A 57671-nucleotide genomic window follows, 5' to 3' on the forward strand; every position below is an offset into this window, starting at 1 on the left:
TTGATGAAAATCAAGTGACATACGGTCAAATTAAAGCAGCCGTAGAAAAAGCAGGGTACGAGATAATTAAAGAAGAACAAAAAGAAACAGAAGTGAAAACAAAAGATGAATCATCAAAATTATTAACTCGTTTCATTGTTTCTTTAATTTTTGCAGTCCCATTATTAATTATTTCAATGGGACACATGGTAGGAATGCCTCTTCCAAAAATGATTGATCCGATGATGAATCCTTTAAACTTTGCACTCATCCAACTTGTTTTAACGTTACCTGTTGTGATTGCAGGGTATAAGTTCTATAAAATTGGATTAAAAAATTTAATTAAACTAAGCCCTAACATGGATTCTTTAATTGCTATAGGAACATTAACAGCATTTTTCTACAGTGTATTCGGAATTTATATGATTACAAAAGGTGATACATCGTACGCTATGCACTTATATTTTGAGTCAGCAGCCGTTATCTTAACGTTAATTACGCTAGGTAAATATTTAGAAGCTGTTTCGAAAGGAAAAACATCTCAAGCTATTCAAGCTTTAATGGGATTGGCTCCAAAGACTGCAACCATTGAACGTCGTGGCCAAGAGTTAGTGTTACCGATTGAAGAAGTATTAGTTGGAGATATCGTAATTGTAAAACCAGGTGAAAAATTACCGGTAGATGGCGTGGTAATAGAAGGAAGCAGTGCCGTGGATGAATCGATGTTAACAGGTGAAAGTATTCCGGTCGAGAAGTCTGAAGGTAGCTTAGTCATTGGTGCTAGTCTCAACAAGACAGGATACATCAAATATCAAGCGACAAAGGTTGGGAAAGATACAGCTCTCTCTCAAATCGTAAAACTTGTGGAAGATGCTCAGGGACAAAAAGCACCAATTGCTAAAATGGCAGATATTATTTCGTCATACTTCGTGCCGATTGTTATTGGACTTGCCATTATCTCCTCGTTAGCTTGGTTATTTGCCGGAGAAACAGGAGTCTTTGCATTATCAATCTTCATTGCTGTTTTAGTTATTGCCTGTCCTTGTGCTTTAGGACTGGCAACCCCAACTGCCATTATGGTTGGAACCGGAAAAGGTGCTGAATATGGGGTCTTAATCAAAGGTGGAGAAGCATTAGAGACAACGTATAAATTAAATACCGTTGTCTTTGATAAAACAGGAACAATTACAGAAGGTAAACCAAAAGTAACAGATATTATTACTATTGATACATTAGAAGATGAGATTTTAGCGTTAGCAGCAAGCGCGGAAAAGGGATCAGAACATCCACTTGGAGAAGCTATTGTACGCGCAGCAGAAGAACGTAACTTATCATTTAGAAGTATTAGTCAATTTAATGCGATTCCAGGACACGGGATTGAAGTTTTAATTGATAAAAGAGATATTTTATTAGGTAATAAAAAATTAATGAATGAGAAAAATATTGATATTAGTTCTGTTAATCTCCAAGCAGATCAATTAGCAACAGATGGAAAAACACCCATGTATATTGCAGTTGATAATAAGTTAGCCGGAATTATTGCTGTAGCTGATACGGTGAAACCAAGTAGCCAAAAGGCAATTGAAACGCTACATGCGATGGGAATCAAAGTAGCGATGATTACAGGTGATAATAAAAAAACGGCAGAAGCTATTGCCAAGCAAGTGAAAATAGACATTGTTTTAGCAGATGTTTTACCTGCTGATAAAGCAAATGAAGTAAAAAAACTTCAAGCTAATGGTGATTTAGTTGCCATGGTTGGTGATGGAATTAATGATGCACCGGCTTTAGCACAAGCTAATGTTGGAATTGCGATTGGAAGTGGAACTGACGTTGCAATTGAATCAGCAGATATCGTCTTAATGAGAAGCGACTTAATGGACGTTTCGACAGCGATTAAATTAAGTAAAGCAACGATTCGTAATATTAAACAGAACTTATTCTGGGCATTTGGATATAATATTTTAGGAATTCCAGTTGCGATGGGAATATTACATATCTTTGGAGGGCCGTTATTAAATCCAATGATTGCAGCGGCTGCCATGAGTTTAAGTTCTGTTTCAGTTTTATTAAATGCATTAAGATTACGTAATTTTAATGCTTAAAAGTTAAGGAGGAATTAAAGATGAAAAAGAAAATTCAATTAGATGGTATGAGCTGTGGACACTGTGTGGCACATGTTAAAGAAGCATTAGAAACATTAGAAAATACAACAGATATCCAAGTTGAATTAGGAACACAGTCAGTACTTGTTGAAACAGGAGCAACTGATGAATTAATCCGTCAAGCAATTGATGAGGCAGGATATACAGTCGTATCGATTGACTAATAAAGTTTTGAATTAATCTAGCTCATAACAAAAAGCTGTTCACAATACTGTGGACAGCTTTTTGTTGTGTTAAAAATAAGGTAATAAAATAAACCATAATAGATGAAGGCAGTTAATAAAGAAATAAAATCCAAGTAAGATGAAGATACAAAAGTTTGTTAACTTAATCATCTTTGGAGTTGCAGATTGTAATCGATAATAAAGATAAATGAATAGCAGAGCCGGGATTATTCCCTTAACAAAAAAGGTTGCAAAACTATTTTCTATGATTGAAGCCATTACAGGATTAGCCTCGATAATAAGCCCAGTACGAACTAAGATGAGCGTTAATAAAATATCACTAATATTTAAAATATATAGGATAATGAGCTTGATTTTTATCGTACTTAAACTGGATTGTTTGATAAACTGAAACATTTGTAACCCCTCCACCTTCACAAAGATCTTCTTATATTTAATATAGGGTGGTCGAGTTATTTATATTCACTTATCTTACAAATTTGTAAGAGAGTTCAATAGGTAATGTAAGACGTACTTTGTATAATGAAGACTATAACATGAACAATAAGGAGGTAGGGTTTTGCTTAAATTAAGTTCATTTCAATTAAAACTTTTTGCTATGATCTTCATGGTAATGGATCATTTGTATACGTATTTGAATATGAGAGGTGGCTTAGAAATTCCAATCTGGTTTGGTTATATCGGAAAAATTTCAGCGCCTATATTCTTTTACTTAATTGTTGAAGGATTTTTCCACACTCGAAATCGAAATAAATATATGTTAAGGTTATTTAGTTTCGGTGCTATCATGATTGGAGTTGACCTATTGCTAGGCATCCATAATAATATTTTCTTATCGCTTGGATTATCGGTTGCATTAATGAATATGATTGAATTTGGAAAAAAATCAGAGCGATATAGGCTAAGTATTATATTTTCTATCTTGATAGGTCTATTGGCAGTGGTGACAGAAGCTTCAATCTATGGTGTGATCGTGACACTCATCTTTTATTTCCTGCGTAATAAAAAGGGATGGATGGCCTTTGTTTATACTGTGTTCAGTATCTTACCGCTATTGAGCGCAATAAGCATGGGACCTGATTTTTTAGAAGCTATTTTTCTTTGGGATTATCAATGGATGATGTTCTTAGCTATTCCATTTATCTTGTTATATAATGGAGAACTTGGCTTTAATAATAAATTTACAAAATGGATGTTTTACTTATTCTATCCACTTCATTTAATCATCATTGTATTATTAGCGAAATATATCACAGCATAAAGGAGAATTTTATAGATGAATACTATTTTAAGTGTTGAAAAAGTAGAGAAGTATTATGGAAATAAAGACAATGTCACAAAAGCTATTGATCAAATTAGCTTTAAAGTTGATAAAGGTGAATTTGTTGGTATTATGGGACCATCAGGAAGTGGAAAAACAACTTTATTAAATTGTATTTCTACGATTGATAAAGTAACAACAGGTCATATTTTAATTAATAATCAAGATATCACGACGATGAAATCTAAAGTATTAGAAAATTTTCGTCGTGATGAACTAGGATTCATTTTCCAAGATTTCAATCTTCTTGATACGCTAACAGCTTATGAAAATATTGCACTCGCATTAACAATCCAAGGACGTAAAGTAAAAGAAATTGATCCGCTTATTCAAGCAGTTGCTAGCAAGCTTGAAATTACCCAAGTCCTATCAAAATATACATATCAAATGTCAGGGGGACAAAAGCAACGTGTAGCTTCAGCAAGGGCAATTGTCACAGACCCATCGATTATTTTAGCGGATGAACCGACAGGTGCACTTGATTCAAAATCTTCTCGTCTATTGCTTGAATCATTTGAAAAATTAAATCAAGAATTAGAAGCAACCATTTTAATGGTGACGCATGATGCGTTTACAGCAAGTTATGCACATCGTATTTTATTTATTAAAGATGGTAAAATCTTTAATGAGTTAATTCGAGGCAATGATTCACGTAAAGAATTCTTTAATCGAATTATTGAAGTCATGACCATTCTCGGAGGTGACATCAATAATGTATTCTAAAATTGCGCTTGGAAATGTCCGTAAAAGTTTTAAAGATTACGCTATTTATTTCCTAACCTTAACTTTTGCAGTCTGTATTTTTTATTGTTTTAATTCGATTGAGTCACAAAAAGCAGTTCTTGATATGAGTGCCTCACAAGCCGGTTATATGGAAAGTATTAATCAACTTCTATCAATGGTCTCTGTTTTCGTTGTGTTTATATTAGGTGGACTCATTCTATATGCGAATAACTTCCTCATCAAAAAGCGTAAAAAAGAACTAGGTGTTTACATGACGCTGGGAATGGGGAAAAGTAAAATTTCGAAAATATTAGTCTTAGAAACTTTTATTGTTGGAATTTTATCATTAGTCGTTGGACTAGGAGTAGGAATTCTTTTATCACAAGGACTTTCTGTGTTTACTGCAAAATTATTCGAAGTAGGTATGACACAATTTCGATTTGTTATTTCATTTAGTGCGATTATAAAAACAATCATTTATTTTGGGTTGATTTTCTTATTTGTGATGTTTTTTAATACAATCATTATTTCAAAATATAAATTGATTGACTTATTAAATGCTTCTAAAAAATCAGAAACAATTAAAGTTAAAAATCCAATCCTTTCACTTCTCATCTTTTTAGTAGCAGTTATTATGCTAATAACTGCGTATGGCATTGTGCTAAAAGTCGGACTAAATGAGATGAGCAGTCTCTTTAATCTTTCAATTGTACTTGGAATTATTGGGACCTTAGGATTTTTCTATGGTGGAGCAGGATTTTTATTAGCGATGATCCAACGTAATCAAAATATCTACTTAAAGAAATTAAATATCTTTGTAGTTCGTCAAATCCATAGTAATATCAATACAAATTTCCTATCTGTTTCGCTCATCTGTTTAATGTTATTTATTACAATCGGTGGGTTATCAACAGGTTTAAGTATGAAGACATCTATTGAAAATGGAATTGTGGCTCCTTTTGATGCTTCGGCCTATATGTATGTGGATGATGAAGATGAAATCAAAACCATGCAACAAGTTGTTGAAAAACTAAATTTTGATTTTAAGGGAAATGAGCATATGTTTTTTGAAGCATATAGATTAGAGGGGATATCTACAGGAGACCTTATTTTACCTTACGTAACGGGAACATTAAAAGATCAATTAGAGAATGGTTATTGGAATTCTATTAATGCTATTAAAATTTCAGACTATAATAAAATTCAACAGTTATTAGGAAAAGATTCAATTACCTTAAATGATCATCAAATTTTAGTGACTTCAAATTTCTCAAAATTCCTAGAACCGCTAAAGGTGTATTTGAAAAATAATTCAGAGATTAAAATAAATGGTGAAACATTCGAAATCAAAAATAAAGACGTAATGACTGACGCAACTTATAATTCTGCTTTAGCTGATAATATATTAACTTTGATTGTTCCAGATAAGGTAGTTTCTAGCCTAGAACCAACTATGACTTATATGAACATTCAGTATACAGCACAAGATAAAGTAGAAGCTGAGTCTTATTTTGGTGATTACTTAAATAGTTTTTTTGAAGAAGGTAGTAAAGATGGGATTTTTCTCATCGGTTATACAAAACAACAAATCTATGAAAATAGTCGTGCAACGTCGACAGTAGTTTTATATGTAGGACTTTATTTAGGAATTGTCTTTTTATTATCTAGTGCAGCAGTCTTAGCACTGCAACAATTATCGGAAGCTAGTGATAGTATCGAACGTTACAAATCATTACGAAAAATCGGCGCCACTCAAAAAATGATTAATAAAACAATCTTTATTCAAACATTAATCTACTTCGCCTTACCACTTGTACTGGGAATGATTCATGCAGTATTTGGTATCTATGTAGTTAATAAAGATTTAACATCACTATATGGGCAGTCCGATATATTAGTTTCATCGATTATGACGATGATGGGGATTATCGTTATTTATGGAGGGTATTTCCTCACAACGTATGTGGGTTACAAATCAATCATCAAAAATGCTAAATAATTAAAGTTGTTTACAATGATTCATCACTAAGAAAAGGATGCAAAAAGGCATCCTTTTTGAAATTAACATATGATTTTGATAAAGATATCTTATATAATTTAAGTTATATTGAGAGGGATGGTAGGGGAATGATTATTTTTTATAAATGTTTAATTTTAATGATTGTGTGTGTTGATTTTATTTATCTTATGATAAATAAAAATAATAAGTTATTTTATATTAGTAATCATTCATATCAAGTGAAAGATACTAGTTTGTATCCGATAATTCGAATTTATCAAGTGAGTATTTTATTATTCGTTATAGCAATCATAGGAATTCTTGATATTAATTTCATGTGGTTACTTGTAACAGCAATGATGGTTCTTGAATTCGTCATCGTCAAGGTGGCTTTGAAAAAGAATTATTTAGAATTAATGAGTAAGAAGTAATAGTTTATAAAAAAGCGACTTTTATTCTCGATTAGGTAGAGAGGAAGGTCGCTTTTTTGATAAGTATTAAAATCTTTATAAAATCTTTAAAATTTTATCATAAGATACATTCAGTTAAGAAATTAAAGGAGTGCGATAAATGATGGAAACCGTATTGTTTGTGGATAACTTAAATAAAAAAATCAGACGACGTGAGATTATAAAGGATGTGAGTTTTACGGTAGGTAAAGGTGATATTTGTGGATTTATCGGTCCTAATGGAGCGGGAAAAACAACGATTATTAGAATGTTAACCTCACTTGTTAAACCGACATCGGGACAGATTCAATTAAATGGTTATGATGTCGTCACACAGCGTAAAGAGGCTTTGCAAAATCTTGGAGCAATTGTTGAGTCGCCAATATTCTTTTCCCATATGAGTGGGGAGGAAGTCTTGATGAACCTAGCGTTATTAATCCCAAATAAAACAAAGTCAGAGCGCCTTGCAAAGGTTTTAGAAGTGCTAGAGGTTGTAGGACTAAGTGATCGGAAAAAAGATAAAGTTTCAACGTATTCTCTTGGAATGAAGCAACGACTAGGGATTGCACAGGCTTTACTTAATGACCCTCAAATCATTATTTTAGATGAGCCTGCGAATGGACTCGATCCACTTGGAATGGTAGAACTCCGTGAATTAATCTTGAAACTAAATACGGAGCAGGGGATTACGTTCTTTATCTCAAGTCATCTACTAGATGAACTTCAAAAAATTTGTAACAAGCTTGTCATTATTAAAAGCGGGACTATCGCTTGGCAGGGGGCTAAAGACGATTTCTTAGTCCTAGGTAATCAAGACGCAACGCTTGAAGAAGTCTTCATTAAGTTAATTCAGTAGGAGGATGACATGAAACAATTAATTCACAGTGAATTCAAACGATACTTTTCTAAAAAATCATGGTTGGGTGTTTTAGGTTCAATTCCATTTATGATTGCTTTGATGGCTTCACAAAGCCTTAAAGCAAACCAAATCGTGACACTGGATAGAGTGGCAAGTTTTAATACGTTTGCTTTATACACGCCACTGCATAAAATTTTTACGTTTTATTTATTTGCAGTGGTCATCTTACTTGTTGTAACGACAATCGCAAGTGAGTATGAAAAAAGTGAAATTCGAATGGTACTCATTAGAGGATATAGTACACGACAAGTCTTTTTCGTGAAACTCATGATGATCGTATTGGCGCTATTTATTTTTATCGTCGGATATGTTGCCTGTTCCTATTTAGTAGCATCCGTGATATTTGAACATCAGACTGTTATTTCAAGCTTTTTAAGTTTTGACGATTTAACGTCAGTTCAAGTGTTTCTGATGACCCTTAAGTACTATGGGCTCCTATTTTTAATTTTAGCAGTCTTTGCTATGGTCATTGCTTTTTTTGCGATGTTTACAAAGTCAGTTATTAGTACAACAGTCATTGGATTATTAATAGTCGTGGCATCATTTGGATTTTATATGGTCACACAATTAGTGGGACGGTACATCAGTGGAATAGATATCAATCAATTAAATTTACTTGCGTTACCACTGATGCAATTAAAGGGGGCTTATCAAATTGTAGCGGGACATACGACTAGCCTGCATCAGAGCCTTACGATTTTAGGAAGCTATTTTATATTGTTTATGGGATCAAGTTATTATCTGACAGGTCGTCAGGACCAATTTATTTAATGAGGTGAAGAGAATGAAACAATTAATTCAAAGCGAGCTATCGCGTCTTGTGATGAGACGTCGAACAGCTATTATTTTAATCATCAGTCTATTAGCATTTATATTTATAGCATTTTTTAATTCAACGTTTGGAGTTGGATTTTATGATCCATTCGTGACCGCTAATTTAGATTCTTTAAATTTTACACCTTTTATTTTACGTGACTATCATTTTTATTTAGTTCTGATTTTGTGCCCGCTATTAGTGGTAGAAACGTTTAATCGTGAACGTTATAGTGGAGAGTACCGAATGGTGATGATTCGTCCTTATTCAAGAGTGCAACTTTATGTTGCTAAAATATTGACGCTTGCGATTGTTATGGGGGTATTTTCAATCATATTGTGGATGATGGCAAATATATTTGCTCAGCTGATGTTACCTAAGGTAACGAACACGTCATTCTTTGAATCACAGACCTTATATACGAGCACTGAAGCAATCCTATTTAGTCTAAAATTTTACATTGTAGAATATGTTATCTTAATCAGTGTGATGGGAGTCATCAGTCTGATCTCACTTCTATTACCAAATACGATTTTAGCATTCTTAGGATCAGTGTTTGTGTTATGTCTTGTTGGATTCGGAATGCCAGTATTTGAGTTTTTAGTAAGTTCAACACGCTCTATTTTTGATTTATTACTTGGAATGGGAAGTAGCGGAAATGTTATACTATATGTATTGGTTATTTTAGGAATTGGAATTGGAGGTTCCTATGCATTGTTTAGACGTAACGACTATTTATCTTAGAGGTGAACGATGAGTCAAAAAATATTAGTGGTAGACGATGATTTAGAAATTTTGGAAATGTTATATGATGCGTTAAATGATGAAGGTTATCTTGTGTATAAAGCATCAAATAGTTTTGAGGCTAGAAGTCAGCTCAAAGTAAATCCTGATTTGATGATTTTGGACGTCATGATGCCAGGTCAGGATGGATTTGAGTTTTGTAAGGAAATTCGCTCAGTCGTGAGTTGCCCCATTATTTTTCTAACGGCGAAAGTTTCAGAATCAGATTTAATTCAGGGATTCGCCATTGGGGGAGATGATTATCTAACAAAGCCATTTAGTTTACGAGAATTAAGGGCGCGAGTTGCGGCGCATCTTCGCCGAAATGAACGTCAAAGTTCAAGGGAGCAAAGTTTTTTAATTTTTCAACATTTAAAAATTAATTTACAGAGCAGAACTGTTTTATATTTCGATGAATGCGTACCGCTGACGAAGCGAGAATATGAGATTGTGGAATTGCTAGCCTTAAATAAAAATCAGGTTTTTTCAAAGGAACAAATCTATGAATTGGTATGGGGGTTAGATGCTGAAGGTGATTGTGCGACGGTAGCAGAACATGTTAAGAAAGTTCGTTCTAAATTTCAAACAATTCAAACTGATTTCAATTATTTAAAAACTGTTTGGGGTGTCGGATATAAGTGGGATGTGTAATAAGAAGGAGCAAAATTAGATGCTAAAAGAACGTTCATTATTAACTCAAATTAATTTAAGTTTTCTTGGGATTTTGAGTTGCACCTTTGTGAGTACCGTTGTGATAATTTTTTTATTTTTAGTAGTAGCTCAGTATGTAGCGTATCCTGCTAATCATTATGAACAACAACTTCCAATGATTGTGGATTATGTGAATCAACATTCAAGTTCATTGTTAATAGGGGAAGGAAAAGAAGAATTTGAAAGGACCTTTGATTTGAGTAAAGTCACGTATCAAATCGTTAACTTTGATACGGAAGGTGAATCAGATTTAATCTCAAAATTAAATACAACACAATCTGATGGAAATGGAAATTATACAAAGTATATTCCGCTTACGGATAGTAAAGGAACGTTAAAAGGATGCCTTAGCTATACATATCCCCTTCGATTAATGCCATTAGAAAATCGGCAGTTTGTCTATTTAATCATGTTTATCGGAGTCTTTAGTTTACCATTTCTATTTTTGATTTTTTATATGTGGTTCTTCGGGAAAAAGTTAAAAATTAATGTGATGATTCCTCTTCAAAAGTTGAAATGGGCATCGCAAAAAATTGAGAATCAAGATTTAGATTTTGAGTTGCATGAAGACTATAATAATGAGTTTAATGAAGTAATCTTCTCATTTGAAAAAATGAGAAAAACATTAAAAGAAACGTTAACAAAACAATGGCAAATTGAACAGCAACAAAAAGAATTAATTTCAGCACTTGCCCATGATTTAAGAAGTCCTTTGACTGTTATAAAAGGTCATGTTGAATTATTGCAAGATGGTGCTTATCAAAATGAAGCGAGATGTTTAAAGTATTTAAATATCTTAGAAGGGGCAACGAATCGATCAATCGTGTTAGTAGAGGATTTAAATTTATTATCTCAACTTGATCAACTAGATTTTATTTTCCAACAAGAAAATGTTAATGTGCTTCAATATTTTTCAACTGAACTTGAATCATATGAGGATATTTGTCTGAAATATCAATTAAACTTGAGGACTGATTTAGATTTGTTAAATCCAACACTCATAATGAAGTGTGATCCGCTTAGATTATCAAGAGTGCTCGATAATATTCTGATGAATGCCTGTCGATATGCGCCTACGTCCTCTGATATTGGTGTCTTAGTGTATCAAAAAAATAAGGCAGTGATTTGTGAGATTACAGATCAAGGAAATGGATTTTCGGAGGAGGATTTAAAGTATGGACTTGAAAAGTTTTATCGAGGAAATAAAGCCCGTTCTAAAGATGGAGGCTCGGGTCTAGGGCTTTATATTTGTCAACGAATTATGAAGTTGCATGGAGGAGAAATCGTGCTTTCTAATCAAGAAAGTGGGGGCGCCAAAGTTGTAGTTTATTTACCATTACAGGATTGATTTTATTTAAATCCCTTGGTTGACAATAAAAAATGCGAGTGGTATTATAGGTTTTATAAAACGTATACATTAAGGGGACAGCTATGAAGATAAAACGAGTATTAAACAATAATGTTGTCGTTTCTCTTGATGAAAAAGGACAAGAAATTATTGTAATGGGCTGTGGTATTGCCTTTCAAAAGAAACCTAATGATATCGTTAATAAGTCTAAAGTTGAGAAAATTTTTGTACTAGAAGATCAGATGATGATTGGAAAGTTTCAACAACTTTTAGACGAAGTTCCAATGGAGTATATGACCATCACGGATCGAATTATTAAGTATACAGAAGCGAAGTTTCAAAAGGCAATTAATGATATTGTCTATCTTTCTATCACGGATCATATTTATAATTCTGCTTTAAGGTTTAAAGCTGGAGTTGTCCTGAAAAATGGATTACTTTGGGATATTAAACGTCTTTATAAAGAAGAATTTGAAGTAGGGTTATATGCATTAAAAGTGATTCAAGAAGAAGTTGGTATTGAATTCCCTGAAGATGAAGCAGCTTATATTGCGACTCATATTGTCAATGCAAGACTTAATGAGGAAATCCCAATCGTCATGAATATGACGAAAATGACACAAGAGATTTTAAATATCGTAAAATATCATTATAAAATGGAATTAAACGAAGAATCTCTAGCTTATAGTCGATTTGTAACACATCTAAAATTTTTTGCACAACGTATTTTTAATAATAAAAAATATGTCAGTCAAGAAGATGATGAACTGTACAATATTGTGAAGTTAAAATACAAGGATGCTTATGCATGCGTAAAAAAAATTGACAAGTTTTTAGAGCTTGAGTATAATTACAAATTGACACATGAAGAAGAACTTTATCTAATCATCCACATTGAACGGGTGGTAGAAAAACATAAATAATCAGGATTGTGACTGGTAAGGCAGGCAAGACCTAAGTTTGGGACAAATATGCTATAAATATAGCTATTAGTATATCCTTCTTAGGTCTTTTTGTTATTTATGTTAAATAATAATCAGGATTGTGACTGGTGAGGCAGGCAAGACCTAAATTGAGCAATAGGGAACGAGACTATCCATTGGACTCCTTATGCTTATTTTAGGTCTTTTTTGTTATCAAAAGGGGAGGAATCTAAATGAAAAATTATTTAGTACTTGATATAGGTGGAAGTTCAATTAAATATGCTTTGATGAACGAAGTAGCAGAATTTCTAGATAAAGGTAGTGTTAAAACGCCGCTTGATTGCATTGAAAGCTTAGTTGAAACAATTGGACAGATTTATGATGCATTTCAATCGGATATTGAAGGTATCGCAATTAGTATGCCGGGAGTTTTAGATTCAGCAACCGGTTATGCTTATAGTGGTGGATGGTTAGAATACAACAGTGGCCAAAATATTATTGATGTATTGAAAAAACGTTGTAATACAGTGATTACTATTGAGAATGATGCCAAATGTGCGGCATCAGCAGAACTTGGTTTTGGAAGTTTAAAAGGATGCAAAGATGCGGTAGTAATTGTGTTAGGGACTGGTGTTGGTGGTGGTGTCATCATTGATGGTAAAGTTCATAAAGGACGTCATTCATTTGCTGGAGAATTTAGCTTTATGCGTATGAATTGTAATCAAATTGATGTGAAGAATCATGTATGGGGATTTAAAAATGGGGCTCCTGCCTTAGCAGAAAAAGTCGCTAATATTAAAGGCTTACCAGTTGAAGAAGTAAATGGATTGTTCATTTTCGAATTAGCGAATTCAGGTGACGAACAAGTATTAACAATCTTAGATGAATTTACAAAATGGGTTGCCATGCAAATCATTGATATTCAGTGTGTGATTGATCCTGAATTAGTTGCAATTGGTGGAGGAATTAGTGCTCAACCGTTATTGATTGAATTGATTCAAAAACATCTTGATGCAATGCAAGAAAATTTCGGATTCTATAAGCCATCTGTTAAAGTAGTACCTTGTGAATTTAGAAATGATGCGAATTTAATTGGAGCGTTATATGCATTTTTATCAAAAGAATTATAGTTATGATATCTAGGCAAAAGCCTTTAGATATATATTGGATTGTTACTGGTAAAGCAGGCAAGACCTTCATGTTAAATTTCAAAACAATGGAGGAAAAAAATTATGGATTATGCAAAACTTGCAAAAGAATTATTAGATTTAATGGGTGGAAAGCAAAATGTGAAGGACGTCACTCATTGTGCAACACGTTTACGATTTAATTTAAAAGACGATTCAGTTGTAGACGAAGCAAAAGTAAAAAAAGTAAAAGGTGTAATGGGAGTGTCTAACAAAGGTGGACAATTCCAAGTGATTATCGGTCAAGATGTTGCAAGAGCACACCGTGAATTATTGAAACTAGGAAACTTTGCTGGAATGGGAGCTGGATCTTCAAAGAAAGAAAAAGGAAAAGTTTTAGATACAATTTCGGGTATTTTTAATCCGATTTTACCAGCTATTACAGGAGCAGGGATGATGAAAGCTTTGTTAGTTTTACTAACAGCTCTAAATGTTGTATCTCCCACAAGTCAAACTTATATTGCCTTAGAATTTATTGCAGACGCTGCTTTTTATTTTTTACCGATGATGTTAGCAGTCACATCAGCTAAGAAATTTAATACAAATGCCTTCTTAGCAATTACGATTGCGGGAGTCTTATTACATCCAACTTTTACAGCAATTGTCGGAGCGGGAGAATCATTCTCATTCATTGGACTACCAGTTCAGTTAGTAGGGTATGGAACATCTGTTATTCCAATTATTTTAGCTGTATGGTTAATGTCTTATGTTGAGAAGTTTGCTGAAAAAGTAACACCTAAAGTGGTTAGTTTCTTCGTAAAACCATTATTAACAATCTTAATTGTTGCACCAATTACGTTAATGGTTATCGGACCTCTAGGAATGATGATTGGAAATGGATTAGCCTATGTGTTCTTATGGATGTCAGAAAATTTAGGCTGGTTAGCTTTACCGGTTATGGCTGCCTTATGTCCTTGGATTATTATGACAGGTATGCACCACGGATTTACACCATTAACAATGTCTGCTTTTTCTAAATATGGATATGATCCAATCACATTCCCGGCAAGTTTATGTTCAAATATCGCACAAGGTGGAGCTGCTTTGGCTGTAGGAGTTAAATCGAAAAATCCAGAAATTAAACAGTTAGCAACATCAGCAGGGATTACAGCGGTATTTGGTGTAACAGAGCCAGCATTATTTGGTGTTAACTTGCGATTCAAAAAACCAATGATGGGAGCAACAATTGGAGCGACAGTTGCTGCTATTTATGCTGGAGTTGTTGTTTTGAAAGCATTCGCGATGGCGACACCCGGATTAGCATCACTTGCGATGTTTATTGGAGAGGGAGAATTCTCTAAAAATATTTTACATGCTGTGATTACATTAGTTATCGCATTGGTTGTTTCATTTATTGCGACATGGATCATTGGATTTGAAGATGAGCCTGTAGAAGTAGAAGAAACAAAAAACGAGGAAAAAGAAGTGGTACCTTTAAATAAAAAAGTTAAAGTGATGAGTCCAATGGAAGGAACAATTGTTCCCTTATCAGAAGTTAAGGATGCAACATTCTCACAAGAAATTATGGGAAAAGGAATCGCAATTGAACCAACTGTTGGTCAAGTTGTTGCACCATTTAACGGAACTGTAACTGCTCTATTTCACACGAAACATGCGATTGGATTAACATCTGATGAGGGTGTAGAAGTATTAATTCATGTTGGAATCGACACAGTTCAATTAAATGGAGAACATTATAAAGCGTATATCCAAAATGGCGATAAAATCAAAGCAGGTGATTTATTAGTGGAATTTGATATCGAAGCGATTAAGGTTGCTGGATACGAAGTGGTAACACCGGTAATCATCACTAATACACCTACTTATAGTGATATTATTCCAATGAAAGAAGGCTTAATTTTAAAAGGTGAGGAGTTATTAACTATATTATAGGTAGAAAGGATGAGTTTTTATGTTATCAGGTGTATTTCAAAAAGAGTTCTTATGGGGAGGTGCAGTTGCGGCGAATCAATTAGAGGGAGCTTGGAATGAAGATGGAAAAGGAGTTAGCATCGCAGATGTTTATACGGCAGGAGCTATAGATAAATTTCGTGAAGTTACAGATGGAGTTTTAGATGGAGTATACTATCCAAACCATGTCGGGATTGATTTCTATCACCGTTATAAAGAGGATATTAAGTTATTTGCTGAAATGGGATTCAAATGTTTCCGTACGTCTATTGCGTGGACACGAATTTTTCCACAGGGTGATGAGTTAGAGCCAAATGAAGCGGGATTACAATTTTATGATGATTTATTTGATGAATTATTAAAATATGGAATTGAGCCTGTTATTACATTATCTCATTATGAAATGCCATATCATTTAGTAAAAGAATATGGTTCATGGCGTAACCGTCAATTAGTTGATTTCTATACACGTTATGCAGAGGCTGTTTTGAAACGTTATAAAGATAAAGTAAAGTATTGGATGACTTTCAATGAAATGAACGGAATTCCTCATATGCCTTGGGTCACAGCAGGAATTCAAATCCAAGATGGAGAGGATAAAAAGCAAGTCTTTGCTCAAGCAGCGCATCATCAATTTGTCGCGAGTGCTAAAACGGTAAAAATGGCACGTGAAATCAATCCAGAAATGAAAATGGGATGTATGGTTATCATGGGATATACATATCCGAATACATGTAATCCATTAGATTCGATTGAACGTGAAGCATTCATGGATGAGACATTAATGTTTACAGATGTTGTCGTTCGAGGTTATTATCCAAAATCAGCCTTACTTGGCTATGAACGCGAGGGAATTAATGTTGTCATGGAAGATGGCGATTTAGAGGTTATTAAAGAAGGAACAATGGATTATATTGGATTTAGCTATTACATGTCATTTGTTGCCTCATCAGAAGCAGGAGAAACGGTAAGTGGAAATGGAATCGCATCAGTTAAGAATCCATATTTAAAAGCCAGTGACTGGGGATGGCAAATTGATCCAGTAGGGCTACGCTTAACCCTAAAGTTATTACATGATCGTTACCAAATTCCATTATTCATTGTTGAAAATGGATTTGGAGCACATGATGTGATTGAAGAAGATGGTTCAATTAACGACGATTATCGTATTGAATACTTAAAACAACATATCATTGAAATGAAAAAAGCAGTTGAAATTGATGGTGTTGAATTAATTGGATATACACCTTGGGGATGTATTGATCTTATTAGTAACGGAACAGGTGAGATGAAAAAACGTTATGGATTTATTTATGTTGACCGTGATAATGAAGGTAACGGAACACTAGAACGTTCTAAGAAAAAAAGCTTTGAGTGGTACAAAAAAGTCATCGCAACGAATGGAGAGGAACTATAAAATATCTTCATTAAACGTATATAAATTAAACTTCTAATATCTTTCAAACAAAAAAGAGATAGTTCGCCTGTAGAACTATCTCTTTTGATATAGTTTTTTTATACTAGTGTGAACGACATATCTGAACTTATATATAGTGTTTATCATTTTTTACTTCTGTGATTTTATCTTCAAGAATTTGAGCCAGTATAGCTTCTTTATGCATAGTATATCTGTCTCTAGCAATAGGTGAAACTTTAATTAACATAATAAATAGGTCAAGAAGGAAGAATACAATTATATTAAAAGTTAAAAAGTGTTTTTCATTATTACTTCTCTAGGATAAACCTTAATTATAGTTGCATTATATTAATTAGAATATAAGAATGTCATTTTTATATCTTACAAAAAGGCCGCGGTTCTGTAAGAGAGGACCAATTTATGTTATACTTTTTAAAAGTATTGAGAAGGAGGATATTTTTTATGACGTCAAATCGCTTTAAGAAGCAGTTAGATTTTTTAATTGAAATTGATAAAGTTAAAAATATTTTACGTATGACATCCATTGCAGATGGAAGCCGTCGTGAAAATGATGCTGAGCATTCATGGTCACTTGCAATGATGGCCTTATTATTTCACGAATATATGCCTCACACAGATATTTTGAAGGTAATTAAGATGGTTCTAATTCACGATTTAGTTGAAATCTATGCAGGAGATACATTTGCATTTGATGAAACTGGGTATGAGGATAAGGAAGAAAGAGAACAGTTATCTGCAGATAAAATTTTTGGAATTTTAGAATCAGACCAAGGTCAAGAGTTACGTCGTTTATGGGATGAATTTGAGGCTTGTGAAACAGAGGAAGCACAGTATGCTGCCATGCTTGATCGTTTACATCCTTTTATTATGAATTATCTTCATGAAGGTGGGACCTGGAAGGTGCACCAAATTACAGATGAGCAAGTTTATAAACGTAATCAGATTACATTAGATAAAGGCCCACAAGAGTTTATTGATTTTATTCATGAAGTTGTCACTGACTTTGTTGAAAAAGGTTATATTAAGTCAACCAAATAAAAAATGATGCCATGCGGCATCATTTTTTATTTAATTTTAATTTATGATTATTTTCGATTTTTTTCCACAGATAAACGAGTGATGAAACCAGGAGGATTCCGAATGCTAAAGATCCTGCAATAGCAAAGGTATGAATAAAGGTTGATAAAAATTCTTGTGTATTTCCTTGTATGAAATGTTCCATGGTGTAGTAAATTCCACTTCCGGGGACAAGTGGGATTAAGGCTGCAATTAAAAAGATGGTAACAGGTACTTTGTGAACACGTGCCATAATTTCTGAATAAAGAGAAAGGACAACAGTTGCCGCGAAGTATTGAATTAAGTCATTTTGATAGACGGCTGCTAATTCGAAGGTAAGCCAGGCAAGGGCTCCGCCGATAGAGGCATAAAAAATCATTTTTCCGCGAATGTTGAAAATAATACAAAATCCAATGCAGGCTAAAAAGGAATAAAGACAAGGGAGAATAATAGACATAGGATACCTCCTAAAAAATATTAGACATTGATAAGGCAATTCCGGTTCCGATAGCGATTGAAGTTGCGGTTAGAATAGCTTCCGTCATTTTTGTTTGACCGGCAATAAAGTCTCCAGCAATAACATCGCGTACTGAGTTGGTTAAGGCAACCCCAGGTACGAGGTTCATGACTAAACCAATAATCATTTTATCAATATTTTGTGCAAAGTTAAGTTCGTAAGATACGACGGCTAAAAAGGCTGCAACCATACTACAAATAATTGTAATAAAAAAAGGATTCGTTCGGAATCGATCCATTAATTCTGAAATAATTTTAATAATAGGGCCAATCAAAAGCGCGCATAATGCATCGTAAACTGTTCCACCAAAGAATAAAGTAAAAGTTGAAGACGTTAGAGCATAAGCAAAAAGTTGCATCTTGAATCCAAACTTTGGTCTTGCTTGAATTTGTTCTAATTCCTCTTTAACTTCTTTTAAATCAGGTGTCGTTTGACAGGTATATCTTGCAAGATTATTTAAGCGTTCAACTTTATCTAAGTTCGTTGAACGTTGATGAATTCGTCTTGTTTTTGTTATGTTGCAGTTTCCTACTGTATTAATGGTTACGATTATAGTGGTTGGAACTGCGTAGACATCTACTTCTTTCACACCATAAGCCAAGGCCATTCGTTGAATTGATTCTTCAACCCTGTATATTTCAGCTCCATTTTCAAGAAGCATCTGTCCCAGTCGAGTTGTTATATTTAATAACTCATTATAATCCATTATTACCACCTCGTGGATAGTATAACATATATTTATCGCTCTTAAAATCCAACAAAATCTCCTAAATGAAGATAGTCTATTTAATTATAGAAATTTCAAAATAAAGTTATATAATATATATATGTTACATACATATATATATTCGAAAGTGAGGGACAGAATTGGAAGAGAAACAAGAGAAGTTAATTAGTGATGTTATTGATATGTTATTTGAAGCTAAAAAGACAATTGATTACTTACCAATTTTACCTGCTAAAATTCGTAAAAGTCATCTTCAAGTTTTGCAAATGGTCTCAAAGGTACATCAAGTGAAAGGAGAAGTTAAAGTAACGGATATTAGTAAAGGATTAAAAATTACATCACCGAATATTACAAAACTTTTAAATGAACTAGAACAACTAAACATGGTACAAAAAAAACACTCATCAATTGATCGACGAGTTGTTTTGATTGAGTTAACAAAACATGGAGAAGAGACCTTAAATCGTTGTGTTAAAAATTATCATACTAGATTGTTAGCTGTAATTGAAGGAATTGGATATGAAAATTGTGAACTTGCGGTTGAAACCATCCAAAAATTATCAATTGAGATGAAGAAAATTTCAGAAGGCTATGAAAAGGGAGAGTAGAAATGAGTAAAAAAGTTTTAGTAATGAACAATCCGATGGAAGAGAGTAGGGCATTTCCATTGATTATGAAATATTCAACTCCTGCTATTATTGCTTTATTAATTAGTGCAATCTACAACATTGTAGATCGAATGTTTGTTGGAAATTATGTAGGGGATATTGGGTTAGCGGCATTATCTATTTGTTTCCCTATTACTTTTATTGTAATGGGATTTGCTCTTTTAGTCAGTGCTGGAGGTGGAACTTTATTTGCTTTAAACCTAGGTGAAAAAGATATAGAGAATTCAAATCGAGCATTTGCAAACTCGTTTTTATACATTATTGGATTAGAGTTAGTAGTAACACTTGTTTTATGGATAGTAGGCGATTCCTTTTTAAAGGTTTTAGGAGCAAGTGAGGTTGTTTTACCGGTTGCTAAACAATACTATTTTATAATGCTAGTAGGAAGTGTATTTCAAGGATTAACCTTTGTTTTTAATGATTTTACACGTGTGTCAGGAAAAGTAAATCTTGCATTGATTATTTCAGCTAGTGGAGCCATTGTAAATATTGTGCTTGATGCTTGGTTTATTATAGGACTCGGATGGGGTGTAGAAGGGGCGGCACTTGCGACTGTTTTAGGACAAGTTGTTTCTGCGTTAATCGGATTTTACATTGTGTTTGGTGGTCATACTGTTATAAAAATAAAGAAAGATTATTTCAAAATTCAACTATCTATTATTCAAAAAATTTCAAAATTAGGTGTCTCATTGTTTATTGCTCAAATTGCGTTTGGATTTATTAGTTTAATCTATAATGTTTACTTAGGAAAATACGGTGGAGATCTTGCGATTTCTGTGTATGCTATTATTTCAAGTATTATGACCTTTGTTATTATGCCGGCTAGTGGATTAAGTCAAGGATTACAACCTATTTTAGGTTATTGTTATGGTTCTAAAAACTATGAGCGAGTGATGGAGATGATGAAAGTTGGATGTTTCATTTCTACTGCCATAACAACAGTGATTTGGGCTTTAGTTCAACTTTTCCCTAGTCAATTAGTGTATTTATTTGGTGGTGCAAATAATCAAGACTTGATGGAGTTAGGAGTCACTGCTTTACGAATTAATTTTAGTTTCATCCCTATTGTAGGATTTGTTATGTTGTGTATTACTTTTTTCCAAGCGATTGGGCATGCCAGACCTTCAATTTTATTGACCTTAATTCGTCAAGTGCTAGCTTTAGTACCTTTTATTATAGGATTACCGATGTTAATAGGTGTTAAGGGCATTTTCTTTGCGCAACCAGCAAGTGATTTAATTACATTATTAGTTTCCATTTGGTTATTAAAGAAATTCTTTAACCAGTTACGTCAAATGTCTCAAGAATCTTTAGGCTAATAAAAAAAGAGGAATCACTTAATTTTAAGTGATTCCTCTTTTGGGAAAAATCAGAATAAAAGGGGAAAAAATCACATTTTATCATAAAATGTCGTTTTTTTGAATATATGTCGAACAAAAAAATAAAAAAATATACATAAAAAATAGATTTCGTTTGCCTAATTTATTTGAGCGTGATATAATGAAGACAACTTAATAGTCCTTTTTTATAAATTTGAACAAGTTTTTGTGGTGTTACGCTGCTTTAATTGAATGAAAATTTTTAAATATGGCTTTAAGCGAATTGTTATTATTAGGAGGTAGTTCTCATGACTACAGGTACAGTTAAATGGTTTAACGCAGAAAAAGGATTCGGATTCATCACTGTTGATGGAGGGAACGATGTATTCGCTCACTTCTCAGCAATCACTGGAGAAGGATTCAAAACTTTAGAAGAAGGTCAAAAAGTTTCATTCGAAATCGTTGAAGGAAACCGTGGACCTCAAGCAGCTAACATCGTTAAATTATAATTTTAACAATAAGCTAAAAAACTGTGGATAGTTTCTATTCACAGTTTTTTTTATGTTTTTTTTGAAACAATTAGTCTATTTTTATAATAAAGTGGATATATATTATAGTGGAGTCTTAATTTCATTTATAAAAAGGTGATGAAGATGGAAAAATATATGAAAATGGCAATTGAAGAAGCAGAAAATGGCGTGAAGTGTAAACATGGGGGACCATTTGGTGCAGTGATTGTGAAAGATAATCAAGTGATTGCGAAAGCTCATAATACTGTCGTAAAAGAAAATGATCCAACTTGTCATGCTGAAATAAATGCAATTCGATTAGCTTCACGAACACTAAATACATTTAAATTAAACGATTGTTTATTGTTTACCTCTTCTGAGCCTTGTCCAATGTGTTTATCTGCTATATTATGGGCTGGAATTGAAACGGTCTATTATGGCTGTACGGTTGAAGATGCAAATAAAATAGGATTTGCAGATGAGTTCATTTATGATTATTTAAAAGGAAAACAAAACACCAATATTTTAAAATTAAAGCCGCTATTAAGAGAAAATGCATTAGATATTTTTAAGATGTGGGATAAGCAAGAGGATAAAATTCCTTATTGATTAATCGAAAGGGGGGGAGTTTAATGAGAGGAATCAAATATGGAATGCCACAGTTATTAGAATTAAAAGACATTGAAGAAAATATTCAATTTTGTGAGAAAATAGGATTAAATTTTATAGAATTAAATGCAAATTTACCAATCTGTCAACCTGATCGGATTAATGTTCGATATCTTAATCGATTAAAAATGCAATATGGGGTTGAATTTACCATTCATTTACCAGAAGAGTTGGATTTAGGCCATTTCAATCGAAGAGAGAGAGAGGCCTATTTGAAGATTATTGAAGAATCGATTGGAATTGCGGATCGGTTGGGAATTAAAATTTTAAATTTACATATGAATCCAGGAATTCATTTCACAATGCCTGAACAAACGGTAGAATTATATGAAACTTATAAACAAGATTATTTAGAGAATATTAAATCATGTAAAGAAGCAATTAATTTATTTTTAGGTGGAACAGGTGTAATGATTGCAATTGAAAATACGGGGATTTTTGATCGTCCTCATATTCGAGAAGCCGTTGAAATATTACTTCAAAGCGATCGATTTTGTTTAACGTGGGATGTTGGGCATGATTATTGTCATAAGGATTGTGATCATGAATTTATTTTAAAACATATCGATCGGGTGAAACACATTCATATGCATGATGCTAAAGGAACTCATGATCATTTACCATTGTTTAGTGGAGAGATTGATTTAGATGAAGTATTCAATTTAGTAAAAGGTAATAACCCAATGATTTTACTTGAAGTTAAAACAAAAGAAGCATTAATCCATTCAGTTGCAAAACTTAAAGAAAAAATTTGGATAAATAGCAATTAATAAAAAACTATCTCAAGAATTCTTGAGATAGTTTTTTATTGAGAATATTCGGAATCAAAAAATTCAATTTTAGCTTCAAGAATTGTTTCAAGTTTAGAAATAGCTTGATGCATGGATGTTAAACAGGCTTCAACATCTTGCAAATCATTTGCTGTTATCCCCTGATTATTAATAATTGTATCTAATTTGGTGGCCTGTGATTGAATGATTTGAGATAAAGATGTTTCTTCTAAAGCGATGGATGCAATTAAATTATTAATGGCTTGATCATAGCTAGAGGATGTCATCTGTACTCACACCTCCATAGGAATAAATATAATAAAAATTCTTTATAATACATTGTATGATAAAGTTTATCTTTTGCGATTAAATACGATAGATTCTCTGATTATTAAAAAAAATTTTCCTGTTTTATCTCAATTTTGACATTATATTTAGCAAAATAGGAAATTTAATGTATTGTTTTGAGTAGATATGGTATCTTTATAGGTAGAAAAAATAAAAAATAATGAAAAAACTAGTTTAGGAGTGAAGTAGTTGTTTTATACAGTTGGAGAAAAAATACGTCAAGTTCGACAACAATTTCATTTAAAACAGGGGACTTTTCAACATTTTGGGATTACTCAACATTATTTAAGTATGATTGAAACAAATAAGCGGCAACCTCCAGAAAAAACGTTAATTGATATATATGATGCCTTAGTTACATTAACAGAAGGTGAAATGCGGTCATTATATACATTGGATGAATTTTTAAAAACCCCAGAGGAGCAAGCACGTGAATTTTTTGAACAACGTTTAACAATAGATACGATTGTTGACCAATATGATGAATTGATGAGTGTGGCTAAGCAGTATAATTTAACAAGCTATATGATTCAGTTGGATAAATTATTAGGGCAGTATTATTTCATGAGGAATGATGGTCAAGAAGCCGTTAAACATTTTCAAATAGCCATTGATCGAGCCATTAAAGAAGATATTAATCCCTATCATTTATATCAACAATTTGGAATTATGTTGAGAAAGTTAGGACGATATGTAGAGTCTATTTCAAAACTTTCAATAGCCATTGGATACGCAAAAACTGAAGAACAAATTAAAGAGATTGATGTATTGTTAATCCTTACTTATTATCAAATGGGACAGCATCAGTTAGCATTAGAAATGATTAACCAATTAACTTCTAAAGCTAATATTTATCCTTCTAAGCATTATGTCAAGGCAATCCTTATTAAAGTAGAAATTTTACGAAATAATGGTCTGATATTAGAATCCCGAGATTATTTATTAGCTTTACTTGATGAGCCAGAGTATGAACCGTATTTAAAACATATTTATCATTCTTTAGGGTGGAATTACATAGCAAACCACGAGTATTCAAAAGCATTAGAAATATTAAAAAAAGCTTTTTCGTATCGTGAAAGTGATTTAGAAAAAGCCTTAACTCTTTTATTAATTGGTGCAGTATATTTTGAGATGGAGGAATATGAGGAAGCTCAATCATACTATACACAAATTAAGTCCACTATCTTATCCTCTTGGAGTACTAATTCTAAAAAAATGTGGTTTGATAAACAATTAGATTTATATTGGCGTACTAAACAAATGGACAAAGTAGTGTTACTACAACAAGAGTTAAAAGAGCTGGTTGAAACAGAAGCTCTTCCTGAAGATACTGTTAATCAAATAAAAAAGACATTTCTTAAACAGGTATCAACTCGTACTTCATTAAGTGAAGAAGAGTACTCACCTTTATATAATTTTTTAGTTTTCTGAAAATATCACAAGTTAGATGTGATATTTTTTTTCTGTATATATATCACTCGTTTATAGTATGATAATGATGTACAAAGGGTAATGTACATTGGGGAATTAATTAACTTCTGTTTTGCAATGGGAGCAATACAGAAGTAATGAAAATTTTTATTTTTTAGAAGGAGAGAGCTAAAAAATAAAAATTATAGAATAAATAGGGTAATGTCTTCTAATTTGTCATTTGAATTTTTATGAGAGTAACAATTCATTTGTTACAATGAACTGTATTAGAGGAAAAACTGCTTTAGCTTAGGTGGGAACTAAGTTAAAGCAGTTTTTTTGTATACAAATAGATTGATTTTATCATTTTAAATATATAAGTTTAGCTACATATATATAAACATTAAAAGGAGTGAAAAGGTTATGTTAGATGTTACACTATTAGGAACTGGGGGTGGGATGCCTTTGCCAGGGCGATATTTATCGGCAACGCTCATCACTTATAGAGGGAATAAAATTTTAATTGATTGTGGAGAAGGAACCCAGGTATCTATGAGAGAAATCAATAGTGGATTTAAAAGTATTGATATGATTTGTATTACGCATATTCATGGTGATCATATTATTGGGTTACCAGGGTTACTTGGAACGATTGGAAATAGTGGACGAGTTAACCCTCTTTTAATTTTAGGACCAGAGGGGATTAGCGAAGCTGTATCAGCAGCTCGCGTCATCGCAAAGTATTTGCCGTATGAAATAAACGTGATTGAGAATCCACAACAGGAAATTGAGCTGTATAAAGGAGAGATAGTCATTAAAACGTTAGAGCTTGATCATTCCTCACCCTGTATAGGATATCAACTATATGTTAAACGACGTCCAAAATTTGATTTAGAAAAAGCTCTATCTAATAAGGTTCCAAAGGATATTTGGAATCAATTACAAAAATCAGATGAGCCCATATTTTATGAGGAGAGAGAATATTATCCGCATCTTGTTCTTGGTGAAGTTCGCAAGGGGATTAAAGTTAGTTTAGTGACAGACACTCGTCCGATTTTAGAGATTATTCCTTTTATCGAAGGTAGTGATTTATTTATTTGTGAGGGAACTTATGCATTTGATGAAGAAATCGAAAAAGCGATTAAAAATAAACATATGACCTTCAAAGAGGCGGCGACATTAGCTAAAAAGGGGAATGTTAAGTCGCTACTGTTAACACATTTTGGGGCAGCATTATTAACACCTGAGGAATATGCTTCAAATGCAAGAAATGTTTTTGAATCAACAGTCATAGGGAGAGATCACTTATCAGTTAATTTGAATTTTTCGGAATGACTAGATATACTTAGAAAAAAAGGCCATATATTTGGGCAAAGTAGTGGGGATATGATAGAATAGGTTAGACCAAAGGAGGGATACACATGATTAACTATATTAGTAAAGTAACGATTTATGTTCAAAATCAAGATGAAGCGATGGCCTTTTGGACTGAAAAAATGGGATTTGATTGTGATATTAAACCAATGGGACCTGGTTTTAAATGGGTAGAAGTAAAACCCCAAACAGATAGCCTAACATCATTTGTTATTTATGAAAAAGCACTAATGAAATCTCAAAATCCACAAACAAATGTTGAACATCCATCAATTATTTTAAGCACACAAGATATTCAGGTTACCTATGAAGAAATGAAGGAAAAAGGAATTAAGGTTGATGATTTAAAAATCATGCCTTATGGAAAAATGTTTACCTTCTATGACCAAGACGAAAATCGTTATATGATTAGAGAAGATAAATAAAAAGAAGTTGACTCAGGTTAAATAACCTGAGTTTTTTTGTTTTCTCAAAATGGCCGAAAAAAAACCGGCTCATTTTAAAAAGCCGGTTGTACCAATATCTCGATATATTCCAGGTACCCATATACAGAATATATTTCATCGATTCTTAGGCAGAATTATAACATATTCCTCATATGTTGACAAATTTTTTATGAAATTAAATTTAAAGACATAAATGTAGGATTTTAGATAAGCTTTTCATAATTAGAAAAGTTTTATTTCCTCTATATTAAAAGATAGAAACTATTTTATGTTTTATACAGTACGAGATAGTCTGTAATGATAGGCACGTGAATATATATAAGTAGTGATAAGTTTTTCATAGTTGGAAAACTTTTATCAGGACTATGGTAGGCGTTACTAAAAATAAGGTTTATTTATGAAGGTTGATTTTTAAAAATGTGAAAAATGTTTCGATAGAATGATAAAGAATATAGATGATATTTTTAAAAAAAGAGGGAGAGAGTTATGATTAAGGTTGCAGTGATTGGTGCGGGTCAAAGAGGAAAAGATACGTATGCAGATTATGTTTTAAAAGGAATGGAAGGGGTTGAAGTAGTCGGGGTAGCAGAACCGATTAGGGAGCGACGAGAGTATATGAAGAATCATCATCATCTAAGAGATGAGTTTCTCTTCGAGTCTTGGGAGCAGTTACTAGCGATTGATAAATTTTGTGACGCGGTGCTTATTTGTACGAATGATGACATGCATTATGAACCTGCTAAATTAGCGCTCGAAAAAGGATACCATATCCTACTCGAAAAACCGATGACTAATACACTCGAGGAGGTGGATAAGCTTGAGAATTTAGCTATAAATTATCCAAACCAAGTGTTTATGGTTTGTCATGTTTTACGATATACACCGTTTTTTAGCACGATTAAACGTTTAATTGATGAAGGGGCAATCGGAAAGATTGCATCGATTCAGCATAATGAGAATATTGGTTATTATCATATGGCGCATAGTTTTGTGCGTGGGAATTGGCGTAATTCAGTGGAAACGAGCCCTATTATTTTAGCGAAGAGCTGTCACGATTTCGATATTTTAAATTTCTTGGTGGGGGCAAAATGTATAAAGATTGCATCGTTTGGAAACCTTCAGCATTTTAAGAAGGAGTGTATGCCACTAAAGGCATCATCACGTTGTATTGATTGCCTAATTGAATCAGATTGTCCTTATTCAGCTTTAAAATTATATCCACAAAATATTGGAAAATGGCCAACATCTGTGATTACTGAAAATCAAACAGAAGAAGGGGTCAAAGAAGCTTTAGCACATGGACCTTACGGACGTTGCGTTTATTGTTGTGATAATGATGTGATGGATCATCAGGTGACAATTTTAGAATTTGAAAATGGAGTTAGTGCAACATTTAATTTAAGCGCCTTTACGCATGAGGTAACGAGAACAATTAAAATCATGGGTTCTAAAGGAGAAATTCGAGGGCACATGGGATTTAATCAAATTGAAGTTTATGATTTTTTAACGAAGCAAGTTGAGGTTATTGAGCCGAAAGATGATATTTCAGGACACAAGGGACATGGTGGTGGAGATTCAAGATTGTTACAAGATTTTGTTGACGCTGTTGAGGATTACTTAAATGGGAAAAAACATGAAGCTAAAACATCGGCATTAGTTTCACTAGAAAGTCATAGAATGGCTTTTGCAGCAGATGAGTCAAGATTGACTCAGCAAGTCATTTTACTTTAGTTTTTAAAATTGGAATATCTAAGAAGATAATGGTAATTATAATAATATTGTTAGGAGGTGGCCCAGTGGAAAATAAAGTTAGGACCGTGGCAGCAATCATTATTCCAGTGTTTTTATTTGTATTATTTACAGCTAGTTACCAAAGATATTTACCTCAAAAAAGTGTCGTAGAGTTACTTGATCACTATAAGTCTCTTCAATATGATAATGAAGATATCGCCATTCGTCTATCAACAACTTCTAGTGTCGAAACAGTCTTTTTAAATAAAGTACTACCAACGATGCACTATAAGGTGTTAGAAAGTAATGTTACGGATGATCAAGCAACGGTAAAAGTACAAATTAGTAATGTAAATTTAGATATGATGTTAGAAGATTATGAAGCGGGATTAGTAGAACAAACGATTAAACCTGTCATCGATGAAGAATTAACATCAGTTGGTTCTAAAATAGATGATTTTGAGATTAGTGTCTTAGTTAACTTAATCGATAATCCTGATATAAAAAAGCAGTATGTTACTCGTGAATTAGAACTAAATCTAACAAAAGTAGATGGCAATTGGGTTTTAGAGGATAATGATGAATTGTTTAAAGCCATGTTGGGATACGATTCGGATGAAATTTCACTACAACATTTAAATCGTGAGGTAAATTATTTAGCTCAGTAAAAAGGTAAGAACTATCTTAAAAAAGGTAGTTCTTTTATAGTGAAAAGATAGGTAAAAAAAACATCGAGTCGATACAGAGTGCATACAGTATAAATACAATTATTGGTTAGAGTAAATTGTTTGTCTTTATTCGATTTATATGAAATAATAAAAAAGTCTTATTCAAGACAACAAATTGAAATACTAAGATTAGTCCTTGCCAAGACTTTTTCAAATGTAATTTATCCCCCATTATCAGTACTTCAAAACTTTTTGTTTGAATACTAAAATAAAAAAAAGCGTGATCTCCCCTCTTAATGATCGCGCTTTTTTTTATTTTTAATAAATTTTACTTCATATAATACATTTAGCCATATATAACTAACATGATGACATTTAAAGTAAGCGTATTCTGTTTTATAATGAAGCCATATTTGAAACGCCAAACGTGTTAAAAGGGAGAGAGTAAAATGGCAATTTTATTTAATGAAGTAACAAAAGAATTTCATTTATATAATGATCATGTAAGTTATATTATAACAATTTTACAGAATAACCAATTAGGACAATTATATTATGGAAAAAGAATCCGTCATAATGACTCCTTTGCACATTTATTAGAAACGAGTAAACGTGCAATGGCAGCTTGTGTTTATGAAGGAAATCCATTTTTTACATTGGAACATTTTAAATTAGAGTACCCAACTTATGGAACAGGAGATTTTAAGTATCCAGCTTATGAAATTATGCAGGAAAACGGAAGTCATGTGACTAATTTTGAGTATGTATCACACAAAATCTATCGTGGTAAACCGGCGTTAATAGATTGTTTACCTGCCACTTATGTAGAAGATGAAGATGAGGCAAAAACACTAGAAATTACGTTAAAAGATGAAGTAATTAATACGGAGTTAGTTTTAACCTATACCATTTATGAAACACGCCCAGTCATTACACGTAATGCACGATTCAATCATTTAGGGGAAGAAAAAATTACGTTAACAAATGCCATGAGTGCTTGTGTGGATTTACCAGATTCAAATTATGAGATGATTGAATTAACAGGATCATGGTCACGTGAACGTCATGTTAAATCACGTCGTTTAGAGCATGGAATTCAAGCAATTTACAGCATGCGTGGAACAAGTAGCCATCAATATAACCCATTCCTTGCATTAAAACGTCCAAATGCTGATGAATTTTCTGGAGAAGTTTATGGATTTAGCTTTGTTTATAGTGGAAATTTCTTAGCGCAAGCTGAGGTTGACACATATGGTGTGACTCGTATCACAATGGGATTACATCCAAATCGTTTTAACTGGGTATTAAATCAAGGTGAAGTATTCCAAACACCAGAAGTAGTTATGGTTTATAGCCAAGATGGATTAAATGGAATGAGTCAAACTTATCATGAGTTATATCGTACTCGTTTAGCTCGTGGCTATTGGCGTGATCGTGTTCGTCCTGTTTTAATTAATAACTGGGAAGCAACTTACTTTGATTTTAATGAGGATAAAATTCTAAACATTGCCAAAACAGCAAAAGATTTAGGGGTAGAATTATTTGTTTTAGATGATGGATGGTTTGGTAATCGTGAAGATGATCACCGCGGGCTTGGTGATTGGTATGTGAAGAATCATGAAAAGCTTCCAAATGGGATTGAAGGATTAGCACAAAAAGTTGTGGACTTAGGGATCAAATTTGGATTATGGTTTGAACCAGAAATGGTGAATAAAGATTCAGATTTATATCGTGCTCATCCAGATTGGATTTTAGCAACACCGAATCGCGGATCATGTCATGGTCGTAATCAATATGTATTAGACTTCTCACGTTCTGAAGTTGTTGATTATATCTTTGATTTAATGGATAAAGTATTAGAAAAAACACCAATTTCTTATATTAAGTGGGATATGAATCGTAACATTACAGAATGTTTCTCTGCTACTGCAAAAGCAGAAGATCAAGGAAAAGTTATGCATAAATATATTTTAGGTGTTTATGATTTATATAACCGCTTAACTTCAAAGTATCCAGAAATCTTATTTGAATCTTGTGCAAGTGGTGGGGCACGTTTTGATCCAGGAATGTTATTCTATGCACCACAAACATGGACAAGTGATGATACAGATGCCATAGAGCGATTAAAAATTCAATACGGAACTTCAATGGTTTACCCAATTTGTAGTATGGGGTCTCACGTTTCTGCCATTCCGAATCATCAAACATTTAGACAGGTTCCACTTAGTACACGTGCAAATGTTGCTTATTTCGGAACATTTGGATATGAACTAGACCTAAATAAATTAACAGATGTAGAAAAAGAACAGGTCGCCGAGCAAATTGAATTCTTTAAAGAACACCGTGAAACCATGATGCATGGAACTTTCTATCGTTTACTAAGTCCATTTGAAAATGATATTACTTCCTGGATGATGGTTTCACCCGACCAAAAAACAGCATTAGTTGGATACTATCGTCCATTAACAACAGTAAATAACAGTTATTTACGTGTAAAATTACAAGGATTAAACGAAAACTTTAAGTATCATGTATCTATTAATGAAACAACTCATTACGGAGATGAGTTAATGAACTTAGGATTACTAACAAGTGATATTACACGTGGAGAAATTCTTGAAAAATATAATGGTGAAAATGGAGACTATGCATCACGTGTTTATGTATTAAAAGCTGAATAATAATAAAAAGTGTAAAGGGAAATTTCCTTTGCACTTTTTATTCGTATTGAAATGTCTTTCTTTTGAGAATACTTTTAAGGTATACTAATATGTTAATGAGTTTAGGAGATTGAAGGTGTGAAAAATGAACTTTAAAAAGTTAACAGGAAAAGTTATAACGAAAGATGATTTTGAATACGAAGAAAGTCGACAAGCTTGGAATCGAGCAATTCAAAAATATCCACAAGCTATTGTCTATTGTCAAAATGAAGAGGATGTTATGAATGCCTTAAAATTCTCAAAAGAAAATAAGATACCATTTCGTATTCGCTCAGGATCTCATCATTATGAAGGCTATTCAACAGGTAATGATCTTCTAGTCATTGATGTAAGTCATTTAAATAAAATAAAGTTGGATGAAGTCAATCAAATCGTTACCGTTGAAGGTGGAGTTCGAAATCGTGAATTATATGAAGCTGTTTGCGGTGCAGGATATCCATTTCCAGGTGGAGGGTGTCCAACGGTAGGTGTCGCTGGATTTACGCTTGGTGGAGGCTGGGGATATTCAAGCCGTTTATACGGTTTAGGATGTGATAGCTTAATTGAAGCTGAAGTCATTGATTATAAGGGAGACAAGCTAGTAGCCAATCATCAAATGAATCCTGATTTATATTGGGCTTTAAAAGGTGGTGGTAGTGGAAACTTTGGTGTTGTAACAAAGTTGACATATAAGTTACCAGAAAAAATGGCGATGTGTACATTGGTTAACATTGATTATCAACGCGTTAGTGTAGAAAAAGTGATTGAGGTGGCTAGCCGTTATCAACAATTTTTTAAAGACTTAGATCGTCGTTTAAACTTAAAAATGGCGATGTATAATTCTGAAACAAAGGGACAAGGTGTTAGATTAACGGGGATCTTTTATGGAACGAAAGAAGAAGCCGATGCATTGCTAAATCAATTTAATGATGGGACAGATTATGACTTAGATTATATGTCAGTGCTTGAAGCGAATCGTGCAGTCCAAGATTCTCATCCTGATTTTGAAAAGTATCGTTCAGGTGGACGATTTATTTATCGTCATTACACAGAGGTAGAATTAAAAGAGATGCTTCATTTAATTGAGGTACGTGCCGAAGGTTCATTATACACAGCGATTACGTTTTATGGAGTAGGTGGAGCCGTGTCTGATGTTAGTCCACAAGAAAGTGCATATTATTATCGCGATGCTATCTTTATTTTAGGATTCCAATCGGTCTGGGAAGAGTCGAAATATGCGCCAACTAACCGTCAGTGGGTAGAAGAACGATTTAAAATTTTATCGACTTATACAGAAGGATCCTTTATTAATTTCCCAATCGCCCAACAAAACTATGAAAAACAATACTATGGAGAAAATTTACCGAGATTAAAATTGGTAAAAGCTAAGTACGATCCAGATAATTTCTTTAATTTTGAACAAGGAATTAAATGGTAAGATGTTAAGGAGTGTTTCATAGAGATTCCGTTGTTTTTTGCTTAATATAGAGGCAGACAATGATAGAGGAGTGTCCCAGCGGTGGAAGAATAGATTGTCTAACGCCAATAGCTGGGGGCCACCCCAATAGTTGAGGAAACTTTTCCCCCAAAAAAAGTTGGGGTATAATTTTTTGTTTAATAGGGTAGCAAGCTACTATGAGGAATTGCCTGACTAGTAGAGGAAAGCTAAGTAGTGAGCCTTTAATTAATGGGAAGGCCGACAGCTATAAAGGAGTGCTCCAGCAGTAGAGGAATAGTTAATCGCTGGGGGGTCCCACCCCAAAAGTTGGGGTATAATTTTTTGTTTAATAGGGTGGCAAGCTATTATGAGGAATTGCCCTACTAGTGGAGGAAAGCTAAGTAGTGAGCCTTTGGCTCGCTACTTAGCGTAGGGAACCCATTGACATATTTCTAGACCACTGTTAAGATGTTATAGAATTTTGAAAAATTTTGGATATAGAGTATAAAAGAGGAGGAGAGAAAACGATGACGGATATGACGAAAGGGAGTCCAATTAAGTTAATTTTGGCATTTATGATTCCGATTTTAATCGGAAATTTATTTCAACAATTATACAGTATGGTGGATACAGCGATTGTTGGAAAGTTCGTGGGGGTTCAAGCCTTAGCAGCAGTTGGTGCAACAGGAGGATTAGTTTTTCTAATCTTAGGTTTTATTAATGGATTAACTCATGGTTTTTCAGTGATTATATCACAGCGATTTGGTTCTAATGATGAGGAAGGGGTAAAAAAGGCAACTGCAATGTCTATTTACCTGTCAGCTATCGCAACAGTCATTATCACCATTATTTGCATGATTTTTGCTAAGCCGTTATTACAAATTATGAATACGCCAGCTGATATTTTAGCTGATGCGAATACCTATGTAAGTATTATTTTTGGTGGAATTATTGCCACTATTTCTTATAACTTATTAGCGTCGGTTTTACGTGCATTTGGAGATAGTAAAACACCACTTTATTTTTTAATCATTGCTTCCATTACAAATATCGTATTAGACCTAGTTTTAATTATTAACTTTAATATGGGAGTAGCGGGAGCAGCTGCTGCAACGATTGCTTCTCAAGGATTATCAGCTTTTTTATGTTTCGTTTACATGAAGAAAAAATCGGATATCCTTACATTACAAAAGCACCACTTTAAATTGGATAGATTATTGGTTAAAGAACTTATGGCAGTTTCAATTCCAATGGCGTTACAATATTCAATTACAGCAGTTGGGGTTATGATTTTACAAGTGGCAATTAATAGTTTTGGATCAACAGTTGTTGGAGCCTTTACAGCGGCAACAAAAGTAGAGCAGTTAGTAATTCAACCATCTATTGCAATTGGAATGACGATGGCAACATTCTCAGCTCAAAATATCGGAGCGAGAGAGCTTGGACGTGTACGTCAAGGGGTTAAACAGGCTACAATTTTAACATTATGTGTAAATGTTGTGTCAGCTTTAATTGTTGTCTTCTTTGGAACTTACTTTGTTGGATTCTTTGTTGAAACAGAAGGAACTGAAGTTTTAACTTATTCACAACAATATTTAAATACAGTGGCAACCTTCTTCCCAATCTTAGGATTACTATTCTTATATCGTTTTACTTTACAAGGTCTTGGAAGCACAGTAGCACCTATGTTTGCGGGTGTAATGGAATTAATTATGCGTACGGGTGTTGCTTTTACGTTGCCGGGATTAATCGGATATGCGGGCGTTTGTTTAGCAAGTCCATTTGCTTGGGTAGGTGCAACAGTCTGGCTCTTATATTCATATTTTAGAGTTATGCCACGTCTAAAATCAGAATTTTGTGAATTAAAACCAGAATTGCAGTTATAAAAAAATCGAGAGTAATCACACTATAAGTGATTACTCTTTTTTATTTTTTAAAATGCATCATATAATATTAATAATAATTATTATTTATAAAAATTGAGTGCATTTTGGTTGTAGTTTTAAAGAGTCATCGTTATAATATAAATATAGTTAAAAAGAAAAATAAACCAATTAAATGGAGGAATAACAATGAAATTTTATATTTGTCCAACTTGTGGAAATGTCATTGAATTAATTGAAGATCATAAAGTTCCAGTAATGTGCTGCGGTAAAAAAATGGAAGAATTAGTACCTAACTCAACTGAAGCTGCTGTTGAAAAACACATGCCAGTTCCAACTGTTGAAAATGGGGTATTAAAAGTTTCTGTTGGTGAAGTAGAGCATCCAAGCATCGAAAAACACTGGATTCCATTCGTAGCTGTAAAAGCTTCGGATTTAGTAATGCGTCGTGAAATCAAAGCAACTGAAAAACCAGAAGCAATCTTCCCAATCGGAGATTTCAAAGGTGAAGTAGAAGTTTATGCTTGGTGTAACTTACACGGATTATGGAAAGCAACAATCACTTTATAATAATCGCGTAAATGAAAGAGTCGGATAGTCCGGCTCTTTTTTAGATTGAAAATTAGTATAAATTCCTTGAAATGGATAATTATAATCAAGATAGATGATTTAAAGTTTAGATATTTTGAGGTGATGTGGATGAAAATTGGAATGGCATGTGATCATGCAGGACATGATTTAAAAGAAGAAATTAAGAGATATTTAGAAAATGAAGGTCATGAAGTTGTAGATTTTGGAACAAATAGTCAGGAGGCGTGTGATTTACCTGATCACGTTTATCCAGCAGCTTTAGCTGTAAGTCATGAAGAAGTAGAGCGCGGAATCTTTGTCGATGGTGTTGGCTATGGAAGTGCAATGATTGCAAATAAAGTACCGGGGGTGTATGCGGCTGTATGCCAAGACCCCTTTTGTGCGAGCTTGGCTCGTTCTCATTCCGATACAAACGTTTTATGCTTGGGTGGAAAAATTATTGGTTCAGCAATTGCTCTCGAGATTGTCAAAACGTGGATGCATACGGATTATCTTTCAAGTGTTGAAAAATATGTTCAAAGGGTTGAGAAAGTTAAGAAGATTGATCAAATGCATAAAAAATAGTTAATTGTAAAAAAGCTTTTATTCTTTTTAAATGGAATAGGAGCTTTTTGTTTTTTATGGTACTTTTTTCTTGTGTGCGAATGCCCACTTTTCAAATGGTATAAAGTTTTATACAATGTAGGTAATAAGTTGGCAATGGGGTATTAGCTAGGCTTAGAACAGGAATGAATTAAGGATAGGCGTTATGTGGGAGCAAACTTATTCTTAATAAAGAGAATTAGAATAAATGGGAAGGGTTGAGCATGATGATATTAAAAGACATAGTAAGCAAAACAAATAAACCTGTTACTAAAAACGACCTAATTAAAGGGCTAAAAGAGTTAGGTGTAGAAAACACTGAGCTTTTAATGGTTTATAGTAATTTAAAAAGTTTCAATTTTATTATTGGTGGGGCACAAACAGTAATTGAAGCAATTTATGAGGTAACGGGATATCATACAACCGTTATTATGCCAAGTCATCGTCTCGACCAAGTGTGTCCGAGTTTTTTCGATTTAGATTTACCAACTAAGTGGCAAGATAAAATTAAAAAGAATACGCCGGCTTATGATGTTAATCTATCTCCAATTGAATCTGGTGAAATTGCTTGTACTTTTGCAATGAGCCAAAATGTTAGCCGAAGTGCACATCCTGTCGCTTCTTTTATTGCAACAGGACGTAAGGCTGAATGGTATTTAAATAATCATCGTCTAAATTCAATGTTAGGGGACGGTTCACCATTACAAAAGTTATATGCTCAAGATGCTAAAGTTTTATGTCTAGGGGTAGACTATGAAAATGTTACAGCATTGCATTTAGCTGAGTATTTTGCAAACTGCCGTGAAACAGTTAAACACGAAGCAGTTATCATGAAAAATGGGAAACGTACTTTAGTAGAATTTGAAGATTTAGCACTTGATTCAAGTTCTTTTAATGAATTAGGAGCTGCTTATGAAGAAGCAGTTGAAGTTAAAAAAGCAAGTATTGGTGGAGCTGTTTGTCGATTAATTGATTTTAGATCCTTAATTGATTTTGGAACGAATTATTTAAAATAATAAAAAGGTCACAGAAATTCATATCTGTGACCTTTTTATTATATAGTATGACTTTCCGTTAGGATGAAATTTGGCGCTATATCGTGAGCTTCTGCCTCGAAATAATCAATGATTTGGCAATCAAAAGCAAGAGCGATGGTCTCAAGATTAGGGTGATTTTTTAAATACCGGTCATAAAATCCTTTGCCGTATCCAATTCGATGCTTATGCTGATCAAAAACGACACCTGGCATAATCAATAATGCATGAGATGGTTCAATTAATACTTCGGTTTTAGGTTCAAGAATATTAAAAGCGCCTAAACTTAACTCACTAAAATCACGACACTCATAAAAATTCATCTCATCACCTTGAATTTTTGGAAGTCCAACTCGTTTATTAAGTGTCCAGGCTTTCTCAATTAACCGAATGGTTGAGACCTCACTTTTAATTGGCATGTAAACTAAAATTGTCTCAGCCGCTATAAATCGTTTATCAGTCATTAATCGCTGACAAATAAGTTCGCTTTTTTGGGTTCTTTCGCAATCTGAAAGAGCATCTCTTTTTTGTAAAATTTCCCGACGAATAATCACTTTATTCTTCATAAAATTCACCTCATTATTTTATCATATACGAAATCTTTATTTTTAGAAACAATCAGATCTCAAGCAGTTTCAAAAATCTGTATATTAGGTATGAATTTAATACTATATCCTAAATGATTAATACCCAGATATTAAAATTGAGTTTTAGTTATTTAAATGCGTTGATATCTTGATGAACGATAGTTTAGATAATCTTTTCTTCTATAGAAAATTAATCGGGACTTATATATTTTAGAGGGCAGATACGTATAATTAATTATGAGGTAAGGAGGCGATGGAACTTGGAGTATTTTGGATTTCTAGCTTTCGTTATAATACTTGTTTATAGTAGCTATCCAGCACGTGTTCAAATACTTGAAAAACGGATTAATAAACTCAAAAGAAATTTAGAGGGGGATCAAGTAATGTCAAAGATAATTCGTGATTTAGTTGGAAAACACTGCATCATGAGTTGTGAAGGAGCATTAGCCTTTGCAGGAAAAGTGAATTTTGAATGTGAAATAATTGATGTTGATGAAGAATGGATTAAGATAAGTTTCACAGATCAAAAGAAAAAATTAACGACAAAAATCATTAGAATTGAAAGCATTGATCATATTGATTTAATATAAAGTAAAAAAAGGCTTTTCTTAGAAAATATCTAAGAGAAGCCTTTTTTATTCATTTGAAACTTTTTGTCGATACTGTGCAGGAGTTAATCCTGTAAGTTTTTTAAATGTAGAACTATAGTAATTATGATTATTGAATCCGACTGCTAAGGCTACTTCTAAAATACTATATTGGTTATCTTTTAAATACTGTTTACTTTTTTCAATTCGTACACGATTCAAAAAATGTGAAAATGTCATGCCCGTCTCTGATTTGAAAATGGAACAAAAATAACTTTTATTAAGGTTTAAATACTGGCAAACCTCATCTAGTTTAATATCTTTTTCATAATATTTGTGAATAAAATAGATTCCTTCTTTAACAGAGGAATGAAATTGATGTTTTTCAAACAGGCGATGACGAACAATACTTTCAAATAATTTTCCGATTGATTTTAAACAGCAATGTGGTTTAAATGGAATATTGCTATTTATTAAATTTTCATCACTATGAAAGGGTCCTATTACGAATAATCCTTTTTGTTGTTTATATTGGTAAAGAGGAGAAAGAATGAAGTGAATTTTTTCACCTCGACAAATGTAAATTAATGATGAACTAGATGATTGATAGTCGTCAAAAAGATTAGAAGAATCTAATATCTTATTAAGATTTGGTGTCATTGCATGATTCAAAATCATTTTTTTTTGTTCATTAAAAAAAGAGATTGGAATGGTTAAACAATGATAAAAATCAGATAACACTTGTTGGATTTTATCCATATGATTTCCCCCAGAATAGTTAGTTTTCAAAAACAAATTAATATAGTTACAAAAATTCTATATATTGTTCAAGCAAGTTTTAATTGGCTACATTATAATAACTATTGATAATGATTATCAATTATGTTTTATATTATGCTACAAAATAAGGAGAAAAGCAATGAGAAAAATAGCTATTTACGGGAAAGGTGGAATTGGTAAGTCCACAACAACCTCTAATTTATCAGCTGCTTTATCAACACTCGGATACAAAGTCATGCAAATTGGATGTGATCCAAAAGCTGACTCAACAAAAAATTTAATGAATGGGAAATTTATTCCAACCGTTTTAGAGGTCATGAATCAAAAGGGAGATGACACAAAACTTGAAGATATTGTCTTTGAAGGTTATAACGGTGTTTTGTGTGTTGAAGCAGGGGGACCAACTCCTGGAGTTGGGTGTGCAGGCAGAGGAATTATTGCCGCTTTTGAGAAACTTGAAGAATTAAAAGCATTCGAATTTTATCAACCTGATATCGTAATTTATGACGTTTTAGGTGATGTTGTTTGCGGTGGATTTTCAATGCCTATTCGCAACGGATATGCAGAAGAAGTTTATATTGTAACATCAGGAGAAATGATGTCGATGTATGCTGCTAGTAATATATCAACAGCGATCAATCAATTTAAAAATCGAGGCTATGCTAGATTAAAAGGCTTAATTCTCAACGCTAAAAATGTTGAAAATGAAGTTGAATTAGTTGAAAAATTAGCAACAGAAATCGATAGTCAGATTTTCCATTACATCCCACGTGATAAAGATGTACAACTATCAGAAAATGATGGGAAAACAGTTATTGAAAAGATTAAAGAGAGTCAAATGGCGAATGTGTATTTAGAATTAGCAACTAAATTAACACAGGCTATTTAAATATCAAAATATCGGAGGAAGAGTTATGAAATTTAAACATTTATTATCAATGATCTTAGTATCAACAACATTATTAGTCGGATGTCAATCATCAAAAGGAACAGAAGTAGAAGAGCAAATACCAGTTGTGGATGAGACATCATCAAGTACAAAACAAGAGGAAGAAACAACAGATGTTGAAAAAGAAGTAGAAGAAATCAAAGTTGTTGCAGCAACTGTATCGGCAACACAAGTGTTAGCAGAATTAAATGCAGAAGTTTTAGGAGTACCAGCAACATCACAAACATTACCTGATGGATATCAAGATTTACCGCAAGTTGGACAAGCAATGAATCCAGACTTAGAAATTGTTGCATCATTAAACCCTGATTTATTTATCATGGATGCTAGCTTTAAATCAAGTGTAGAGGAAAGTTTAACTGAGTATGGATTGAATACCTTCTTCTTTGAAACAGGAACATACACTGCGTTTTTAAATAGTATTAAAGAATTGGGGAATGCGATTAATCGTCAAGATGAAGCAACAACTTTATTGAATCAATTAAAACAAGCTGAGGAAGTTGCTTTAGCAAATAAAACAGAACAAGCCCCAACAGTTGCGATCATCTTTGGTGCTGGTGACAACTTCATGTTAGCAACAGAAAGTTCTTATTTAGGAGACCTTGCAAAAACATTAGGTGCGATTAATATTGCATCAGAGATTGATACAAACATTGAATCAGCATATATCCAATTCAGTTTAGAACAAATTTTAGCACAAAATCCTGATTATGTTTTACGCTTTGCCCACGGAAATATCGAAGAAACATCTAAAATGTTCGATGAAGCATTTGATAAAAATGAAGCTTATCAACAATTAGATGCGGTTGCAGATGGGAAAGTTTATGATTTAGATTCAACTATCTTCAATGTTTCAGCAAATTTAAAAGTAACAGAAGCAATCACAAAACTTGGAGAAATCTTATACGGTAACTAAAAATGAGAATAGATAAAAAATATATCATTATTATCTTATCTTTCATCACTTTACTGAGTTTGATTTTTGTCTTTTCAACGGTGGGGAGTGTTAATTTAAGTTTAGGTGAAATTTTAAGTGCCTTAAAAAATAACGATAACAAGGTTGTGACAACCATTGTTTATAAAATGCGATTACCACGAAATATTTTAGCGACATTAGTCGGAGCAAATTTAGCTGTTTCAGGAATTTTACTCCAATCAGTGATGAAAAATCCACTTGCAGACCCAGGAATTACAGGGGTTTCAAGTGGAGCTAGTGTCGCAGCAATTGTCATTTTATTAACAGCCCCACAATTAGCAAGTATCTTACCTGTTGCTGCCTTTATTGGAGGATGTGTTGCTTGTGCATTAGTTTTTATGATGGCATGGAAAAATGGATTAAAGCCTGAACGTGTTGTTTTAGCAGGGGTTGCTGTTAATACGATCTTAGGAGGCTTTATCTCATTATTATCCACACTATATAGTGATAAAATTCAAAGTGCGATTTTATGGCTAAATGGGAGTCTTGCAACAAAAACATGGCAAGATGTTCACATGTTAGTTTGGTATTCCGTCATTGGACTAATCTTGTCTTTATTTTTAATTCGAAGTGCAAATGTTTTACAACTTGGAGAAGAATCTGCGACAAATTTGGGATTCAATGTGAATCGAACGCGACTTATTATTTCACTAGTTGCTGTTTTCTTAGCAGCTACCTCGACTGCTGTTGTTGGAATTATTAGTTTTGTCGGATTAATTGTTCCACATATTTCAAGAATGTTAATGGGAAGTGATCATAAATATACGATTCCATTTAGTATGGTCCTTGGCGGAATTGTACTTTTAATTGCAGATACACTTGCAAGAACAGTAGGTGGTTCAATTGAAATTCCAGTAGGGGTAATTATGTCGATTGTAGGCGGTCCATTCTTTTTATATTTATTAAGAAAAAGGGGGAACTGATGTATGATTGAAGCAAAGAACTTAACAGCTGGCTATGAGGATAAAATCATTATTAAAGATTTGAACTTAAAAATTGAAAAAGGACAAGTGGTCTCGATTATTGGTCCAAATGGGTGTGGAAAGTCAACGTTACTTAAAACATTATCACGTATGATTAAACCAATGGGAGGGGCTGTTTTACTGGAAAATAACGAGCTGTCCAAACTTAAAAATAAATTTATTTCTCAAAAAATATGTTTGTTATCACAACATAATTTAGCACCGACTGATTTAACCGTTGAGCAACTTGTTTATTTTGGTCGCTTACCACATAAGAAATGGTTTGAATGTAAGACGACAGAAGATCAAGAATTAGTAGAATGGGCAATTGAACAAACAGGGCTAGCACACTATAAACATAAACCTATTGGGTCCTTATCTGGTGGTGAACGACAAAGGGCCTATATTGCACAGGCCCTTTGTCAAACACCTGATGTTTTACTGCTCGATGAACCAACGACTTATCTTGATATTTCACACCAACTTGAGCTTATGGAACTTGTGCGTGAAATCAATGAGAAATTCAAGATAACCATTGTGATGGTATTACATGAACTTAACCAAGCTAGCCGATATAGTGATCGATTAGTGATTATGAAACAAGGAAGAATCGTATCAGATGGAACACCGGTAGAAACCATTAATCAAGAGATGATTAAGCATGTTTATCAAATTGAATGTGATATTGATAACGATCCTATTTCAAATAAACCGCGTATTCATCCGATTCAAACGATTAAGACCGCTTAAAGGAGGATCGTTATGTATACATTAGAGAGTTTAAATCGTCTGAGTGAAATTAAGACGGACCAAGATATTAAAAGTTTATCACATGCTATTTTCCCAGGAACACATTGCCCTTTATTTGGCGTTGCCTTAACGGCATCTTATGTTAAAAATATGACAATGATTGTCATTGGAACAAGTGAATGTACGTACTATACGAAAAACTTTGCTTATCATCGTCAAAAAGGAAAAGATAGTGTTTATTCATTAGTGCTTGATGATAAAGAAGTCGTATTTGGTGCCGTGGCACAGGTTGAGAGGGCAGTAAAAGAGATTATTGAAATAGAACATCCTGATGCAGTCATGCTCGTTACGACATGTGTTCCAGAGTTAATAGGGGAGGATTATTCATCTATTCCTTATACACTTGAGGAAGAGGTAGGGATTCCGATATTTGTTGTGAACACTGAACATTTTAAATGTAATTCACATATTCCTGGTATGTCACGAGCCTTAAAGTCTTTAAGTCATGCGATGGAAAAAGTTGAGGTACAAGAAGGAGTTAATATTATTGGACATCGTCAGGATAAGGTAGAGGAAACAGAACTTGTACAGTTATTAAAAAAATATGATGTTCAAATCCAAACCGTTATCCCTTCAAGTTGTACAATAGCTGAAATAAAAAAGGCTCCAACTGCTAAGTTAAACATTGTTACAGATATGATTGGATTAGATTTAGCGAAAGAAATGAAGCGAAAATTTAATATTGAGTATCTATACTTTGATAAGCATTTAAATGTAGAGACTATTTCTAAAAATTATGAAGAGTTATCGAAAATACTTGAAATTGATTTTTCACGAGATTTAAAACAAGTTAAGGCACGTTACGAACAGTTAGCCATGAAATGTTATTCACTATTAAAAGGGAAAAAATTAATTTATGGAAATACGCCAATGATGGCACTTGAAATGGTCGATTTCTTAAGTGATTTAGGCTTAGAACCCGTCTTTGTTCAATTACGAGAATTATATGAGCAAGATTCACCTTATAAGGAGAGTTTATTAGACAAAGGCTATAATCCTTATATTAGTCGTATTGCAAATATTGCGCCATTACGAGAGTTATACGATACGATTGGGGCAGATTTGTATGTAGGTCATGAAAGTCCAATGTTATTAAAACAAAAAGGAATGATGCAAATGACCTTTGATGCTCACGCTCAAAAAATCGGTTATGAGCTCCCAATTGGTGTCATGCAAGATATGATTAAGTTAATGACTGAAGATTCTAAACCAATGGGAGGTGGCAAACATGCAGCTATGTAAATATTATCCGGTTGCAAATGATCGGATGGGGTCGATTTGGACACTTTGTTCGATTAAAGATACCTGTATCATTGAGTTTGGCCCTGCAGGAACAACTCACTATGCAGTTGAGGGAATTGGAAGTTTGAATGCAGGGGAAGGTTCCCGCATTTATTCAACCCATATGGATCAAAGTGATGTAACGTTTGGAAAGTATGATCGATTAGAAAAAGCTATTTTAGAGGTTGATGAGAATATTAAACCTCGATACATTTTTGTCATGGCTTCTTCGATTTCCTCAATTATTGGTGCGGATATTGAGAGTGTGTGTAGCGATTTACAAAGTCAAGTTCAGTCTAAACTTATTGCCATCACGACTGGAGGACTTAAGCATCAATATCATATTGGAGTTGAACAAACATTAGAATTACTCGTGAAGAAGTTAGTTGGTGATTATCCTCGTGATGTTAATAAATATAATATTTTAGGCTGTACGATTGATAAATATAATTATGCTTCTGATGTTGAAGAAATGAAACGTATGATGAAGCTCTTCTTTAACAAGGAAGTTCAAACAGTTTTCACATGTGAGACAACTGTTGAAGAAATTGAACAGGCTAGTCGTGCGTCTTTAAATATTGTTATGCGCAAAGAAGCCTTGAAAGCTGCTAAGTGGATGAAGAAAACTTACGGAATTCCGTATATTTATCACCATGTATATGGCCTTCAAAATACGATTGATTTTATTGAAGCAGTTAATAAAATCGATGGGTATGAAGTGAATCGAGAGTATCTAAATGCAGAAGTTGAAGCAGTAAAAAAGCATTTGTTTAGTTTAAAACGTAAATTTTTATTTTATAAAGAAACAAAGGAATGCGCGATTTTTGGTGACTATGATACGGTGCTAGGATTTGACGCTATTTTAAAAGAGCTAGGACTTGCTACTGATCGTTTAGAAGTATTGTACCAAACGGAAGTAGAAGCAGATTGGATATCCGGTCGCCCTGAATTAGAAAGAATAAAATATTTAAAATCAAAAGAACTATTCATGATTTGTGGAGATGGTCCAAGCTTAGAGATGGAACATCAAGCTAAATTAGAGTTACAGGTTAGTAACCCTAATTTAAATCAAGTTTTGATTTATCCATATACGCCCTATATGGGATTTAGAGGGATGCTTTTCGTTATTGAAAAAATATTAAATATCAAATAGTAAGGATGTAAGAAATGGAAACATTATTAAATCAGAAAAGTTTAATGATTAGTTCATTAAATGAAAATAAAATGCCTGAAATTAGTTATGCACCTTTTATGATGAAAGATCAAAAAATCTATATTTATATTAGTAAGGCTGCTGCACATTATCATAATTTAGTGCAAAATCCACAGTGTTCAGTCATGCTAATTGAAGATGAAGCAGCTTGTAAAACGGTCTTTGCAAGAGAACGCGTTTCTTTTGAATGTATAGCTTCAAAAGTTGAGTCAAGCAAGGAGTTATTAGAATTATTTGGTGGACGACAAGGAGCTCAAATGATGATGGTTTTAAAAACATTAGACTTTGATTTCTTTGAGTTAGTCCCACTTAAAGGTCGTCTTGTTAAAGGATTTGGACAGGCGTTTAACATTTCTTTAAACAATAGTGAGTTTCAATTAACACAAGTCACATCAATAGGGCATAAATAAGAAAAACTCTCGCACATCAGGGCGAGAGTTTTTCTTATTCAATACCTAACATTTGACCATCTAATTCAAACATTTTGAGATGTTTAACTCTTTTAGAAAACGCTATAATTAGTTATGATTTAGTAAAAGAGGGGATAAAAAGATGAAGAGAAATAAGAGGGATTATGTTTTGTATTTGATAGGTATTATGATGTTAACACTTGGGGTTTCGTTGACGGTACAATCTGATTTAGGAGCAGGTTCGATTGATTCAATTAATTTCGCTTTGGCTCACCGACTTAATATTAACCTTTCAATTGTTATTTTTGTCATGGCTTTGTTAGCAATTGCGATTTCAACTTGTATCAGATGTGAAAGACCAAAGTTCACAACGTTGATTACGGCTTTTTTTATGGCTATCGGAACTGAGTTTTGGGTGTTTGTTGTGAGTCCTATTGTACCTGAAACGTTAATGCAAAAAATTGTAGTATTTAGTATCGCTGTTATTTTGGTCTGCACAGGATTAGCACTTTACTTAAAGCCTAAATTACCGGCTCATCCAAATGATGATATTACGGTTTCTATTAGCGAAGTAAGTAACCTGAAAATTGGAACAGCTAAACTAATGATGGATGCTATTTGTATGATTATTGCTTTGTTATTGCAAGGTCCTATTGGGGGTGGAACAATTATTTTGACTCTGTTTGTAGGGCCTGGGGTTAATTTAGCAACGTATTTACTAGAAAAATTACCTTTCATTAATGACTTACAACCTTATCATATACAGTAAAAGCCAGGCGATCCTGGCTTTTTAATGGTTTAAATGACGGTATTCACTTGGTGAAATCCCATTTGCTTTTTTAAAAGCTTTTGAGAAAGCAAGGGGATCACTGTATCCACAAGAGTGCGAAATATTAGCGACAGATAAATCGGTTTGAAGTAATAAATCTGCCGCCTTAGTCATTCGAAATTGAATCAAAAAGTTCTGGGGGGACATTCCTAAATGCTTTTGAAAAAGTGAAGTTAAATAAGTGCGATTTAAACATAGATAGTGGGAAATATCGCTCACTTTAATATAGTTAAAGTAATTATTTTCGATAAATTCAATGGCCTTACTCACATAGTGATTATCTTCTTGAAGGCTTGGTTGTTTTGTTTGAATATGACTCGATTCTGAGAGTTTAGAAAGAAGGAGATAAAGAAGCCCTTGATATTTTAATTCGTTCGCATGAGTTGATTTATTACAATTTAACATCTCTGCGACATAGGACTTCAAGGTTTCACAATCATGGACATTTAATACTAAGCGATTATCAATAAAACCAGCATGTTCTAAATATTTTTTTGCCATCTGTCCATCGAAGCCAACCCAAATATAAGCCCAAGGATCTTCTTGGTCAGCTTGATAAAAAGTTAATTCATTAGGGCGGATTAAGAAGCATTGATCTTTTTTAATTTCGTATTTTTGATCATTTAAATAATAGGCACCTTTACCTTTTAAAACAAAATGAAGTAAAAAGGTTGGACGGATAGCTGGACCATACGAATGTCCAGGTTCGCATTCATGCATTCCACAATAACAAAAAGCTAAATCTCTGTATGGTTGTGGATCAATTGTTAAGCTAAATTGTTCCATGAAGAAAGCCCCCTAAATGTATGAATTGAAATAAGTATAGCACATCTAATGGAAGGTAAAAATAGATAATTTTATATATAACTCAAAGCTATATCTAAAAAATGAAATTTAAATTTAATTCAAAAGTTGGATATATTTTTAATGATTTGATAAATTTTTTAGAGGTAATCTTCATTTTTTTAAGCTGATTAAAGTGCGGAAAGGGATAAGGTTCGTATAGTAGAAAAATAAGGGATCAGTTGTGTGATTTAGTTAGCCAATTCAATAGTTTTTTTATTTTACGTAATTTAGTTTAATTCACCAAAATTCAATTTTTTTCGCATAAATCTGATGTTGATTTAAATACTAAAGATAGTAGCGTGACTCTAAAGAGGCTACCAATAAAAGTAAGATTGATTAGAGGTGTAAAAGTTGAAAAGTGGAGTAAGACGCGTTGTATTAGTCGGAACAGGTTTTGTTGGAATGAGTTTTGCGTACTCAATTATTAATCAAGGTGGAATTGAGGAGCTAGTTTTAATTGATGTTAACCATGATAAAGCAGAAGGAGAAGCAATGGATTTAAGTCATGGTATTGCCTTTGCTCCTGATAAAACTGAAATTTGGGCAGGAACTTATGCTGATTGTGGTACTGCAGATATTGTTGTCGTAACAGCTGGTGTTAATCAACAACCAGGAGAAACACGTTTAGCTTTAGTTGAACGTAATGCTAAAATTATGCGCGATGTGGTTAAAAATGTGATGAAATCAGGATTTAATGGAATTTTATTAATTGCAAGTAATCCAGTAGATGTTTTAACATATGTTGCCTGGCAAGAATCGGGTCTTTCACGTCATCGTGTCATCGGGACAGGTACAACGCTTGATACAGCTCGTTTACGACATGAAATTGGTAAATATTTAAATGTGGATCCACGTAACGTGCATGGATACATTGTTGGGGAACATGGTGATACAGAAACACCTTTATGGTCTCACACAACAGTTGGGGTAAAACCTTTACTAGATATTATTCAAGACGATCCACAATATAAATTTGAAGATTTAGAGCAAATTTATGTGAATGTTCGTGATGCAGCATATCACATTATCGATCGTAAACGTGCAACTTATTACGGTATTGGGATGTGTACAACACGTATTGTCAAAGCTATTTTAAATGATGAAAATTGTGTTTTACCAGTTTCAGCTTATTTAAATGGACAATACGGAATTAAAGATATCTTCACAGGAGTTCCTGCCATTATTAATCGTAATGGAGTACGTGAAGTATATAATTTAAATATTACAAAAGAAGAACGCGATCAACTTCATAAATCAGTGGATATTTTAAGAGAAACACTTCAAACGGTCTTATAGTCAATTTAAGGAGGTATACTTATGTCAACTCATGATAAATATGAAAAGGTTGTAACAGATACAGAACATTTAGCTAAAAAAGTGGCAAATAAAGCTGAAGATTTAGCTGAAGATTTAAAATATGGAGCTAAAAAAGCAGCTCGTGGTGCTGAAGAGTTAGCGGAAGATATGGCTCACGGTATTTCAAAAGGTGCTAAAAAAGCAGCTCGTGGTGCTGAAGAGTTAGCAGAGGATATGGTACAAGGTGTTCAACATGCTTCTAAAAAAGTAGCTAATAAAACAGAAGATTTAATGGAGAAAGCAAAAGATTTTGTCGATAATATTAATCATCCAAATAATCATTTAGAACAATAATAAAAAATCCCACGATATGTAATCGTGGGATTTTTTATGAAATTATTTTGTTGCAACTGACATTGCGATGATGTTAATCACATGTGGTGTAACATAGAATAAAGCTGTTCCAATTACTAAACCTTTTGCTGCATCTTTTAACATTTGAATTTGTTTCATTACAAATTCCTCCTTTGGTGTTTTATTAACCCCAAAGGTTTTACAGGCCTTCTTCCTATAAAACGCATGTGCGTTTAAACAAGAAAAATAAACAGAGCCTAGTGGCCACGTTTCCTTAGGAATCTAAGGAATTAGCCTTCATATTGGTTTCTGTGAGGAGATGACTCTCATCATTTATGTTGTCAATCTGAGCTCTATTTATGAAAAAGCGCTCGTAATTATCTTTTGTGGTAATTACTTCCTTTTTGTGAATGCTTCGGTTATCATCATTACCGACGATGATATATGCAAAAACACATCAAGAACAGTACGTGGAAATTGTTCTTCCTTCAACCTTCGAAACATTCCTTGTCTTAACGCAAGGGGTTGGTTTTATAGAATAACACGTATAGAGATAAAATGCAACAAAAAAATCAAATTAATTTAAAAAAACTGACGATTGATAGGAGAAAATAAAAAAAACAGTCTAACATCGCGAATAACTGTATATGATAGAAGAGTAGAAGTTCTTCTTCTCCTAAGTTTCTCTACCGCTATTTATGCGCTTAATTTTTTCATTTTTAGTTTACTTTTTTTGTCTTTCTTCTTTGTATAAGAACTGTATCACAGGATACAGTTCTTTTTTTATTTTTGAATAAGGATTTTGGCACCATGATTGATAATATTATCAATTAATAGTGCCATTTCTTTTGGTGTTAGGGTCATACCATCAGAAATCCATTGTTCTGTAACACCAATAACGCCATTTGAAACAAAGGATAGGAATAAAGTATACTCAATAGAATCACTTTCTTGATAAAGATTTTTCAGTGTATCAAGCCCTATCGTTTTAATTAAGAGTTGGATTTTATTAAAAAAATGTCCTTGTGAATGACTCTGCAAAAAGGTTTTTAAAATATGTTTATTATCATAAATATATTCAAAGAGTTGTTCTAGTAATAAATAAGTCGATTGATTAGAATTCCTAAAATTAAAATCTTGGATCATCATTGAAACATTTTCGATGACTTCATCTTCAAGCTGATTTAATAAATCATAGATATCGAGATAGTGAAGATAAAAAGTTCCACGATTTAAATCAGCATGTTCAGTAAGGTCTTTTACCGTAATATCTTTGATTTGTTTTTCAGACATTAATTCAATAAAACTTTCTTTTAATAGTTTTTTTGTTCTCCTAACACGGCGGTCTTCTAGTTTAGGTTTCATTTTATATAATCCCTTCTTTTTTTATTTATTGAACATATAGTTAAAGAATGTTGATTATTTAACACGGTGTAAAAGATTGATTATTGTACATTTTATTAAAATGAATAATAATAGACATATGTTCAAAAGTCAATAATCTGTTTATTTAGCATTAATGCTCAAATCTGTGAGTAAGCTATCTCAGGATGCTAAAAATATAAGGAAACAAAATAGGGAGTGATAAGATGGCAGGTTACATTGAGTTTAAAGATGTAAAAAAAGTTTACAAAATGGGAGAAGTTGAAATTGAAGCTTTAAGCGGTGTTGATTTTTCCATTAATAAAGGTGAATTTGTCATTGTTGCTGGGGCAAGTGGAGCGGGAAAAAGTACTGTTTTAAATATATTAGGTGGAATGGACCATGCCAGCAGTGGAAAGATTTTAGTTGATGGAAACGAAATTAATAATTATTCAAATAAGGAATTAATTACATATCGTCGTCATGACATCGGATTTGTCTTTCAGTTTTATAATTTAGTTCAAAATTTAACAGCTGTTGAGAATGTTGAACTAGCAACTCAGATTTGTGAAAATCCGTTAAATGTTCAAGAGGTTTTAGAGGCAGTGGGACTTGGACATCGTAAAAATAACTTTCCTGCTCAAATGTCGGGTGGAGAACAACAACGTGTTGCTATTGCACGAGCATTGGCCAAAAATCCAAAATTATTATTATGCGATGAACCAACCGGTGCATTAGATTACAATACCGGAAAAGCAATCTTAAAATTATTACAAGATACATGTCGTAAAATGGGGATGACGGTCGTTATGATTACCCACAACTTAGCTATTGCACCGATGGGGGATAAAATTATCCATGTTCGTAATGGAAAAGTAGCTAAGATCGAAATCAACGAAAACCCAATGCCAGTAGAAGGGATTGAGTGGTAAGAATGAGTAAGAGTTTAACAAAAGATACCTTCCGTGATATCAAAAAATCATTAGGAAGATTTATGTCGATTCTAATGATCTCTGCTCTTGGCGTTGCCTTCTTTGTCGGAATCAAATCTGCTCCGCTTGCTATGCAAAAGACAGTAGATCAATACTATGATGATTATAATTTCATGGATTTGAGATTAATCTCTACCCTTGGTTTCACCGATCAGGATGTTGAAGCTGTTAAAGGTTTAAATGATGTGTCAGGGGTTTTTCCAACCTTTACACAAGATGTTTTAACAAAATATCAAGATAATGAATTAGTTATCAGATTGCATGCCTTACCAATTGATAACTTAAATTCAAATAATCCAGATTATATTAACCAAGTTAAACTAGTTGAAGGGCGATTACCTGAAAAATCTGGAGAAGCTGTTGTTGAAAAAAGTAAATATCTTGGCTCAATTGAACTAGGTTCAAAAATACAATTACAATCAGGGACAGATGACCCGTTAAGTGATACATTAAAAACAACTGAATATACGATCGTTGGAATTGTTGAAACGCCATATTATTTGTCAGCAGATAAAGGAACATCAAATATCGGGAGCGGAAATATCTCAAGCTTTATGATGATTCCACAAAGTGATTTTAAATCAGATATCTATACTGAAATGTATGTGAGTTTATCGAACACAAAAGCTCTTGATACATTCTCAGATCAGTATAAAGACACAGTGTCTCACGTAGTAGATGAAATTGAAGTGCTAAGCGAAACTCAAACAAAGCATCGATATGATGAAGTGATGGAAGAAGCACAGTCAGAACTTGATAAAAATCGAATAGAATACGAGGGGCAAAAAGCAGAGGCACTAGCAGAACTTGAGGATGCCGCAAGTCAAATCGAAACAGCGAAACAAGATTTAGTAAACGGAAAAGCTCAACTTGCTTCTAATAAAGCAGAGTTTGAAAGTACGATTCAATCAGCTGAGGAACAAATTGCACAGGGGGAAGCACAGTTAACACAAGCAGAGGATGAGTTAAATCGTGCGTATAATGATTTTTTAGCTCAAAAAGAAAGTGCACAGTCTCAAATAGCAGCTGCTGAGGCACAGCTTAAATCTGGGGAAGAACAAGTTGCACAACTTGATGCCTATAAAAATCAACTACAAGCCTCACTACAAAATCCAGATTTAACAGATGAACAAAGAGTGGCTATTGAAGCGCAACTTGCTCCTATCTTACAAAGTTATGAATCAGCGCTACAGACATTAAATGCCGGAAGAGCTGAACTTGAGAAAAATAAACAAGCCTTAATTGATGGAGAAAATCAAATTTTAGCTGGAAAACGTACGATTCAAGCTTCAAAACAAGAATTAGCAGAGCAAAAAGCTAAATTAGAAACGGAAAAATCAAATGCTTATGCACAGTTTAAGACAGCAGAAGATGAAATTGAAAAAGGTGAAGCAGAATTAATTAAAGCTGAAGCGGACTATGAAAATGGAAAAGCCGAAGCAGAAGAACAATTTAAAGAGGCCGAAGAAAAGCTACAAGAAGCACAGGATCAAATTAATGATATGACTTATCCAGAATGGTATGTGCTAGATCGAGATTCTCATTATTCATATGTAGATTATAAAAATGCGGCTTCGAGTATTGAAGCCATCTCACAAATCTTCCCGATTTTCTTCTTCTTAGTTGCTGCCTTAGTTTGTTTAACAACAATGACACGCATGGTAGATGAACAACGATTAAATATCGGAACGTTAAAAGCATTAGGATATAGTAAAGTCAAAATTGCATCGAAGTTTTTAGTTTATGCTGCACTAGCAAGTATGACAGGGGCAATTTTAGGAACCATAATCGGATTTAATGTTTTCCCGAATGTTGTGATTGATGCTTATGGTATGATGTATACTTTACCAGATACTATTTTAGTATTTAGTTGGCCATTGGTAATCATTGCAACACTTATTGCAGTAGGGGTCACAACCTTATCAGCATTCTTTGCAGTCAATGCGGAATTAAAAGAAACACCATCTATTTTAATGCGACCTAAAGCACCGAAAGAAGGGAAAAGAATTTTACTAGAACGTCTTCCATTCATTTGGAATCGCCTAAACTTCATTGCGAAAGTAACGGTACGAAACTTATTCCGTTACAAAAAACGTTTCTTCATGACAGTCTTTGGAATTGCGGGATGTACGGCGTTACTTGTAACAGGATTTGGAGTTAAAGATTCAATTCGTACAATTGTGGATACGCAATTTGGAGAAATATTTAAATATAATATGACGATGAAGTTAAATAAAGATATTTCACTTTCAGATGAAAAAGCACTAGTTACTGAGCTACAAAATGATCCGAGAATTCAGGGCGTTTTATCAATTCATAGTGAGAATGGTAAACTATCTGATGATGACGTGACAAAAGATGTTAATGTCTTCGTTCCCCATTCAGTTGCTGATTTAGATCCATTTGTTTCACTCAGAAATCGTGTGACACAAGAAAAGGTTGAACTTCCAGAATATGGAGTCGTGTTGAGTGAGAAAGTAGGTAAACAATTGGGGGTTAAAGTTGGAGATAATGTGACGATTGAAAATGCCGATGGTAAAAAAGCAGAGGCTAAAGTAGAGGGAATTGTTGAAAATTATTTATTCCATTATGTTTATTTATCACCAACTTATTATGAAGAATTATTTAATGAGACGCCAACATTTGAAAGTATTTTAGGTGTTGCTAATGATGATACGTTAGAACTTGAAGAGGCGGTTTCATCAGATTATATGAATCAAGCGGGTGTAAGTGGGATAAGTTGGAACTCATCGATTGGAAGTAATTTTGATAACATGATTCAGAATTTGAACTATGTCGTTTTATTAATGATTATTTCTGCCGGAGCTTTAGCATTCGTCGTCTTGTATAATTTAACGAATGTTAACATCTCAGAACGTATGCGTGAGATTGCAACGATTAAAGTATTAGGATTCTATGATAAAGAAGTCTCAGCTTATATTTATCGAGAAAATATCATTTTAACCTTGATTGGAACGGTTGTTGGACTTGGACTTGGAATTTTACTACATCGTTATATCATGCTCACAGTCGAACTTGATAATATGATGTTTGGACGACAAATTGCTCCACTAAGTTTTATTTACTCAGCAGGCTTAACTATTTTATTCGCCTTCGTAGTAAACTTTGCAATGTATTATAAATTGAAAAAAATCGAAATGGTAGAATCACTTAAATCAGTCGATTAAGCCAAAAAGGTTCGCTCTCAATAAGAGCGAACCTTTTTTATAAATTAAGGTGAGATTAAAACTATATCAGGATATAATAATACTTATTAAGAATGAGACAAAAAGGAGCCCTATATGAATAAAGATTTGTTGCTTCAACAACTTTCAACACATCAAATGATGTTGCTCTATTTTAAAGGAAGCCAATGTAGTGCTTGTCTTGCGTTATTACCGAAAGTAGAAAAATTAATAGAGCAGTATCCTGAAATTGAAATGCGGATAATAGATGTGAATAAGGATGCTGAAATTTCATCACACTTTGGCGTCTATTCCGTTCCCGCTACGATTCTATTCATAGAGGGGAAAGAATATATCAAAGAAGCGGGAATTTTTAGTATACATACCTTAAATGAGAAAATAAATAGATTATACGAAATGATTTATAAGTAGAGGAGAAGTAGACAATGGAGAAAATTGAGAAACCGAAAAGAACAGGGAAATTAAATCATAACCTTACCTTCACAGAGTGCTTGGCAGAAGACTACTACATTCATGGGATGCAATTTGAAAACGAAGAAATTTCATATTTATCCATTGAGCGTCTAAGTTTAAATCAATGTCATTTTAAAAATGTTGTGTTTTTAGAATGTGAATTTGATCATATTGATTTAACGGATACGATTTTTGAAAACTGTGATTTGTCTAATATTAAAATGCCTGATGGAATTATACATCGTTGTATTTTTCAAAACTGTCGTCTGACAGGAAGTGATTTCTCAAACTGTGGCATCCAACAAACACTATTTAAAGAAAATAGTGGACGATATATCAACTTTTCCTTTTCAACGTTTAAAAAAGTAAATTTACTAAGTAATCAGTTTTCACATGGAAGTTTTAATGAATGTCAGTTTAATAAAGTTGCATTTGAAGAAAATCAATTAGAGATAGCAGAATTTATTCACACCTCATTGAATGGTCTCGATTTTTCAAACTGTAAGATAGACGGAATTGTAATTCCAATGGAAAATTTAAAAGGATTAAGTGTCTCACCAGAACAGGCTCTTCAATTAGCGACACTACTTGGACTAAAAATAAAACACCTTTAGGGAGTTTCCTAAAGGTGTTTTCATTAGAATGTAAGAGTGCCAAAGACGTTATCTAAACTTCCTTCAACTAATTCACAAGCTTGAATGTACTGAGCAGGAATTTCATGACAGTTGATGCCAAAATCAACAGAAGATTTAAAGCCGAATCGTTGATAGTAAGCAGGATCCCCAACTAATACAACAGCTGTATATCCCATCTTACGAGCTAGCTCAAAACTTTTCATGACAAGTTTTGAACCTATACCTTGACCGCGATAATTTAGGTCAACAGAAAGTGGAGCAAGTAATAAAACGTCATGATTTTGATTCAAATCTTGAACGATATATTTTGTTAACATGATATGTCCAATAATGTTTCCGTCAACTAAAGCGACTAAGGCAAGTTCAGGAATATAGTTTTCACTGGCGCGAAGCTCATTGACAAAGTTTTGCTCGTTTCCATCCGATACTTGAGCTGTTTCAAATGCTATACGCACAAAGTCATAAATTTGGTTAAATTCTTTTTCATGTTCAGTTCTAATAATTAAGTTCATTTTTAAATCCTCCAATTAGTTAGTAGTACGATTTTTGCTACTGTGAGAGGACAAATTGGATGTCCTCTCTTAAAGGACGGAATCCATTTTACGATGCTTGATCAAACAAACAACTCCTTAGTTTATAAAAAATTTTTTCAACACTGTTAGTATAGCATATAAAAAGAAAAGTAAAAAGTGAGCAATGTTTTTTAAAAAATGACCATCCTATAAATAATGAGTAGAAAGTCGAAATTTGTTGAAGGTGATGATTATGAAAAAAAATAGACGTGAAATCCGTGACCTCAAACAATTAAAAGAACAGCTATTCGGCATTAAACAAGTCGTGCACCACACTAAGATAGGAAACCTGTGGAATCACGAGGCGGCAGTTCGAAAAAAGTTAAAGGTGCTGACTGAAATGGATGGTCAATCGCTTAAAGGGTATCATCAAGTGTATAAGGAATATCGCGACTTGTTAGATGAAATATCAGTTCGATTATTAGAAGACTATAATGACAAAAATAATACAAGCTTTGAATTTGATGAAATTGTTCAATCGCATCTTCCAGAGTATTTATCATCGGGTATTTTAACGGCGCTCGTCAGTAGTCATATTCCTAATTTAATGGCGGATTCATTTAAAACACATTTTCCCAAAAACCCTAAAGATGAATATCAGGAAGCAAGAAATCTTAAACGTAAAATTTATTTGCATTTAGGTCAGACGAATACGGGAAAAACCCATCGAGCTATTGAACGTTTAAAACAAAGTCAAAAAGGTGTATATCTTGCACCTCTTCGCATTTTGGCGCTTGAAATTTATGAACGGTTAAATAAAGAAGGGGTACCTTGTACGTTATTAACGGGGGAGGAAGAGGTTATTATTCCCGAAGCAAACCATCAAAGTTCAACGGTTGAAAAAGTGAATTTAGATCAGACTTACGATGTAGCAGTTATTGATGAGATTCAGATGATTGGAGATTATCAGCGTGGCTCTTCTTGGACGCGTGCTCTTTTAGGGCTTCGATGTTCTGAGATTCATGTCTGTGGGGCGTTAAATGCAAAAGAAATCTTACTTGAAATGATTAAAGATTGTGGCGATGAGTTTGAAGTCATTGAATATGAAAGACTTATGCCATTAGTTATAGAAAAAGAGCCATTTAATCATCAGGATACACAAGAAGGAGATGCCTTTATCCTTTTTTCAAAACGAAAAGTTTTACAGCTAGCAAAACAGTATAAGGAGATGGGAATCAATGCGAGTGTGATTTATGGTGATTTGCCACCCGAGGTTCGTAAAATGCAGTATTATGACTTTGTGCATAAGAAAAATTTAATTTTAGTGTCAACGGATG

At 33.3% G+C, this 57671-nt stretch carries 57 protein-coding genes and 1 riboswitch (2 of these 58 cut by a window edge); of the genes, 48 read left to right on the top strand and 9 right to left on the bottom strand.

The genetic code is table 11. The annotated features are described in order from the left end of the window. A protein-coding gene (locus tag HLK68_RS07255) for a heavy metal translocating P-type ATPase (protein WP_055277124.1) crosses the window boundary here: on the top strand, positions 1–2084 show its 3' portion. The gene continues 346 nt to the left of window position 1, outside the view; 2084 of the gene's 2430 nt are visible here — the last part of the coding sequence; its start codon lies off the left edge, out of view; it ends in the stop codon at positions 2082–2084. A 20-nt stretch (positions 2085–2104) separates the two neighbouring features. Next, the gene (locus HLK68_RS07260) at positions 2105–2308 is read left to right on the top strand and encodes a heavy-metal-associated domain-containing protein (protein ID WP_006784831.1); all 204 of its coding nucleotides are present in this window, start codon (positions 2105–2107) and stop codon (positions 2306–2308) included. A gap of 69 nt (positions 2309–2377) precedes the next feature. Here HLK68_RS07260 and HLK68_RS07265 read toward each other — a convergent pair whose 3' ends face one another. Then, positions 2378–2725, bottom strand: coding sequence for a DUF5658 family protein (locus HLK68_RS07265; protein WP_006784832.1), 348 nt, complete (start codon positions 2723–2725; stop codon positions 2378–2380). 163 nt (positions 2726–2888) lie between these two features. Between HLK68_RS07265 and HLK68_RS07270 the strand changes: the two genes are divergently transcribed. From HLK68_RS07270 to HLK68_RS07335, 14 genes are all read left to right on the top strand, one after another. Further along, on the top strand, positions 2889–3590 hold the full coding sequence (locus HLK68_RS07270; RefSeq protein WP_006784833.1) for a TraX family protein: 702 nt from the start codon (positions 2889–2891) through the stop codon (positions 3588–3590). Between the two features lie 15 nt (positions 3591–3605). Further along, positions 3606–4373: an ABC transporter ATP-binding protein gene (locus HLK68_RS07275; RefSeq protein ID WP_006784834.1), complete on the top strand. Its 768-nt coding sequence runs from the start codon at positions 3606–3608 to the stop codon at positions 4371–4373. Continuing rightward, positions 4363–6372: an ABC transporter permease gene (locus HLK68_RS07280; RefSeq protein ID WP_055164559.1), complete on the top strand. Its 2010-nt coding sequence runs from the start codon at positions 4363–4365 to the stop codon at positions 6370–6372. Before HLK68_RS07275 ends, HLK68_RS07280 begins: the two co-directional genes overlap by 11 nt. 128 nt (positions 6373–6500) lie before the next feature. Next, positions 6501–6803, top strand: a complete 303-nt coding sequence (locus tag HLK68_RS07285; protein ID WP_229059741.1) for a hypothetical protein — start codon at positions 6501–6503, stop codon at positions 6801–6803. 139 nt (positions 6804–6942) lie between these two features. After that, complete coding sequence (locus HLK68_RS07290) at positions 6943–7677, top strand: ABC transporter ATP-binding protein (RefSeq protein ID WP_230321561.1); 735 nt, start codon at positions 6943–6945, stop codon at positions 7675–7677. A gap of 9 nt (positions 7678–7686) precedes the next feature. Continuing rightward, on the top strand, positions 7687–8511 hold the full coding sequence (locus tag HLK68_RS07295; RefSeq protein WP_006784838.1) for an ABC transporter permease: 825 nt from the start codon (positions 7687–7689) through the stop codon (positions 8509–8511). 13 nt (positions 8512–8524) lie between these two features. Further along, positions 8525–9298, top strand: a complete 774-nt coding sequence (locus HLK68_RS07300; RefSeq protein WP_006784839.1) for an ABC transporter permease — start codon at positions 8525–8527, stop codon at positions 9296–9298. Positions 9299–9307: 9 nt separating this feature from the next. Further along, the gene (locus tag HLK68_RS07305) at positions 9308–9988 is read left to right on the top strand and encodes a response regulator transcription factor (RefSeq protein ID WP_006784840.1); all 681 of its coding nucleotides are present in this window, start codon (positions 9308–9310) and stop codon (positions 9986–9988) included. A 19-nt stretch (positions 9989–10007) separates the two neighbouring features. After that, positions 10008–11396: a sensor histidine kinase gene (locus HLK68_RS07310; RefSeq protein WP_132942541.1), complete on the top strand. Its 1389-nt coding sequence runs from the start codon at positions 10008–10010 to the stop codon at positions 11394–11396. A gap of 83 nt (positions 11397–11479) precedes the next feature. After that, positions 11480–12319 carry a BglG family transcription antiterminator LicT gene (licT, locus tag HLK68_RS07315; RefSeq protein ID WP_055164556.1) on the top strand — a complete coding sequence of 280 codons (840 nt, stop codon included), beginning with the start codon at positions 11480–11482 and terminating at the stop codon, positions 12317–12319. Positions 12320–12552: 233 nt separating this feature from the next. Next, positions 12553–13449, top strand: coding sequence for an ROK family protein (locus tag HLK68_RS07320; protein WP_006784844.1), 897 nt, complete (start codon positions 12553–12555; stop codon positions 13447–13449). Between the two features lie 102 nt (positions 13450–13551). Beyond that, the gene (locus tag HLK68_RS07325) at positions 13552–15399 is read left to right on the top strand and encodes a beta-glucoside-specific PTS transporter subunit IIABC (RefSeq protein WP_070099652.1); all 1848 of its coding nucleotides are present in this window, start codon (positions 13552–13554) and stop codon (positions 15397–15399) included. 19 nt (positions 15400–15418) lie between these two features. Further along, positions 15419–16834 carry a 6-phospho-beta-glucosidase gene (locus tag HLK68_RS07330; RefSeq protein WP_006784847.1) on the top strand — a complete coding sequence of 472 codons (1416 nt, stop codon included), beginning with the start codon at positions 15419–15421 and terminating at the stop codon, positions 16832–16834. A 462-nt stretch (positions 16835–17296) separates the two neighbouring features. Next, positions 17297–17893 carry an HD domain-containing protein gene (locus tag HLK68_RS07335; RefSeq protein ID WP_006784848.1) on the top strand — a complete coding sequence of 199 codons (597 nt, stop codon included), beginning with the start codon at positions 17297–17299 and terminating at the stop codon, positions 17891–17893. Between the two features lie 19 nt (positions 17894–17912). Here HLK68_RS07335 and HLK68_RS07340 read toward each other — a convergent pair whose 3' ends face one another. Then, a complete protein-coding gene (locus HLK68_RS07340; RefSeq protein ID WP_006784849.1) occupies positions 17913–18368 on the bottom strand; it encodes a threonine/serine exporter family protein in 456 nt (151 codons plus the stop codon). 10 nt (positions 18369–18378) lie between these two features. After that, on the bottom strand, positions 18379–19134 hold the full coding sequence (locus HLK68_RS07345) for a threonine/serine exporter family protein (protein ID WP_006784850.1): 756 nt from the start codon (positions 19132–19134) through the stop codon (positions 18379–18381). Positions 19135–19295: 161 nt separating this feature from the next. On the opposite strand from HLK68_RS07345, the gene HLK68_RS07350 reads away from it, so the two are divergent. The 5 genes from HLK68_RS07350 (at position 19296) to HLK68_RS07370 (ending at position 23090) form a co-directional block, all read left to right on the top strand. Beyond that, the gene (locus HLK68_RS07350) at positions 19296–19763 is read left to right on the top strand and encodes a MarR family winged helix-turn-helix transcriptional regulator (RefSeq protein ID WP_006784851.1); all 468 of its coding nucleotides are present in this window, start codon (positions 19296–19298) and stop codon (positions 19761–19763) included. Between the two features lie 2 nt (positions 19764–19765). Next, positions 19766–21142: an MATE family efflux transporter gene (locus HLK68_RS07355; RefSeq protein ID WP_055164550.1), complete on the top strand. Its 1377-nt coding sequence runs from the start codon at positions 19766–19768 to the stop codon at positions 21140–21142. Positions 21143–21450: 308 nt separating this feature from the next. Then, positions 21451–21651 (top strand): cold-shock protein, encoded by a 201-nt coding sequence (locus HLK68_RS07360; protein ID WP_006784853.1) that lies wholly within the window; start codon positions 21451–21453, stop codon positions 21649–21651. 144 nt (positions 21652–21795) lie between these two features. After that, the gene (locus tag HLK68_RS07365) at positions 21796–22260 is read left to right on the top strand and encodes a nucleoside deaminase (RefSeq protein WP_009606302.1); all 465 of its coding nucleotides are present in this window, start codon (positions 21796–21798) and stop codon (positions 22258–22260) included. Positions 22261–22283: 23 nt separating this feature from the next. Next, complete coding sequence (locus HLK68_RS07370; RefSeq protein ID WP_006784855.1) at positions 22284–23090, top strand: sugar phosphate isomerase/epimerase family protein; 807 nt, start codon at positions 22284–22286, stop codon at positions 23088–23090. A 35-nt stretch (positions 23091–23125) separates the two neighbouring features. Here the strand turns inward: HLK68_RS07370 and HLK68_RS07375 are convergent, their stop codons facing one another. Further along, entirely contained in the window at positions 23126–23377 is a 252-nt protein-coding gene (locus HLK68_RS07375) for a hypothetical protein (protein WP_009607157.1), read from the bottom strand. 250 nt (positions 23378–23627) lie between these two features. Between HLK68_RS07375 and HLK68_RS07380 the strand changes: the two genes are divergently transcribed. The 11 genes from HLK68_RS07380 to HLK68_RS07430 all read left to right on the top strand — a co-directional run bounded on the left by HLK68_RS07380 (position 23628) and on the right by HLK68_RS07430 (position 37276). Next, on the top strand, positions 23628–24869 hold the full coding sequence (locus HLK68_RS07380; RefSeq protein ID WP_006783640.1) for a helix-turn-helix domain-containing protein: 1242 nt from the start codon (positions 23628–23630) through the stop codon (positions 24867–24869). Positions 24870–25271: 402 nt separating this feature from the next. Beyond that, a complete protein-coding gene (locus HLK68_RS07385; RefSeq protein ID WP_006783639.1) occupies positions 25272–26183 on the top strand; it encodes a ribonuclease Z in 912 nt (303 codons plus the stop codon). A gap of 86 nt (positions 26184–26269) precedes the next feature. Next, a complete protein-coding gene (locus HLK68_RS07390) occupies positions 26270–26647 on the top strand; it encodes a VOC family protein (RefSeq protein ID WP_006783638.1) in 378 nt (125 codons plus the stop codon). 71 nt (positions 26648–26718) lie between these two features. Then, positions 26719–26802, bottom strand: a riboswitch (cyclic di-GMP riboswitch). Positions 26803–27154: 352 nt separating this feature from the next. Continuing rightward, the gene (locus HLK68_RS07395) at positions 27155–28399 is read left to right on the top strand and encodes a Gfo/Idh/MocA family oxidoreductase (RefSeq protein ID WP_006783637.1); all 1245 of its coding nucleotides are present in this window, start codon (positions 27155–27157) and stop codon (positions 28397–28399) included. A 65-nt stretch (positions 28400–28464) separates the two neighbouring features. Continuing rightward, positions 28465–29067, top strand: coding sequence for a hypothetical protein (locus HLK68_RS07400; protein ID WP_006783636.1), 603 nt, complete (start codon positions 28465–28467; stop codon positions 29065–29067). A 449-nt stretch (positions 29068–29516) separates the two neighbouring features. Beyond that, entirely contained in the window at positions 29517–31748 is a 2232-nt protein-coding gene (locus HLK68_RS07405) for an alpha-galactosidase (protein ID WP_006783635.1), read from the top strand. Between the two features lie 124 nt (positions 31749–31872). Beyond that, a complete protein-coding gene (locus tag HLK68_RS07410) occupies positions 31873–33204 on the top strand; it encodes an FAD-binding oxidoreductase (RefSeq protein WP_006783634.1) in 1332 nt (443 codons plus the stop codon). Between the two features lie 527 nt (positions 33205–33731). Further along, the gene (locus tag HLK68_RS07415; RefSeq protein ID WP_006783633.1) at positions 33732–35090 is read left to right on the top strand and encodes an MATE family efflux transporter; all 1359 of its coding nucleotides are present in this window, start codon (positions 33732–33734) and stop codon (positions 35088–35090) included. A gap of 186 nt (positions 35091–35276) precedes the next feature. Continuing rightward, entirely contained in the window at positions 35277–35657 is a 381-nt protein-coding gene (locus HLK68_RS07420; RefSeq protein WP_006783632.1) for a desulfoferrodoxin family protein, read from the top strand. Between the two features lie 129 nt (positions 35658–35786). Beyond that, positions 35787–36242, top strand: a complete 456-nt coding sequence (locus HLK68_RS07425; protein ID WP_006783631.1) for an RpiB/LacA/LacB family sugar-phosphate isomerase — start codon at positions 35787–35789, stop codon at positions 36240–36242. A gap of 242 nt (positions 36243–36484) precedes the next feature. Further along, entirely contained in the window at positions 36485–37276 is a 792-nt protein-coding gene (locus HLK68_RS07430) for an aminoglycoside N(3)-acetyltransferase (protein WP_006783630.1), read from the top strand. Between the two features lie 38 nt (positions 37277–37314). Here the strand turns inward: HLK68_RS07430 and HLK68_RS07435 are convergent, their stop codons facing one another. Then, positions 37315–37860: a 5-formyltetrahydrofolate cyclo-ligase gene (locus HLK68_RS07435; RefSeq protein ID WP_055164544.1), complete on the bottom strand. Its 546-nt coding sequence runs from the start codon at positions 37858–37860 to the stop codon at positions 37315–37317. Positions 37861–38264: 404 nt separating this feature from the next. On the opposite strand from HLK68_RS07435, the gene HLK68_RS07440 reads away from it, so the two are divergent. Continuing rightward, a complete protein-coding gene (locus HLK68_RS07440; protein ID WP_006783733.1) occupies positions 38265–38471 on the top strand; it encodes a hypothetical protein in 207 nt (68 codons plus the stop codon). A 45-nt stretch (positions 38472–38516) separates the two neighbouring features. Here HLK68_RS07440 and HLK68_RS07445 read toward each other — a convergent pair whose 3' ends face one another. Then, complete coding sequence (locus HLK68_RS07445; protein ID WP_006783734.1) at positions 38517–39227, bottom strand: helix-turn-helix transcriptional regulator; 711 nt, start codon at positions 39225–39227, stop codon at positions 38517–38519. Positions 39228–39387: 160 nt separating this feature from the next. Here HLK68_RS07445 and HLK68_RS07450 point away from each other — a divergent pair, with 160 nt between their 5' ends. The 8 genes from HLK68_RS07450 (at position 39388) to HLK68_RS07485 (ending at position 46618) form a co-directional block, all read left to right on the top strand. Next, on the top strand, positions 39388–40137 hold the full coding sequence (locus tag HLK68_RS07450; RefSeq protein WP_006783735.1) for a nucleotide-binding protein: 750 nt from the start codon (positions 39388–39390) through the stop codon (positions 40135–40137). A gap of 25 nt (positions 40138–40162) precedes the next feature. Then, the gene (locus tag HLK68_RS07455; protein WP_006783736.1) at positions 40163–41113 is read left to right on the top strand and encodes a helical backbone metal receptor; all 951 of its coding nucleotides are present in this window, start codon (positions 40163–40165) and stop codon (positions 41111–41113) included. 2 nt (positions 41114–41115) lie between these two features. After that, on the top strand, positions 41116–42096 hold the full coding sequence (locus HLK68_RS07460; RefSeq protein WP_006783737.1) for a FecCD family ABC transporter permease: 981 nt from the start codon (positions 41116–41118) through the stop codon (positions 42094–42096). Positions 42097–42099: 3 nt separating this feature from the next. Further along, entirely contained in the window at positions 42100–42885 is a 786-nt protein-coding gene (locus HLK68_RS07465) for an ABC transporter ATP-binding protein (RefSeq protein WP_006783738.1), read from the top strand. A gap of 12 nt (positions 42886–42897) precedes the next feature. Then, positions 42898–44187 (top strand): nitrogenase component 1, encoded by a 1290-nt coding sequence (locus HLK68_RS07470; protein ID WP_006783739.1) that lies wholly within the window; start codon positions 42898–42900, stop codon positions 44185–44187. Further along, on the top strand, positions 44174–45379 hold the full coding sequence (locus tag HLK68_RS07475; protein WP_006783740.1) for a nitrogenase component 1: 1206 nt from the start codon (positions 44174–44176) through the stop codon (positions 45377–45379). The genes HLK68_RS07470 and HLK68_RS07475 overlap by 14 nt, the downstream gene beginning before the upstream one ends. A gap of 14 nt (positions 45380–45393) precedes the next feature. Then, positions 45394–45849: a HugZ family pyridoxamine 5'-phosphate oxidase gene (locus tag HLK68_RS07480; RefSeq protein WP_006783741.1), complete on the top strand. Its 456-nt coding sequence runs from the start codon at positions 45394–45396 to the stop codon at positions 45847–45849. Between the two features lie 142 nt (positions 45850–45991). Continuing rightward, positions 45992–46618, top strand: a complete 627-nt coding sequence (locus tag HLK68_RS07485) for a YczE/YyaS/YitT family protein (RefSeq protein ID WP_006783742.1) — start codon at positions 45992–45994, stop codon at positions 46616–46618. A gap of 21 nt (positions 46619–46639) precedes the next feature. Here the strand turns inward: HLK68_RS07485 and HLK68_RS07490 are convergent, their stop codons facing one another. Next, on the bottom strand, positions 46640–47464 hold the full coding sequence (locus HLK68_RS07490; protein ID WP_132942540.1) for an AraC family transcriptional regulator: 825 nt from the start codon (positions 47462–47464) through the stop codon (positions 46640–46642). Positions 47465–47875: 411 nt separating this feature from the next. Here HLK68_RS07490 and HLK68_RS07495 point away from each other — a divergent pair, with 411 nt between their 5' ends. Further along, entirely contained in the window at positions 47876–48820 is a 945-nt protein-coding gene (locus HLK68_RS07495) for an L-lactate dehydrogenase (protein WP_006783744.1), read from the top strand. Between the two features lie 21 nt (positions 48821–48841). Further along, a complete protein-coding gene (locus HLK68_RS07500) occupies positions 48842–49174 on the top strand; it encodes a hypothetical protein (RefSeq protein ID WP_006783745.1) in 333 nt (110 codons plus the stop codon). Between the two features lie 783 nt (positions 49175–49957). Here HLK68_RS07500 and HLK68_RS07505 read toward each other — a convergent pair. Further along, entirely contained in the window at positions 49958–50539 is a 582-nt protein-coding gene (locus HLK68_RS07505; RefSeq protein WP_006784202.1) for a TetR/AcrR family transcriptional regulator, read from the bottom strand. Positions 50540–50763: 224 nt separating this feature from the next. Here HLK68_RS07505 and HLK68_RS07510 point away from each other — a divergent pair, with 224 nt between their 5' ends. The 4 genes from HLK68_RS07510 to HLK68_RS07525 all read left to right on the top strand — a co-directional run bounded on the left by HLK68_RS07510 (position 50764) and on the right by HLK68_RS07525 (position 55801). Beyond that, positions 50764–51468: an ABC transporter ATP-binding protein gene (locus HLK68_RS07510; protein ID WP_006784201.1), complete on the top strand. Its 705-nt coding sequence runs from the start codon at positions 50764–50766 to the stop codon at positions 51466–51468. A 2-nt stretch (positions 51469–51470) separates the two neighbouring features. Beyond that, on the top strand, positions 51471–54716 hold the full coding sequence (locus HLK68_RS07515; RefSeq protein WP_155222808.1) for an FtsX-like permease family protein: 3246 nt from the start codon (positions 51471–51473) through the stop codon (positions 54714–54716). Positions 54717–54830: 114 nt separating this feature from the next. Then, positions 54831–55145 carry a thioredoxin family protein gene (locus HLK68_RS07520; RefSeq protein ID WP_006784199.1) on the top strand — a complete coding sequence of 105 codons (315 nt, stop codon included), beginning with the start codon at positions 54831–54833 and terminating at the stop codon, positions 55143–55145. 14 nt (positions 55146–55159) lie between these two features. Next, positions 55160–55801: a pentapeptide repeat-containing protein gene (locus tag HLK68_RS07525; protein ID WP_006784198.1), complete on the top strand. Its 642-nt coding sequence runs from the start codon at positions 55160–55162 to the stop codon at positions 55799–55801. A gap of 23 nt (positions 55802–55824) precedes the next feature. Here the strand turns inward: HLK68_RS07525 and HLK68_RS07530 are convergent, their stop codons facing one another. Then, a complete protein-coding gene (locus tag HLK68_RS07530) occupies positions 55825–56334 on the bottom strand; it encodes a GNAT family N-acetyltransferase (protein WP_009606368.1) in 510 nt (169 codons plus the stop codon). Between the two features lie 253 nt (positions 56335–56587). Between HLK68_RS07530 and HLK68_RS07535 the strand changes: the two genes are divergently transcribed. Next, a protein-coding gene (locus tag HLK68_RS07535; protein WP_132942539.1) for a helicase-related protein crosses the window boundary here: on the top strand, positions 56588–57671 show its 5' portion. 683 nt of this gene lie beyond the right edge of the window; the window shows 1084 of its 1767 coding nt (coding positions 1–1084); it begins with the start codon at positions 56588–56590; its stop codon lies off the right edge, out of view.

This window comes from Turicibacter sanguinis (assembly GCF_013046825.1).
GTDB classification, from domain to species: domain Bacteria; phylum Bacillota_I; class Bacilli_A; order MOL361; family Turicibacteraceae; genus Turicibacter; species Turicibacter sanguinis.

Coding starts and splice junctions, on each gene's coding strand:
- HLK68_RS07505 (WP_006784202.1), bottom strand. CDS start 50,539: ATGAAACCTAAACTAGAAGACCGCCGTGTTAGGAGAACAAAAAAACTA.
- HLK68_RS07420 (WP_006783632.1), top strand. CDS start 35,277: ATGAAATTTTATATTTGTCCAACTTGTGGAAATGTCATTGAATTAATT.
- HLK68_RS07385 (WP_006783639.1), top strand. CDS start 25,272: ATGTTAGATGTTACACTATTAGGAACTGGGGGTGGGATGCCTTTGCCA.
- HLK68_RS07345 (WP_006784850.1), bottom strand. CDS start 19,134: ATGGATTATAATGAGTTATTAAATATAACAACTCGACTGGGACAGATG.
- HLK68_RS07470 (WP_006783739.1), top strand. CDS start 42,898: ATGTATACATTAGAGAGTTTAAATCGTCTGAGTGAAATTAAGACGGAC.
- HLK68_RS07410 (WP_006783634.1), top strand. CDS start 31,873: ATGAACTTTAAAAAGTTAACAGGAAAAGTTATAACGAAAGATGATTTT.
- HLK68_RS07285 (WP_229059741.1), top strand. CDS start 6,501: ATGATTATTTTTTATAAATGTTTAATTTTAATGATTGTGTGTGTTGAT.
- HLK68_RS07300 (WP_006784839.1), top strand. CDS start 8,525: ATGAAACAATTAATTCAAAGCGAGCTATCGCGTCTTGTGATGAGACGT.
- HLK68_RS07460 (WP_006783737.1), top strand. CDS start 41,116: ATGAGAATAGATAAAAAATATATCATTATTATCTTATCTTTCATCACT.
- HLK68_RS07465 (WP_006783738.1), top strand. CDS start 42,100: ATGATTGAAGCAAAGAACTTAACAGCTGGCTATGAGGATAAAATCATT.
- HLK68_RS07265 (WP_006784832.1), bottom strand. CDS start 2,725: ATGTTTCAGTTTATCAAACAATCCAGTTTAAGTACGATAAAAATCAAG.
- HLK68_RS07305 (WP_006784840.1), top strand. CDS start 9,308: ATGAGTCAAAAAATATTAGTGGTAGACGATGATTTAGAAATTTTGGAA.
- HLK68_RS07395 (WP_006783637.1), top strand. CDS start 27,155: ATGATTAAGGTTGCAGTGATTGGTGCGGGTCAAAGAGGAAAAGATACG.
- HLK68_RS07320 (WP_006784844.1), top strand. CDS start 12,553: ATGAAAAATTATTTAGTACTTGATATAGGTGGAAGTTCAATTAAATAT.
- HLK68_RS07515 (WP_155222808.1), top strand. CDS start 51,471: ATGAGTAAGAGTTTAACAAAAGATACCTTCCGTGATATCAAAAAATCA.
- HLK68_RS07425 (WP_006783631.1), top strand. CDS start 35,787: ATGAAAATTGGAATGGCATGTGATCATGCAGGACATGATTTAAAAGAA.
- HLK68_RS07335 (WP_006784848.1), top strand. CDS start 17,297: ATGACGTCAAATCGCTTTAAGAAGCAGTTAGATTTTTTAATTGAAATT.
- HLK68_RS07510 (WP_006784201.1), top strand. CDS start 50,764: ATGGCAGGTTACATTGAGTTTAAAGATGTAAAAAAAGTTTACAAAATG.
- HLK68_RS07405 (WP_006783635.1), top strand. CDS start 29,517: ATGGCAATTTTATTTAATGAAGTAACAAAAGAATTTCATTTATATAAT.
- HLK68_RS07525 (WP_006784198.1), top strand. CDS start 55,160: ATGGAGAAAATTGAGAAACCGAAAAGAACAGGGAAATTAAATCATAAC.
- HLK68_RS07330 (WP_006784847.1), top strand. CDS start 15,419: ATGTTATCAGGTGTATTTCAAAAAGAGTTCTTATGGGGAGGTGCAGTT.
- HLK68_RS07480 (WP_006783741.1), top strand. CDS start 45,394: ATGGAAACATTATTAAATCAGAAAAGTTTAATGATTAGTTCATTAAAT.
- HLK68_RS07340 (WP_006784849.1), bottom strand. CDS start 18,368: ATGTCTATTATTCTCCCTTGTCTTTATTCCTTTTTAGCCTGCATTGGA.
- HLK68_RS07475 (WP_006783740.1), top strand. CDS start 44,174: ATGCAGCTATGTAAATATTATCCGGTTGCAAATGATCGGATGGGGTCG.
- HLK68_RS07260 (WP_006784831.1), top strand. CDS start 2,105: ATGAAAAAGAAAATTCAATTAGATGGTATGAGCTGTGGACACTGTGTG.
- HLK68_RS07295 (WP_006784838.1), top strand. CDS start 7,687: ATGAAACAATTAATTCACAGTGAATTCAAACGATACTTTTCTAAAAAA.
- HLK68_RS07275 (WP_006784834.1), top strand. CDS start 3,606: ATGAATACTATTTTAAGTGTTGAAAAAGTAGAGAAGTATTATGGAAAT.
- HLK68_RS07355 (WP_055164550.1), top strand. CDS start 19,766: ATGAGTAAAAAAGTTTTAGTAATGAACAATCCGATGGAAGAGAGTAGG.
- HLK68_RS07450 (WP_006783735.1), top strand. CDS start 39,388: ATGAGAAAAATAGCTATTTACGGGAAAGGTGGAATTGGTAAGTCCACA.
- HLK68_RS07390 (WP_006783638.1), top strand. CDS start 26,270: ATGATTAACTATATTAGTAAAGTAACGATTTATGTTCAAAATCAAGAT.
- HLK68_RS07280 (WP_055164559.1), top strand. CDS start 4,363: ATGTATTCTAAAATTGCGCTTGGAAATGTCCGTAAAAGTTTTAAAGAT.
- HLK68_RS07370 (WP_006784855.1), top strand. CDS start 22,284: ATGAGAGGAATCAAATATGGAATGCCACAGTTATTAGAATTAAAAGAC.
- HLK68_RS07435 (WP_055164544.1), bottom strand. CDS start 37,860: ATGAAGAATAAAGTGATTATTCGTCGGGAAATTTTACAAAAAAGAGAT.
- HLK68_RS07375 (WP_009607157.1), bottom strand. CDS start 23,377: ATGACATCCTCTAGCTATGATCAAGCCATTAATAATTTAATTGCATCC.
- HLK68_RS07530 (WP_009606368.1), bottom strand. CDS start 56,334: ATGAACTTAATTATTAGAACTGAACATGAAAAAGAATTTAACCAAATT.
- HLK68_RS07500 (WP_006783745.1), top strand. CDS start 48,842: ATGTCAACTCATGATAAATATGAAAAGGTTGTAACAGATACAGAACAT.
- HLK68_RS07445 (WP_006783734.1), bottom strand. CDS start 39,227: ATGGATAAAATCCAACAAGTGTTATCTGATTTTTATCATTGTTTAACC.
- HLK68_RS07520 (WP_006784199.1), top strand. CDS start 54,831: ATGAATAAAGATTTGTTGCTTCAACAACTTTCAACACATCAAATGATG.
- HLK68_RS07415 (WP_006783633.1), top strand. CDS start 33,732: ATGACGGATATGACGAAAGGGAGTCCAATTAAGTTAATTTTGGCATTT.
- HLK68_RS07440 (WP_006783733.1), top strand. CDS start 38,265: ATGTCAAAGATAATTCGTGATTTAGTTGGAAAACACTGCATCATGAGT.
- HLK68_RS07310 (WP_132942541.1), top strand. CDS start 10,008: ATGCTAAAAGAACGTTCATTATTAACTCAAATTAATTTAAGTTTTCTT.
- licT (WP_055164556.1), top strand. CDS start 11,480: ATGAAGATAAAACGAGTATTAAACAATAATGTTGTCGTTTCTCTTGAT.
- HLK68_RS07485 (WP_006783742.1), top strand. CDS start 45,992: ATGAAGAGAAATAAGAGGGATTATGTTTTGTATTTGATAGGTATTATG.
- HLK68_RS07490 (WP_132942540.1), bottom strand. CDS start 47,464: ATGGAACAATTTAGCTTAACAATTGATCCACAACCATACAGAGATTTA.
- HLK68_RS07290 (WP_230321561.1), top strand. CDS start 6,943: ATGATGGAAACCGTATTGTTTGTGGATAACTTAAATAAAAAAATCAGA.
- HLK68_RS07360 (WP_006784853.1), top strand. CDS start 21,451: ATGACTACAGGTACAGTTAAATGGTTTAACGCAGAAAAAGGATTCGGA.
- HLK68_RS07455 (WP_006783736.1), top strand. CDS start 40,163: ATGAAATTTAAACATTTATTATCAATGATCTTAGTATCAACAACATTA.
- HLK68_RS07325 (WP_070099652.1), top strand. CDS start 13,552: ATGGATTATGCAAAACTTGCAAAAGAATTATTAGATTTAATGGGTGGA.
- HLK68_RS07430 (WP_006783630.1), top strand. CDS start 36,485: ATGATGATATTAAAAGACATAGTAAGCAAAACAAATAAACCTGTTACT.
- HLK68_RS07365 (WP_009606302.1), top strand. CDS start 21,796: ATGGAAAAATATATGAAAATGGCAATTGAAGAAGCAGAAAATGGCGTG.